This window comes from Streptomyces sp. NPDC002133, assembly GCF_040296405.1.
Classification (GTDB): Bacteria; Actinomycetota; Actinomycetes; order Streptomycetales; family Streptomycetaceae; genus Streptomyces.
In genome coordinates this window covers 56,871-113,930 of record NZ_JBEOXF010000020.1, presented here as the reverse complement: position 1 = coordinate 113,930, position 57,060 = coordinate 56,871, and the positions used below count along the sequence as shown (strand labels likewise).

Here is a 57,060-nt window from a genome sequence, read left to right as displayed (position 1 = left end):
TCGTGTCCGAGCGGCTCAGCCGCAGCCACGCCTCCTGGACGGCGTCGTCGGCCTCGGCGAGCGAGCCGAGCATGCGGTACGCCACCGAGCGCAGATGGGGCCGGTTGGCCTCGAAACGTTCCGCCAGGAACTCGCTGTTGTCCATCCGACCCATTCTCCCGTCGCAGTCCTTCGTTGCCATGACGCATCGAACCGACCGGATGCGACCGTAGCGATCATCACCCCGACGAGTGTTCTGTGTGGGGGGTACCGAGGTGGACGGTGTGCGCTTTCACACCGCTGTTCCGGACAGAACCGCAGGGCGGCGCCGGCCCGGTTTCGGGCTCGGGATCCCCAAGTCCCGCTGTGGTCGGGCCGGTTGGCGTTGACGCCACGGATCTCGGCCTCATGCACCGCATGACGGGCGGCGGCCCCGGCACCGTCGTCACCCAGGCGACCGGTCGGCAGGCGGTCTGCTTCCCGCTTCCGGCCGGCAGTACCACCCACCGCTGCCGACCGCGTGAGGTGTGCCGGGTCAACGCCGCCTCGGGCCGCATCAGTTGTGTGCCCGTTCCCGCTCTCCGCGCCGGACCTGACCGCCGGCCGGCGGTCCTCGCCCGGTGGACGAGCATGTCTCCGGAATCGCCGTGGGTGCAGCGAGAGTTGGCGTCCAGCTCCATGTCCTCGGGGCCGGGCGAGGTCCAGCGGCAACGCCATCGAGATACGGCGTCACCTGCGCGGCGGCGGAGGGCTTCTCCCGGTCCCCCGGCGGCGGAGCTCGGTCCACGGTGTGCGCGTCATCCGTCTGCGCTGGGCCGGATCGGTGGAGACGATGCCGGACGTGCTGGAGAGGCACGCCACCCGCACCGTATTGACGCGGGACGAGTTCGTCTCCTTCCTCGCGGACAAGACGCTGCTGGAACGTCTGCCCCCGCTCGCCGACGTCGCCGGCGTCGCGGCGCTGACGGCGTGGGACCACGCCGGCGCGATCACCGGGGCGGTCCCCGACGTGACCTGCGGCGGGTGGTCGACTGACGGGCGTCGCCGCCGCGCGGGGGCAGGGCCGCGCCCGGACCGCATTGTCAGACCCCCCTCGTAGCGTCGTGGGTGAGGGCCTGGACCGGCCGGGTCCCTTCCGGAACGGGGAGCCGTCGTGGGTGAGATCAGTGTGGGCAGGCAGCACCTGGACCGGCTGCTGGCCGACAGCGCGAGTGCGTCGGGTGCGCCGGCTGCGTCGGGTACGTACGGGGTTCCCTACCAGCAGGCGTTCGCGCGGCTCGCCGCGTCGCACCGTGGCCGGCCGGTGCCCGAGATCCTGCCGCTGCTGCGCCGGGCGGCCGATGAAGCCCTGCTGGGGTTCACGCACGCAGATCTGCGCGAACAGGCGGAAGCGATCAGCACCGACCGGCCCTACGTCCTGCGCGTCACCGTCACCTGACCGAGGACGGGCCCGCGGCCGCGCGTCGGACCCGCAGGACGTTGTCCTGGCGGGTGCCGGGCCGCCCGTCGGGTGCGGTCAGGTCGCGGTTGACGACATCCTCGGCCTCGACGTGCCACTCGCCCGGGGCGAGGCCGAGGGATTCGAGGACCTCGCGGGTGGTGGGGAAGTGGTGGTCGAAGGGCGGGACGTCCTGCCACGACGGCCAGCCTGCGTGGCCGGTGATCAGCAGCACCCCGCCCGGCGCGACCGCGTCGGCCGCGCGGCGCAGGATCTGCTCCCGCTCGCCCGGCGTCGCCACAGGGGAGTGCAGGAACTGGGCCGAGACCAGGTCGAAGACGCCTGCGGGGAACGACTGCGACAAGTCGTGCCGCTGCCAGTCGATCCGCTCGGCGAGCCCGGCCTCGGCCGCGCGGGCGGCGCCGCGGCGCAGCGCGGTCCCGGACACGTCGACGGCGGTGACCTGCCAGCCGCGCTCGGCCAGCCACATGGCATCGGCACCCTCGGCACACCCCAGATCCAGCGCGGTGCCCGCCGTCAGCGCGCCGGCTTCCCGCACCAGCAGCCCGTTGGGCTTCCCGCCCCGGCCCCCGGCGCCGTCCCCGGCCCCGTCCCGCTCCTGGTAGAAGCCCTCCCAGTACTGCTGAGCCGTGCTCTTCGGTGAGGCGTCGGTCATCGCTCGGTCTCCCTCGTCGGCCGGACCTGTTCGTTCACGACCCTGCGCCCGCGCTTCCGGGGTTTCCAAAGACTTTTGCCGAGGTGGCAAATCGGTGGTAGGCCGACCTCGTCAGGGCAAGGGATGCGCTGCGCTGGTGCCCGCTCCGGCCACGGGGACCTCGCGTCGTCGCGCTGCTCATCACGGTCGTGCCTTCGGCGCGACGTGCGACGGGGTTGGCGGATGGCTCCGGGCCCGGTCCCTGGTGGTGGCTTCTGCGATGTGGTGGACCTCCGTCGAGCAGCGGCGGCGGAACGGCGACGGAATTCTGTGTCGAGGCGAGCGCGGCGGAGTGGGAGGCAGCCGCACACGGCTGGTCGTTTTCGGATCCGCCGGGGCCGCACCCGGCCGCGAGGCCCCGCAGGTGGGAAAATGACCGGCATGGGCCAGGCCCTCGTAACGCTGTTCCTCAGCGGTGACGTCATGCCGGGCCGGGGTGTCGACCAGATCCTGCCGCACCCCGGTGACCCGGAGCTGCATGAGGGGTACATCCGCGACGCCCGCGACTACGTGGCCCTCGCGGAGGCCCTCAACGGGAAGATTCCGCAGCCTGTGGATTTCGTCTGGCCCTGGGGCTCGGCCCTGGACGTGCTCGACGAGGTCGCGCCCGACGTACGCGTCATCGACCTGGAGAGCAGCGTCACGACCAGCGACGACTTCGCGCCCGGCAAGGCCGTGACGTACCGGATGCACCCCGCCAATCTGCCCTGTCTGGCCGCGGCCCGGCCCGACGTCTGCGCCCTGGCCAACAACCATGTGCTCGACTTCGGGCGCCAGGGCCTCGAGGAGACCCTGGACGTGCTGCGCGAGGGCGGTCTGGGCCCGGCGGGGGCGGGGCGGAACGTCGAGGAGGCGCGGCGGCCGGTGGCGGTGGCCACGAGAGGCGGGGGTCGCGTACTCGTCCTGTCGTGCGGGATGGCGTCCGCCGGGGTGCCGTCGCGCTGGGCGGCGGGGGAGCGGCGGCCTGGAGTGGACTTCGTGCCCGACCTCTCGGTCCGCAGCGCCGACGCCCTCGTACGGCGGCTGGCGGCGGTGCGGAAGCAGGGTGACCTGGTGGTCGTCTCCATCCACTGGGGGTCGAACTGGGGCTACGACGTCTCGCAGAGCCAGATCACCTTCGCGCGGCGGCTCGTCGACGGCGGCGTGGACATCGTCCACGGGCACTCCTCGCACCACCCGCGGCCCGTCGAGGTGTACCGCGGCAAGCTCATCCTCTATGGCTGCGGCGACCTCATCGACGACTACGAGGGCATCTCGGGCTACGAGCGCTACCGCGACGACCTGCGGCTCATGTACTTCCCGGCGCTGGACGCGGCCACGGGCGAGCTGGCGTGTCTGCGGATCGCGCCGATGCAGGCCCACCAGATGAAGCTGCGGCACGCGTCGACGGCGGACGCGGGGTGGATGTCCGAGGTGCTGAGCAGGGCCGGGCGGGCGTTCGGGACGCATGTGGAGCCGGAGCTGGGCGGGGACGGATTCCTGACGCTGCGCTGGTCCAGGCGGAGTTGAGCGCGGCAGGCCGTGAAGGGGCCTTGTAGGGCCGGGATCGGTCCGAGCGGGTCAGTCCGATCCGGATCGGTCCGACCCCGTCACCGAATCCATCGCCGCGGTGAGCCGCTCCAGCACCCGTACCGTCTCCGCGAAGCCCTCCTCGCCGAGCCGGTCCGCGAGGCGGGCGGCGAGGTCCGCGTGCCCGGGGTCGATCCTGTCGATCGCGGCCCGGCCCTCCGTGGTGGGGCGGAGGAGCTTGGCGCGGCGGTGGGCCGGGTTCGGTACGTACTCGGCGAGCCCCTTGTCGACCAGCAGGTCCGCGATCCGCTGCACGCTCTGTCGGGTGATGCCCATCGCGCGGGCGATCCCGGCGACGGGCAGCGGCCGGCCCAGCACCGCGCCGAGGACCTGCCACCACGCGGCGGTCAGCCCGGCCGGGCGGGCCAGTTCCTCCGCGGCGGAGAGGAACTGGCCGTTCAGCCGGAAGACGCCCAGCGCGGTGGCGCTGAGCAGATCCTGCTGCTCCCGGCTCATGCGTTGAGCTCTTCGAACGCGGCCGGGTCCGAGTCGTGGAACAGCCGGTACCAGGCGTCCAGCTTGCCGCCCTCGAACGCGCCCAGCCTGCCGAGCACCTCGCGCGCGAACGCGACGGGCTCGGTCGGCCCGGCCGTGATCAGGTCCCCGTCGGTGACGGCGTCGGTGTCGACGTAGTGCTCACCGCCCTTGTAGCCGGTGGCCGCGAGGTAGAACGACACCGCGCTGGTGTGCTTCCGCTCGTCGAGCAGGCCCTCCCTCGCCAGCCCGGCCGTCGCGCCGCAGATCGCGGCGACCGGCACACCGGCCTCCAGGAACTGCCGTGCCTTCCGCGCGAACGGGGCGAGGTCGTCCCCGCCGTCCCACAGGTCCGCGCCGGTGAGGATCAGCAGCGCGCTGTCCTGCGGCCTCAGGTCGTCGAGCGCGAGGTCGGGCTGGATGCGCAGCCCGCCCAGGGTGGTGACGGGCTTGTCGGCGGCCGGTCCGACCGTACGGACGGGGTGACCGCTGCGGGCGAGCCAGGCGGTGGCGTGGCCCGTCTCCCAGTCGGCGAAGGTGTCGTAGACGGCGAGATGGACGGTCTTGCGGGGCGTCGTGCGGGTGGGCGTGGCGTTCATGGCGACCTCCTGAGCGCGGTGCGTCCCATTACCAGATGACAGAAGACTGTCATGACGACAGCATGCTGTCAATTGATGCCGCCCATCGCCCCCGTCGTCACCCCGCCGTCGTTCCCATCGGCCCCTCGGGCCCCGCGGGACCTCGTGAGTCACCACGAGCCCCCGGCGAGTCACCACGAGCCCGGCGATCCCCCGACACCTTGCCGACCAAAGTGGCCGAGGCCATACAAGGTGGCCATGTCGGCCCCCACCTGCGCGTCCTTAACCTGTTCGCCATGACCCCTCATGTCGAACCCGATCCGCAGACCGGCGCAGCAGTCAAGGCCGCCGACCGTGCGCACGTCTTCCACTCATGGTCCGCCCAGGGCTTGATCGACCCGCTCGCCGTCGCCGGCGCCGAGGGTTCGTACTTCTGGGACTACGACGGGAACCGCTATCTCGACTTCACCAGCGGCCTCGTCTACACGAACATCGGCTACCAGCACCCGAAGGTCGTCGCCGCGATCCAGGAGCAGGCCGGCCGCCTCGCCACCTTCGCACCCGCGTTCGCCGTCGACGTACGCTCCGAGGCCGCACGCCTCATAGCCGAGCGCACCCCCGGCGACCTCGACAAGATCTTCTTCACCAACGGCGGAGCGGAGGCCGTCGAGAACGCCGTCCGCATGGCCCGGCTGCACACGGGGCGCCCGAAGGTGCTCTCCGCCTACCGCTCGTACCACGGTGCCACCTCCACCGCGATCAACCTGACCGGCGACCCGCGCCGCTGGCCCTCCGACACCGCGTCCGCCGGCGTCGTCCACTTCTGGGCGCCGTTCCTCTACCGCTCGCCCTTCTACGCCACCACCGAGGCGGAGGAGTGCGCGCGTGCCCTCCAGCACCTGGAGGACACGATCGCGTTCGAGGGGCCGCAGACGATCGCCGCGATCGTCCTCGAGACCATCCCCGGCACCGCCGGCATCATGACCCCGCCGCCCGGCTACCTCGCGGGCGTGCGCGAGATCTGCGACCGGTACGGCATCGTCTTCGTCCTCGACGAGGTCATGGCGGGCTTCGGGCGCACCGGCAAGTGGTTCGCCGCCGAACACTTCGACGTCGTACCCGACCTGATGACCTTCGCGAAGGGCGTCAACTCGGGGTACGTGCCGCTCGGCGGCGTCGCCGTCTCCGCCGAGATCGCGGCGACCTTCGACAAGCGGCCGTACCCGGGCGGACTCACCTACTCCGGTCACCCGCTGGCCTGCGCCGCCGCCGTCGCGACCATCCAGGTGATGGAGGACGAGAAGGTCGTCGAGCACGCCGCCCACATCGGCGAGAGCGTCCTCGGCCCCGGCCTGCGCGAACTGGCCGAGCGCCACCCGTCGGTCGGCGAGGTGCGCGGCCTGGGCGCCTTCTGGGCCCTCGACCTCGTACGGAACAAGGAGACGCGCGAGCCGCTCGTCCCGTACAACGCGGCGGGCGAGGCGAACGCCCCGATGGCGGCCTTCGGCGCGGCCTGCAAGAAGAACGGCCTGTGGCCCTTCATCAACATGAACCGCACGCACGCCGTACCCGCCTGCAACATCAGCGAGACCGAGGCGAAGGAGGGCCTGGCGGCTCTTGACGCGGCCTTGGCGGTCGCCGACGAGCACGTGGCGTAAGCCTCATCCACAGGCTGTCAAAAGGCTCCTCCGGCTGGCTTAAGGTGTCCCGAAACCCGGACGGAGGGCCGACGCCATGCCCGCGAGCGCCACTGTGACCCGCAACACCCTGCGGCAGCAGATCGCGGACGCGCTGCGTGACGAGGTGCTCGCCGGGCGTCTCCAGCCGGGCCAGGAATTCACGGTGAAGGAGATCGCCGCCATGTACGGGGTGTCCGCGACCCCCGTCAGGGAGGCGCTCGTCGATCTCACGGCGCAGGGGCTGCTCGACTCCAACCAGCACCGCGGTTTCCAGGTGCACCGGTTCTCGGTGGAGGACTACCGGGGCATGGTCGAGGCCCGCTCGCTGATCGCGGAGGGCATCTTCCGCACCGACGGCGCACCGCGCGCCGACGCGACGCACGGCCCCGCCCTCGTCTCGGTGCGCCGCCGGGCCGAGGAGGCCTCGCGGGCCGCCCGCTGCGGGGAGCTGGACGTCCTGATCGGGTACGACCTGCGGTTCTGGCGGGAGCTCGGCGCCCTCGTCGCCAACCCGTACATCGCGGACTTCCTGCACCGACTGCGCATGCAGGCCTGGGTGTTCGCCGTGCCCCGTCTGCGCACCGAGCCCGACCTCAAGGCCTGGCTCTGGGGCGGCCACGAAGACCTGGTGGACGCGATCACCCTCGGCGATGCCCGGACAGCGCGCGCCGTGGTCGTGGCGCACCACGAGCACGCCCTGCGGTGGGCGGACCGGCTCGAACAGCACACGCTGTGATCGTGCGTCGGGACCGCGGGCGCGATGCGCAGTGACCACGGGCCGCGACGGCGCGGGACCATGGGCCGCGACGGGGCCGGGATGATGCGCTCCGACGGGACTGGGGTCATGGGCCGCTGCCGTGCGCGGTGGTCGTGCGCGGTGGTCGCGCCGGGATCGTACGCCGTGGTCGCGCGCCCGGGACCCGCTCCGGATCCCGCCCCCGACCGCTGACTGTGCGGGTCGGCCTCATGGCACTACGCTGTCCCGACCATCGCCAACCCTGCACGACCCCGATGGAGAGCGAGCCCGTCTTGGCCTGTGACCTGTGGCTGGTCCCCCTCGTCGATGTGCTGTGCCACAGCCCCGACAATCCGTTCGCCGAAGAGATCGCGTCGTACGACAAGGCCCTCACCGAGGCCGGTCTGCCCACCATTCCCGTCTTCGCCTACATGCCGGGCCTGTCCGGCGATGTCGCGCCCGTCGCGGGCTTCGACTACGACGCCCTGCACTTCCTGCGCCGCGCGTACCTGCTCCAGCTGTGCGGCCTGCCGATGACGCCGGTCGACGAACTGGGCGGCGACTACGAGCAGCTCCTGGAGATGTTCGAGTCGACGGCCCAACAGTCCCATCTCGTCTGGCACTACGACCACGCGGGCGCGTACGTGCCCGTCGACTTCCAGGCCCCCCTGACGAACGAGGAACTCCTCGCGGGCGGCGGCCCCCTGGGCTCATCCCAGGGTCTTCTGCGGGAACTCGAGGTCGTGGCCCCCGCGATCGGCATCGACCCCGCCAACCCTCCCTCCGCCCCAGCCCCTCCGGCCCACCCCACCTCCCTGGAGGAACCGGCGGGCCCGATCCCGTACGACGAGAGTCCCTTCGCCCGCGAACGCCATGTCTGGCTTGGCCTGCACGCTGCGGCCACCCGCAGCCTCGGCCAGGGGTCCATGATCATATTCAGCTGACCTGTCGCGATCTCGCCCTCACTTCAGCCCACTTCGCTTGTAGACACTGTCTACCCGTCTGGGTAGACAGTGTCCATGAGCGAACGCGACGTAGGTCTCCGCGACCGCTTGGTGGCGGTCGGCGTCGACCTGGTCGCCGCCGAAGGCGTGCAGGCCCTGTCCCTGCGCGAGATCGCCCGCCGGGCGGGGGTCTCGCACGGCGCGCCGCGCCGCTACTTCCCGACACACCTGGCCCTGCTGTGCGCCATCGCGCGCCAGGGCTTCGCCGACCTGGCCGACAGAGCTGCCGCGACGACCGGCAGCCAGGGGGATCCTCGTGCCCGTCTCACCGCACTGGGACGCGCCTACCTCGACTTCGCGCTGACCAACCGCGGCATGTTCGAGCTCATGTTCCGCCACGACCTGTTGGAGAGCAACGAACTCGGCCTGCGGGACACGAGCCTGCCGCTCTTCGAGGTACTCGTCGGTCTCGTCACCCGCGCACAGCAGCAGCAACAAGAGAAGCCGCAGTCGCCACGGTCCGACGCGGAGCCACGCGTCGTCGCGGGCGCGCTCTGGGCGAACCTGCACGGCATCGCCCAGTTGTGGGGCTGGGGCAGCCTCCGGCTCGCGGCGGGCGCCGACGAGGTCGAACCGCTGCTGCTCGCCGCGCTGGACGCGCACCTCGGACCGGAAGCCCGATGAGCAGGGGTTCCACGAGCCGCACCGCCAACACATCCGGTAGGTCCGGCGAATTCGGTAGGTCCGGTAGTTCCGTCGCGGGTCGCCGTCAGCACCTCACGCTTGCGGGCAGCATCGTCGGGGCGGCGATCGTCGCCCTGGACGGAACCGCGCTGACCATCGTGCAGCCCGCCATGCAGCGGGACCTCGACGCCTCGTTCACCCAGGTGCAATGGACCAGCACCGGCCATCTGATCGCCGTGGCCGGCCTGCTCGTCTTCGCGGGCTGCCTCGGCGACCGGTACGGCCACCAGCGGGTCCTCGCCGTCGGCGTGCTCGGTCTCGCCGTCACATGCGTTGCTCCCGCCCGTGCGACGGCTAGCGCGGCTCCGGCGGGCGCTGGCGGGGCATGTTCGGCCGCGTGGGCGGCGACAAGGGGAAGCGCCCCGCCTGGTGACCCGACTCCGGGCGGGCCGGGGGCGACGCCAGCGACTGCATCACCAGCGGCGCCGGGCCGGACCGGAACTCCACCATCCAGTCCGCCGTCTCCGCCCGTACGAGTTCGGTGATGTCCTCCGAGAAGCGCCGCAGCACCCCGAGACACCGCTCGGCCGCCTCGCTCGCCGTGCCCTCCGTCGGGCCGAGCACCTCGCGGACGCTCTCCGACGCCCAGTCGAACTGGAGGGCCTGAAGGCGGCGCTGCACCGCCTGCGCCGTGGCGACGCCCCTTATCCAGCCGGACGTCAGCCCGAAGTACCGGTCGCAGGCCAGGCAGGCCGCACCCAGCAGCAGCGAGAGGTAGCCCCAGCCCGCGGCGCCCGCCAGTACGTCCGTCAGGTCGAGGAGCGGGAGCGCGGCGCCCGCGATGCCCCCCACCGCCGTACCGACGCGCAGCGCGCGGGCCCAGCGGCGCTTGCGGGCGCGGTCGGAGAGGTACCACTCCGCCGTCCGCAGCGCGTTCGCCTCGACCCAGCGGTACAGCTCGTCGAGGCGTTCCGCCGGCTCGCCCCAGTCCCCGAGGGGGAACGGCCGTCCCGTCAGGTCGCCCTGCAGGTCGCCCTGCGTCGCCTCCCGGTCCGGGGCGCCCCCGTTCCGAGAGACCCCGCTCTCTTCCCGGGCCGACCCCCCAGGCTGCATCTCCGGCTGACTCACCGGGGCACTCCTCTGCGCTCTACGCGACTGCTGTGCGTGACTGCTGTGCGTGACTACGTACGTAACCCTGCTAACCCTGCGTGACGTGCGATGCGCGCGTGGGTTCTGGTGCGCAGGGTCTTCCTACCGCCGAATGGTGGGCCGCGGGGACGAAATCCCGGTATTTCCGCCCGCAAGGGGGTCCCTCTCAGGTAGGGGGAGGACGGTGGCTCTCACTCGAAAGAGTTGGCGTCGACCGGGCGGGGCGAGGCGCCCCGTGACCACGTAGGCTCGGTTTACCGAACTTTCGTCGTCGAATTGCCAGGAGTGACCGTGATTCCCGGTGGTGGTCAGCCCAACATGCAGCAGCTGCTGCAGCAGGCCCAGAAGATGCAGCAGGACCTCGCCCGGGCGCAGGAGGAGCTTGCGGCGACGGAGGTCGACGGCCAGGCGGGCGGCGGTCTCGTCAAGGCGACCGTGACCGGCTCCGGGGAGCTGCGCGCGCTCGTCATCGACCCCAAGGCCGTGGACCCCGAGGACACCGAGACCCTCGCCGATCTCGTCGTCGCCGCCGTCCAGGCCGCGAACGAGAACGCGCAGACGCTGCAGCAGGAGAAGCTCGGCCCGCTCGCCCAGGGCCTCGGCGGTGCCGGCGGCAGCGGGATCCCGGGGCTGCCCTTCTGACCGGCCTGCCGACGGCCTGTCGGCGGACCTTCTGACGGGTCTCCCTATCTAAGGCGCACCGGCAGCTACTACCGTATCGAGCGAAGCACACCGAGAGAGGCGTTCCGTTGTACGAAGGCGTGGTTCAGGACCTCATCGACGAACTGGGCAGGCTGCCCGGCGTCGGTCCCAAGAGCGCGCAGCGGATCGCCTTCCACATCCTCCAGGCCGAACCGACCGACGTCCGCCGCCTCGCCCACGCCCTCCTCGAGGTGAAGGACAAGGTCCGCTTCTGCGCCGTGTGCGGCAACGTCGCGCAGCAGGAGCAGTGCAACATCTGCCGGGACGCGCGCCGCGACCTCGCGGTCATCTGCGTCGTGGAGGAGCCCAAGGACGTCGTGGCGATCGAGCGGACGCGTGAGTTCCGCGGCCGGTACCACGTCCTGGGCGGCGCGATCAGCCCGATCGAGGGTGTCGGCCCGGACGACCTGCGGATCCGTGAACTGCTCGCGCGGCTCGCGGACGGCGCGGTCACCGAGCTGATCCTGGCGACCGACCCCAATCTCGAGGGCGAGGCCACCGCCACGTATCTGGCGCGCATGATCAAGCCCATGGGACTGAAGGTGACGCGCCTCGCCAGCGGGCTTCCCGTTGGCGGCGATCTGGAATACGCCGACGAGGTCACGCTCGGGCGTGCCTTCGAGGGGAGACGACTTCTCGATGTCTGACGCAACGCTCCACTCCGCCACGCAGGACCCGGACGACTTCGCGGTCCAGATCGCCGACTCGATCGAGAGCTTCATCGTGGCCACCACGGAAGTGGCGAGGGGCGACGAGCCCGACAGCGCGGTGCCCTTCCTGCTCCTGGAGGTCTCCCAGCTGCTGCTCGCGGGCGGCCGGCTGGGCGCGCACGAGGACATCCTCCCGGACGAGCGGTACGAGGTGGACACGGGCCCGGACCTGGAGGTCGACGACCTGCGCGAGCGGTTCGCCGAGCTGCTCGACCCGGTCGACGTCTTCTCGGAGGTCTTCGACCCGTACGAGCCCCGCAAGGCCCCGGTTCCGTGCCGGATCTCCGACAACCTCGCGGACATCGTCACCGACCTCGGCCACGGTCTGGCCCACTACCGCGCGGGCCGCACCACCGAGGCGCTGTGGTGGTGGCAGTTCTCGTACTTCTCCAACTGGGGACCGACGGCATCCGCGACCCTGCGTGCCCTCCAGTCCCTCGTCTCCCACGTCCGCCTCGACCAGCCCCTCCAGGAGCTGGACGGCCTGGACACGGACGAGGACCTTCCGGACGACGACCTCGCGGAGGAGGCGGGTCGCGTCATGGCGGAGGAGATCGCGAGACCGCTGGGGCTGCGGAAGGTGCGCACCGCCCAGTGAGGCGGCGGCCCGCTCCGACGCGATGCGCGCTGTAGCAGAAGCGAGACGTTCCGCCTGCTCCCACGGCGGCCGGGCACCGCTACGTTGACGATCCTTCGACATGCGACGTGTCGGTGCTGGGCTCTGGGGAGTGGACCACATGGGACGTACGTACGAGGCAACCGCCGCCGCCGCGATCGTGGCGGCGGCGCTGCTGTCAGGGCTGCTGTCAGGGTGCGGCCCCCAGTCGTCCCCGGCGGGCGCCGCGGCTTCCGCCCCGGCCCGGCCGTCCGATTCCCCGAGCCTGCCGCTGACCCCGGGACCCACGCCCCCGCTCTCGGCGACGCCGCAGGCCGGTCCGTCCGGGTACGAGGGCTCCGCCGCGCCGTCCGCGCCCGCCTCGCCCACGCCGGCCGCGACAACCGTGCGCACGCCCCCTCCCCGGCCGACCGAACTGGCCATGTTCGCCTCCACGCAGGGCGGCAGGATCGACCTGGCGCGGGGCGGCCCCGCCAAGGAGTTCACCGTCTCCGTCCACAACGGCAACACGCGCGCGTACGCCGAGGTCGCCGTGGCCTTCCAGATGGAGATCCTGGAGAGCGGGGCCCCGGGCCCCGCCCCGCGCCAGAACGGCTTCGTCGTCGAACGCCGCAACCCCGCGACCGGCCGCTGGACCGAGGTCGAACTGCGCGTCGCCAACGACGTCCAGCCCCTCTGGCTCACCGCCACCGGCAGCCCCCTCGCGCTCGAAGCCTCCCGTGTCGAACGCTTCCGCATCCGCGCGATCGCGGAAGGGCCCCAGGGCTCCACGCCGCTCATGATCGAGCTGGTGGATGCCACGGCACCCGAGGACGCGTTCGAGACCGCCTTCCTGAGCCGTACGAGGCTGATGGTCGGCGCGGAGAACTAGCGCCGCGTGCCTCCGGGCCTTGCGGGGCATTGCCTGACGTCCCCGGACAGAGCCGGACCGTGGACGTGGGTGCGCGGACGCGGGGTGTGGGTGCGGACGTGGGTGTGCGGGTGCGGACACGCCGTGGATGTGAACCGTCCCACACTCCGCGTACCTTCGTCGGGCGCGGGCAGGTGCGAGCCCGAGCGACCAGGAGCGCCTCGCCCCGCGCGAGCCGCCACCCGACGCGGATGATCACTTGGTGAGCGGGACATCTCACGATGTGACACACGCGGGGTGATCCTGGCTCGCTCGTTAAACTGAGCCGACCGCAGTAACGACTGCGGCACAGACCGAGCGAGGAGCGCACGTGGGCCTTGTCGTGCAGAAGTACGGAGGTTCCTCCGTTGCCGATGCCGAAGGCATCAAGCGCGTCGCCAAGCGAATCGTCGATGCCAAGAAGAACGGCCACCAAGTGGTCGTCGTGGTCTCGGCGATGGGCGACACGACGGACGAGCTGATCGATCTCGCCGAGCAGGTATCCCCGATCCCTGCCGGGCGCGAGTTCGACATGCTGCTGACCGCCGGCGAGCGGATCTCCATGGCCCTGCTGGCGATGGCGATCAAAAACCTGGGTCACGAGGCCCAGTCGTTCACCGGCAGCCAGGCAGGTGTCATCACCGACTCGGTCCACAACAAAGCGCGCATCATCGATGTCACGCCGGGCCGCATCCGGACGGCGCTGGACGAGGGCAACATCGCCATCGTCGCCGGCTTTCAGGGCGTCTCCCAGGACAAGAAGGACATCACCACCCTCGGCCGCGGCGGCTCCGACACGACCGCAGTCGCGCTGGCCGCCGCGCTGGACGCCGAGGTCTGTGAGATCTACACCGATGTGGACGGTGTCTTCACCGCCGACCCCCGGGTCGTGAAGAAGGCCCGCAAGATCGACTGGATCTCCTTCGAGGACATGCTGGAGCTCGCCAGCTCCGGCTCCAAGGTGCTGCTGCACCGCTGCGTCGAGTACGCACGCCGTTACAACATCCCGATCCACGTCCGCTCCTCCTTCTCGGGGCTGCAGGGCACCTGGGTCAGCAACGAACCGCACTCCGAGCAAGGAGCCCGCAAGGTGGAGCAGGCCATCATCTCCGGTGTCGCCCACGACACCTCCGAGGCGAAGATCACCGTCGTCGGCGTGCCGGACAAGCCGGGCGAGGCCGCCGCGATCTTCCGTGCCATCGCGGACAACGAGATCAACATCGACATGGTGGTGCAGAACGTCTCCGCCGCGTCGACGGGTCTCACCGACATCTCCTTCACCCTCCCCAAGACCGAGGGGCGGAAGGCGATCGACGCGCTGGAGAAGACCAAGACCGCCATCGGCTTCGAGTCGCTCCGCTACGACGACCAGATCGCCAAGATCTCGCTGGTCGGCGCGGGCATGAAGACCAACCCGGGCGTGACGGCGTCGTTCTTCGAGGCGCTCTCCGACGCCGGGGTGAACATCGAGCTCATCTCGACCTCCGAGATCCGCATCTCGGTCGTCACGCGCGCGGACGACGTCAAGGAGGCCGTCCAGGCCGTCCACACCGCCTTCGGGCTGGACAGCGACTCCGACGAGGCCGTCGTCTACGGAGGCACCGGACGGTGACCACAGGGCACCGCAGCCCCGCGGTCGCACGACGGGTCGCACGATGAACGGCAAGCCGGCGCTCGCGGTCGTCGGTGCGACCGGGGCCGTCGGCGCGGTGACGCTCCAGATCCTGTCGCAGCACGCCGACGTCTGGGGCGAGATACGGCTCGTCGCCTCGCCGCGCTCGGCCGGCCGCAAGCTGGCCGTGCGCGGTGAGGAGACCGAGGTCGTCGCGCTCTCCGAGGAGGCGCTGACGGGAATCGACGTCGCGCTGTTCCTGGTGCCGGCCGAAGTGGCCGCCGAGTGGGCCCCGATCGCCGCCGCCAAGGGTGCGGTCGTCGTGGACAATTCAGCCGCTTTCCGGCTGGACCCAGATGTTCCGCTCGTTGTGCCCGAGATCAATCCGCATGCCGTACGGGTCCGTCCGCGCGGCATCGTGGCGAGCCCCGGCTGCACCACGCTCGCCATGATCGTCACGGTCGGTGCGCTCCACGCCGCATTCGGCCTGGACGAGCTCGTCGTCTCCGCGTACCAGGCCGTCAGTGGGGCCGGGCGCGGCGGCGTCGAGGCGCTGCGTGCGCAGCTCTCACTGGTCGCGGGTACGGAACTGGGCACGAACCCCGGTGACGTACGCCGTGCCGTCGGCGACAGCACGGGCCCCTTCCCCGCCCCGATGGCCCTCAATGTGGTGCCGTGGGCCGGTGCCCTCGGCGAGGACGGCTGGTCCTCCGAGGAGCTCGCGATCCGTGCAGAGACCCGCAAGGTCCTCGATCTGCCGGCACTCCGGGTCTCCGCGACCTGTGTACGTGTGCCGGTCGTCACCACGCACTCGGTGTCCGTGCATGCCCGCTTCGAGCGGGAGGTGAGCGTCGACCACGCCCACGAGATCCTTGCGACCTCGCCGGGTGTGGTGCTCTTCGACGACCCCGCCGCGGGCGAATTCCCCACGCCCGCCGATGTGGTGGGTACCGACCCGACATGGGTGGGGCGGGTCCGGCGGTCCATGGACGACCCCCGGTCGCTCGAGCTCTTCGTGTGCGGCGACAATCTGCGGAAGGGTGCCGCGCTGAACACGGCTCAGATCGCCGAGTCCATCGCCGGTGCCCTCGCCCGCGTCAACGCAGGAGAATTCTGAGCGCCGGACTTCGTAGATCTTTGTAGGATCTGTGAACACCCTGTGGGCAAGTCGCTTGCATGTGCCACTTGAACTGGGGTGATGGCATGTTCGACGATGCTTTCCCGCCACTCTGCAACCAGCGGACGGGTGGGAGGCGTCTTTGCGGTTGCCCCTTCACGGTGCCGCGATAAATGGGGCATTGGGGAAGAGCGGGTACGCATGAGGGCATACGGTGCGCGGTCAAAAGCTGTTGTGCGCGCGTACAACCCTGACGGGGGGAAGCGTGTCCAACAGACGTGGCAGAGGTACTCGACATCACAGCGGTGGTCCCGGCCCGCTTCGGCGTGGGCGGACTTCCGGCACACGCCGTCGGCGTGGCACCGGTGCGTGGCGCTGCGGTGCGACCGCTCCGGCGGCCCCGCACGCCCGGCGGCATGCCGGTGATCGCCCCCATGCCCGCCGCGCGTAACACCCGCATACCGTCCCAGCGCGAGAGCGTTGACGACACGACGGTCGCGGGCACCACCGTCGACCACCTCACCGAGACCTACCGCGCCCACTACCGGTCGCTGCTCGGTCTTGCGGCACTGCTGCTCGACGACACCGCGTCCTGCGAGGACGTCGTCCAGGAGGCCTTTATCCGCGTCCACTCGGCACGCAACCGCGTCCGGGACCCGGAGAAGACCCTGGCGTACCTCCGCCAGACCGTCGTCAATCTGTCGCGCTCCGCGCTGCGCCGCCGCATCCTCGGGCTGAAGCTGCTCTCCAAGCCGATGCCGGACATGGCGAGCGCCGAGGAGGGCGCGTACGACCAGCTGGAGCGCGACGCACTGATCAAGGCGATGCGCGGGCTCCAGCGGCGCCAGCGAGAGGTTCTCGTCCTGCGGTACTTCGCGGACATGACCGAGTCTCAGGTCGCCGAGACGCTGGGCATATCGCTGGGCTCGGTGAAGGCGTACGGCTCGCGCGGCATCGCAGCGCTGCGCGTCGCCATGGGGGCCTCGGCATGAACAGGCATGAGCATGAGCACGAACTTGGGCCGGATCGCGAACCCAGGCATGATCGTGAGCAGGAAACTGAGCTGTACGGGCCGGACGGGCCGTTGAACGACCGGACTGGGAACGGAATTGTGAGCAACGGGCCGCTGGGCGGTTTTGAGGAAAAGCGCGCCAAGGGCGACGTGCCCGACGGGCGCGGCACGCACGACGGGCGCCATGGGGACGACGTGCGGGACGCGCGTGCCGGGCACGATGTGCGTGGTGGTCACGACGAGGAGCCGGGCGGCGACGTGCTCGCTGATGCGCTCGGCGGCGACGAGCTGGCCCTTCGGCGACTGCTCCAGGGCGCCGTCGAGGACCTCGCCCCGTCCGAAGGGGCACTGGCCCACCTGCGCAGGGCGGTGCCCGCGCGGCGCGCCCGTAAGCGGCAGGCCATCGTCGGCTTGGCCGCGTCGGTGATCCTGCTCGGTACCGCCATCCCCGCCTTCGTCCATGTCGCTGGCTCCGGAGGCGTCTTCGAGGACCGCCCCGTCAATGCGGGACACGGCGAGCATGCCCAGGGCGGCACGGGCACCGAGACCGGGGAGGACGCGGGCGAGAAGGGCGGCGACAGCCCCACCGGGCAGCAGCCCGGAACTCCGGGCCGCCTCGAGGAATCGAAGAAGTCCGAGGAACCGGGCAGCGAGGCGTCGGACGAGACACCCGGCGCCCCGGTCGACCCCGCCGAGAGCATCCCCGCCACGACGCCCACGTGCGAGGGCACTCAGCTCGGCGTGGACGCGACGGAGATAGGCGCACCGGACGCCGAGGGCAAGGTGTACGGCACGTTCCGCATCGCCAACGTCTCAGGCACCGCCTGTGCGGTCACCGGTCCCGGTTCGGTCGGTTTCCATGCGCAGGGCGCCGCCGATCCCGCGAAGATCAACGTGGTCGAGCACACGACGGGCGACGCCGCGACCGGACTGCCCGACCCGAGCGCCCAGGCCGGCGCGGTGCTCCTGGAGCCGTCGACGTCGTACGAGGTGAAGTTCGCCTTCGTCCCGTCGGAGACCTGTCCCACGACCGGTCCTTCGCCCGACCCGTCGCCCACGGACGGCGGTTCGTCGGGCACGACCGACGGCACGGGCACGACCACCACCGAGACCCAGTTCGTCGCGGAGGACGGTGGCACGGCGGACGGCAGCATCGCGGTCTCGCACACCCCGGAGGCCGGCGCTCCGAACGTCTCGGCGACCGTCCCGAACGCGTGCGCAGGCACGATCTACCGCACGAGCGTCCTGAATCCGTCGTCGTAGGCGTCGCGTAGTACGTCGTCGGTGGGACTGGGGCGTGGCCCGGTAGCACTCCTGGCTGAGGAAGCGGCGCACGGCGGGCCGCAGTTCGACGCCGCCTGCCCCCGCTTTCTGTACCTGCGCGCCCCGGATACTGGTGCGCGCCCTCCGCCCCACGTGTTGCGCCGGGTCGAGTTCGAGGCGCGTCATGCCGGGTCGAGGCCGAGCGCCTGGTCCTTCGCCGCCTCCGCCTCGCGGCGTGCGAAGCGGAACCACATGAACAGCACGAAGCCCGCGAAGGCGAACCACTCCAGCGTGTAGCCGAGGTTCTGGAACGCCTTCAGATCCAGCGCGCTGCCCTGCGGCGCGGCGGCCGGCACCGCCTTCATCCCGTCCGACGCGGTGGTGAGCGTGATCCACGCGTCGTACACGTCGTCGGGCACCAGATTGACCAGCGACGCCGCGCTGATCATGCCCACCTGGCCGCGCGGCAGCCCGCCCGAGGTGTTCACCCCGTCGGTGCTCGACGTCTCCGACGCCTGCAGGGCGCCGGTCACCGTCACCGCACCTGCGGGTGGGGCGGGCGGCGTCACTCCGGCGGGCAGCCAGCCCCGGACGACGGGCAGTGCCCTGCCGCTGTCGGTGCGCAGCAGCGTCAGCACGTACGAGCCGGGCTTCCCGTTCAGCTGCCGGTCCGGCACGAGGAACTGCTCCCCGTACCGCCCGGTCGCCGAGGCCTGCCGGCCCGAGGTCTCCTTGTCGACGGGCAGCAGCTCGTCGAGCGGGGCGACGGCCCGCTTGCCCGCCTCCGGCCGTTCGTCGGCGGCCTGGTGCGTGTCGACGCGGTCCTCGAACCGGCCGAGCTGCCAGGTGCCCATGAAGAGGCAAAAGGGGATGCTCAGCATGACGAAGACGTTGATCCCCCACCAGCGGGGAGTCAGCAGGAACCGGTACACCCCTCCACGGTACGGAACGCCCCTGTTTACTCCTCTCCCGGGTCTCCCTCTCCCGTCAGGCGCCTCTCGTCGGGGCCTCACCGTCGGGCGTCTCCCGTCGGACAGCCCCCGTCAGACGCCTCCCTTCAGATGCTTCTCGGCGAAGGCCAGCTCCAGCCGCACCTGCTTGATCCTCTCCTCGACCACGAGCGACCCGTGCCCCGCGTCGTACCGGTACACCTCGTGGACCGCGCCACGGGCCGCGAGCCGGTCCACATAGTTCTCGACCTGTCGGATCGGGCAGCGCGGGTCGTTGACCCCGGCCGAGATGTAGACCGGCGCCTTCACCGCGTCCACGTACGTCAGCGGCGACGACGCCTCGTACCGCTCGGGGACCTCCTCCGGCGTGCCGCCCAGCAGGGTGCGGTCCATCGCCTTCAGGGCCTCCATCTCGTCGTGGTACGCCGTGACGTAGTCCGCGACCGGCACCGCTGCCAGGCCCAGCGCCCAGGCATCCGGCTGGGTGCCGAGCCCCAGGAGGGTCAGATAGCCGCCCCAGGAGCCGCCCGCAAGGATCAGCTTCGACGGGTCGGCGAGCCCGGTGGCCACGGCCCACTCGCGGACCGCCGCGATGTCCTCCAGTTCGATCAGCCCGACACGGTGCTTGAGCGCGTCCGTCCACTCCCGCCCGTAACCCGTCGAGCCGCGGTAGTTGACCCGGACCACCGCAAAGCCGTGGTCGACCCAGGCCGCGGGACCGGCCGCGAACGCGTCGCTGTCGTGCCACGTCGGGCCCCCGTGGATCTCGAAGACCGTCGGGAACGGGCCCTCGCCCTCCGGGCGCTGCACCAGTGCGTGGACCCGGCCCCCGGGCCCCTCCACCCATGCGTCCTCCACGGCCACCGATGTGGGTGCCGCCATCCCCGGAGGGTCCAGCACCTCCCGGCCGGCCGTGGATCGGACCTTCGGCGGTTGCGCGGCGGACGACCACAGATACTCCACGGTCCCGTCCGGCCGGGCCGAGGCCCCCGAGACCGTCCCGGCCGGGGTCTCCACACGGGTCACCTCGCGCGTCGCCGCGTCGAAGCGCCACAGCTCGCTCCGCGCCTCGAAGCTGTGCGCGATCAGCAGGGCCGAGCCGTCCGGATACCACTCGGCGGCCACATCGCCGGGCAGCTCGATCGCCAGGTCGGTCTCCTCGCCCGACGCCACGTCCCACAGCATCGGCTCCCAGCGCCCGCGCCGCTGGTGGCCCACCAGCAGCCGGGTGTCCCCGTCCACCGGCGCGAAACCGAGGACCTCCAGGCCCAGCTCGACCGAGCCGCCCTTGGTGTCGTCCAGCTCCGAGACCGTCGTCCCGTCGAGCCGGACGACGCGGAGCGCCGGGTGCATGGCATCGCCGTGCTCCGTGTGCTCGATCGCGATCAGCGTCCCGTCGCGCGAGAGGTCACCGACGCCGGCCGACTCCCGGTGCCGGTAGATCTCGACCGGCTCCGCCCCCGGCCGTGCGACATGGATCGTCGTCCCGTCCTCGTCGGTCGAGCGGCCGACCACCGCCGTGCCGTCCCGCCCGAGCGCCAGCCCCGCCCCGTACGAGGCCTCCAGCCCGGGCGCCGCGGGCTCGTCGGCGCCGCCGCCGAAGGGCTGGCGCATCCAGATCCCGAACTCGTCCCCGTCCCGGTCCGAGAACCACCAGATCCACTCGCCGTCGGGGGTGAGCACGCCGTCCGTCGTCCCGTTCGGCCGGTCGGTCACCTGGCGCCGCTCGCCGGTCGCGCGGTCCCATGCGTACAGCTCGTACGTCCCCGTCGCGTTCGACACGAAGAGCGAACGGTCCGGGGCGTCCTCCGCCCAGTCGGGCAGCGAGACGCGGGGAGCCCGGAAGCGCTGCTCCCAGGCGGGCATGCCCGCGGCGTCAGCCGAGGAGCCCGAGGTGGAGTCCGGCGTGGACTCGGTGATCTCAGTCATGCCCCCCATTCTGCGCTGCCCCGCCCACAATCCGTTCGCGTCGTCCGCAGCCTGTGGATAACCTCCGCGACATGTACTCTCCGCCCCCGGCCGACCGGCGCGAGGCAAATCGTTCCCGCTGGGACGAGCGCCTGGAGACATGGGGCTGCTGAGGAGCGGAAGACGGCTCTGACGCGAGGCGCCTTTCAGCCGGTCGTGAGCCGACGACTGCCCCAACCGCCGCCGGACGTGGCCCCGCGCAGTTCCCGCGGTTTGCAGCATCGGCTGCGCGCCGTGCCCCGGAGGTGGCTGGTGCTTCCGGCTCATCTCGACCCGGGAGACCTCCGCGCGCCGCCGGCCCTCCTCGGTCTCCCGCTCGAGCCGCAGGATGGGGCTCTCGGTCTCCTGCCGCTGAAGACGGAGCCAGTCGCGCATGGCCTTCCGCTCCTCCAGCCGTTCCCCGCGCGCGACAGGTCGGTCATCGTGGGCCGGCTTCGCTACGCCGCCGCGTCGGCGTCCGTGTCGATGTCGGCCGACGCGGCGTCCGGATGGCGCTTCAGCGCCATCCGCGCATCCACCACCGCCGACCTGTCGAGGGTGGCCCAGTACGGATGAGCCGACACTTCGATCGACAGCTGCCGGACCAGGGCCCAGAGGCTCGCCTCCTCCGCCTTCCGTTCCTCGGTGTACCCCGCGGTGGCCGGGAAGTCATGGTGGTAGCCGGGGTACTGCCTCTCCACGGCGGTCCAGCCGTCGGAGGGCACGACCGACCACGGCAGGGCCTGGCAGAGGCGCCGGTACTGGGCTCGGGCCTGGTGGAGGCGCAGTTGGGCGTTGCGCAGATCGTCGGGGAAGTCGTATGCGGCCACGACTCGAATGGTACGCCTGTTCGAATAGGCGCAGGGTGCTGTTTGAACGGCCGCCCGCGCTGCGTTGCAGCCGGGCGCTTTCCACCACCTGTCGGATCCTGAACGTCCGACCGAGCGTCGGAACCCTGACCTGACCTGACCTGACCTGACCTGACCTGACCTGACCTGACCTGACCTGACCGCACGCGCACCGGTTCGGTGTGCCGAACGCTCTGGCCCGAGCGCGCCGGCCGTGAGCCGGACCCGATGGCGGCGGCCCGGAGCGCCGCTGCGGCGGCCGGTCGGGTCCTCAATCCTGATGCCGCTCGGTCGGCGCTTTCAGCAGTCGTTCCAGCTCCTTCCCGGCCTCCTCGTACCCGGCGTCGGAGATCCGCTGCAGCTCGCGCAGGTCGCCGGTCGCGGCCGCGCGCCGAGTGAGCAGGAGCCCTGCGTGCAGGGATCCCTCGTCCAACAGCTCGCTCAGCTCGCCGAGGTCGCCGGCTTCGTCCGCGAGGTCGGCCAACCGGTCCAAAGCGGTCTCGTTGCCCTCATCGGCCAGCTCGCGCAGGGTCTCCCGATCGACATTCATGTTCGCCATGCCGCCATGCTGCAACCCTGCCCCGGGGGCAGGGTCAAGTGGGACGATGACCGAGTGATCACCATCGGGCAGCTGGCCAGGTATGTCGGAGTGTCGATCAAGACCATCCGCGTCTATCACGACAAGGGGCTGTTCCCCGAGCCCGACCGCGATGCCTCCGGCTACCGTCGGTACGGCGCGAACGACGCCATCGACCTGATCAAGATCCGGACGCTCGCCGAGGCCGGCGTCCCTCTGGCCCGTATCCGGGACCTGAGATCAGCGACCGACGAGGAGTTCCAGCAGGCGCTGCGCGAGATCGACGACGGGCTCGCCACCCGCATCCGTGGCCTGCAGGCAACGCGAGGGCGTCTGCGCCGGCTCGCCGCCGGGCACCTGGCGCCGCTGCCCACCGAGGTCGTTGCCCACCTGGAGGACCTGGCCCGCTGGGGATTCACGCCTCGATGGGTGGACCTGCAACGCGACCTGTGGATCCTCGTGTTCGCCACTCACCCGGACCGTGCGACCACCCTGTTTCACGACCAGGCCGAGATCCTGACCGACCCGACGCTACGGCAGCTCTTCCTCGACTACGACCACGCGCACGACCTCGACGCCGACGATCCCCGCATCGACGACCTCGCCGGCCGGATCGCCGAGGCGAATCGGGAACGCTACGGACCCGACGAGCTGCCCGGGCTGGATGCAGACTCCGAGATCCCCGCCCTCATCCAGGGCACGGTCAACGCCTCGTCCCCGGCATGGCAGCGACTCGACACGCTCATTCGCGCACAACTGGACGCGTGACTCGACGAGTCTGGACGCGCGGTCCCGGCTGCGTGCGGAAATCAGTCAGCGCGCCACGAACGACAGGGCAAACACGGCATTCGCGGCGCCGGAGGGCGCGAGGCGGGCCGCGGCACCGTGCGCTGGTGCTGGATCGTCTTCGGGGCGGTGCTCCGCGCGGGCGGGAGGGTGGTCACAGGCCGAGGGAGATGGCCAGGCGTGTGAGTTCCGCCGTGGTGTTGATGTCGAGCTTGGCCCGGATGCGGCGGAGGTAGGCGTCGACGGTGTGCTTGGAAAGTCCCATGTGGCGGGCCGTCTGCACGTAGGTCCGTCCGGCGGCGATATGCCGCAGCGTCTCCTGCTCGCGCGGAGCCAGGGCAGGTGCGGGGGCTTCGGTGTGCGGCGTGGCGAGTGCGAGGCTCATGGGATTTCCTTCGACGGATCGGCCCGGTCATCGCTGCTCACGTCCTCGGAAGCAGGGAGTAAATGTCCGAATAATGCGTTTTGCCCTCTTTCGAAAAGGCTGCCTCCGTGACTTCATGACGGTGTCCGCCGACTGTCACAGGCGTGTCACGAGGCGCGTCCGCAGACCCTCGGGGCCGCACAGCCAGCGGTGCCTCCCCGTGGCTGCCGTCACGACTTCAACGGCCGTGGTCAAGGGCTGACAGCGGTCGGGCCGGCGTGCGATCATCGCGGCTGCCGGCGCTCCTCCCACGTCCCCGGGTGCCGCCCCCCACGCTCCCCACGACCGAGAGCGACCCACCGATACCCATGCACCAGCGTTTCCGCGCTGCCTGCGCCATGGCCGCCGCCACCGCCGCGGCCACCGCGGGACTCGCCCTGCCGGCCACCGCCCACGCAGCCACGATCGTCTGTGCGGACGGGGTGTGGAAGGCGACGTACCACCCGAACACCTCCTTCAGCGGCACTCCCAGGCTGACCACCTGCGACTCATCGATCAGCGAGGACTACGGCACCGGCGACCCGGCCGGGGTCACCCTGCCCAGCGACAACTTCACCGTCCGCTGGCAGACCAGCCGCAACTTCGGCTCCGGCGGGCCCTTCAGCTTCACCACCGCCGTCCGCGACGGCATCCGCGTCTACGTGGACGGTGTCCGCAAGGTCGACATCTGGAAGAACGTCTCCACGACACAGTCCAGGACCGTCAACCTCACCATCCCCAGCGGCCGCCACACCATCCGCGTCGACTTCGTCGCCTGGACCGGCTCCGCGAACGTCAAGTTCGCCTACACACCCCGCACCTCGGCCACCGTCGACGCCGTCAAGCCCCTCGCCCCCACCGGCGTCACCACCGCCTACGACCCCACCACCCTCAAGGCCACGCTCCGCTGGACGAAGAGCCCCGAGATGGACCTCGCCGGCTACCACCTCTACCGCCGCCCCGCCGGCACCACCACCTGGACCAGACAGACCAACACCCCCCTGACCACCACCACCTCCACCAACACCCCACCCGCCACCGGCGCCGCATACCAGTACGTCGTACGCACCGTCGACAAAGCCGGCAACGAGTCGGGCGGCTCGGCCCTACAGTCCGTCACCACCACCGACAAGACCCCGACGACCGCACCCACCGCGCTCACCGCCATCGTCGCGACCGGCAGTGTCGAGCTCGCCTGGAAGCCGACCAGCGGAGCCGCCACCTACCGCGTCCACCGGGCGGCTGCTGCCGAAGGCCCCTTCACAGCCGTCGCCCAGCCCATGACCGGCACCACGCACCGGGACACGACCGCCGACATCAAACAGCGCTGGTACTACCGCGTCACCGCGCTTGATACCGCGGGCAACGAGTCGGTCCCCTCCGTGACGACGGACACCGGCGAGCCCGACACCACCCCGCCCGCGCAGGTCATGGGCCTGACTGCACAGGGCACCACCGCGGGCAATGTTCTGAACTGGGCCGCCGACACGGACGACACCGTCCACTACGAGGTATGGGCGTCGCCCCTGGGCCAGAGCGACCCCGACGGACCGGACATCGTGACCGGTAACTCCTTCACCGATGTCCGCGCCTCGGTGGACACCGCCTTCATCTACCGGGTCCACGCCGTCGACGCGTACGGGAATGTGTCGCAGCCGGCCGCGACCGCCTCAGCCACCCGCCCCGTCCCCGCACCGATCACGGTGCCGAGTGGGGTCACGGCCGAGCCACGCGACGGCCAGACCACCGTCTCCTGGGCATACCCAGGCGACCCCAAGGCCGATGGCTACCACGTCTACCGCCGGCATGGCACCAACGAGGCATGGACCCGGCTCACCACGATCGTCACCACCGCAACCCAGTTCGCCGACACGGAGGCGCCTGCAGGATTCTCGTACTACTACGTCACGTCGGTCACCCGGGAGGGTGCGGACTCGGCCCCCTCGACCGTGGTGAGCGTCGACCGCATCACCCCGACCACTCCCACCCCGCCGCTCGCCCCGCACATCACGATCGCGGCTCCGTACACGCTGTGCACGGCGAACGACTGTACGCCGCACGGAGGGAGCGGGATCCCGGTGACGCTGGCCATGCTGCCGAACGCGGCCGAACCGGACCGCAAGCCGGCAGGCTATCTGTGGCGAATCTTCGGTGGTGGCCAGGACAGTGGCTACCAGAAGGTCATGGGAGACACCATCAACTGGACACCCTCCCTAAGTGGCTACTACACGGTCGACATGTTCCCGCTCGACGTCTACGGCCGCCACGGAACGCCCGCCACGATCAGCTTCAAGGTCGCCTGACGGCCCGTCCTGCAGCCGGGGGTCGCCGCCCGAAGGGAGGCGACCCCCACCGCATCGAAGACCGCAGCTCGCGGGGGGGTACAGGGCTGAAAGCGGTCGCGCAGACGTGCGATCGTCACGGCTGCTGGTGCTCCCCCCGATCACGTCTCTGTCGTGCGCGAGGTCGGCGCCCGATCGGTGTGACCACCGCCTTTCAGGTTCGACCCGAGCGCAGCCCGGCGAAGTCACGGCGTGGTCGGGTTGAACGTGCCGAGCCGAGCATGAGCGCCCTTGTCCGGTGCTCTTGATGTCACCTGTGGATGTCGGCCGGGAACGAATCTGCTCTGCCGTGATCTCGGCCGCGTTCGACGAGCCGAACCTGATCGCGGACGCTGGCCTGATGCCCCTGGTCCGGTTGGCCGAGCGGTGCGGTGTGCCCGAGCTGGGCGTCGCCGCGGGCGTCGGCGGCCTTGCCCCGCCGCAGCCGCACCGCCGCCAGCGCCGTCCGGGCCGCGTCCTACCTGTCGTCTTCGTCCCGGCCATCCTCGAAGACGAAGAGCGGTTTTGCGCCATGTGCGGGTGCTTCGGCGAACGAGATGGCTTCAGTGAAGCGTTCGAGCGGGAACGGCTCGCCTTGGGGGATGCTCAGCACTTCATCGGCAACGAGACTGCGAACCTCGGACAGCGCGCGCAGCGCATCCGCAGGTGAGGCAGTGCCGAACCAGCGGTTCAGCCAGAAGCCACGGACTGTTTTGGTCTCGTAGATGACCGAGCGTGCCGACAGCGGGATCGTCAGCGCTGCCGGGTCAGTCTGCCGATGGGTGGAGAGCGCGCCGTAGACCACGACCTCTCCTCCCGGAGCCAATGCCTGGGAGACCTGGGCACCCACGTGGCCCGCGACACAGTCGATGGCTTTGCGCACGCCTGCCGGTCCTGCAATCTCGGCCACACGCTGCAACAGGTCCTCGTCCTCAGTGCAAATGACCTCGTCGCCACCAAGCGCCTTGATCTCCTCGACGGCATCGCGCCGTCGCACGACATTGATCGTGTGAATACCCAGATGCCTGGCAAGCTGAATGGCGAGCCGGCCGACGGTGGAGCCCGCGGCCGTCTGCAACAACCATTCACCCGGCTGTACGTCGAGTTCATGGGTCACCAGTAGCAGCGCGGTCAGCGGGTTGACGGCGAGTTGACAAGCGCTGGAGTCGCTCAGATGATCGGGGACCGGCAGGAGCCTTCGTGTATCGGCAACAAGGTATTCCTGCCAAGTGCCGGCCACCTGCGGCCCGGGTATCGCCGGGACGGCAACGGCCACCACGCGCTCGCCGATCTTCATTCCCTCGGTATCCGGGCCCAGGGCCTCAATACGGCCCACGCATTCCATGTGACCCCCGACAGTGGGGAATTCGGGGGAGAAACCGTAGCGGCCACGCAGCACGTGCAGATCACTGGCGTGAATCGGAGTCGCCTTCACGCGGATCAACGCCTGACCGGCTTCTGGCGTGGGAACAGGCCGGGATTCCAGCCGCAGGACATCGGCCGGCTCGCCAACCTTTCCGGCTACGAGCGCGCGCATGGATGGCATGAGTGACCTTTCGTCTCTCAGCGCCCGACGAACTCGGCGGGCGTTCTGGACAGGAACAATGCCGCTGGCGGCATCCTCGTCGGCGACCAGGCTCCGGACCTTTCCTTCTCGATGGAGCAGACCCGTGCGCAGAGTGTCATCGACGTCGGGTCCCCTCTAGGCCCTTACCGACTCGCTCAGCATGATCATGTGCGCGAGCCGGGGTCGTGCGGCCCACTGAGGTCCGTGATCAGGACCGCTCGCCGCAGCGCACTGATCTGAGGTCAGAGTGGAGGATCGGCGAACGGATCGGATGCCTGATGGTGTCGGCGAGATCTTGACGAGCGTCTGTGTGCGTCAGTAGTTGATCACCTCGATGGACTGGACCCCGGGCGCATGCCCTGCTGAGTCCGCCGCACGCACCGCACCCGAGAGCCCCTGGAGTCCCCGACATCACGCTAGGCGCCACTGACAGGCCCTGCAATCCAGCCGCCGACGGCTCCACCTGGTCGCCAGTCCGTATCGCCGCAGCCGAAGGAGCGAGGTCGGCGTAGCGTCTTTGGACGGGAGCTGCCTTGGCGCGAGTGATCATGGCCCCGTAAGCTCCCGGCGCGTCGGGCAGTCTCCTGAGCTGCCCGGCAAAGCACGACGTTGGGCCCATGATCTTCGAGGCTCGCGCCAAAGTGGCCGGCTGAAGTCGTGGAGCCGACCGCCCCAGCCACAGAGGGTGTCCCCCACTTCATGCCCGCAGTTCGCCAGCGCGCCGCAGAGGCGGCGCGCGCCCGCGCCGTGCGCGGGCCTTGAAACCCGTGGAGAAGATTTCCACTCACCCAGGCTCGGTACCTGTCGGCGTACCCGTCGAAGTGCTGAGCCAAGTACGGACGCACGAGCTCTGTCGCAGATCTCGGGATGCGGGGCAGATAGAGTCGCCCGCCAGAGTGAGAGGTGCGTGACGATGGGCTCCACGGGGTTGTGGGTGGTCGGTGTCATCCCTGATGAGGAGGCCCGGGCACTGCCGGATCGATACATCCACCTCATGCAGCCGGGCGACTGGGCCCGACCGCCGGGTTACGGCGAGACGCTCGCCTGGTGGTCGGACGGCGGTGACCGGGAGCCCTTCTTCGAGCACACCGTGGATCCTTCCCGGCCCCTGACGCCGACGCCCGCCGCCCGGCGCTTCGCGGATTTCATCCACGACGCAAACGCGGCCACCGACGCTGCGGAAGCAATGCGTGACGCGAGCATGAGCCTCATGCCCGTGACAGAAGGCGCCGGCCTTTTCGTCGCGGCCGCCCGCAAGGCGAGCCCGGCCGCGGCTCTGTGCTACGGCCTCGGTGCGGAAGGCTCCGCGATGCTCCCAGGTTGGTTCGGCGACTTTCTGCTCTCTGCCGATGAGGTGATGACCGCCCTCGCCCAGGCCGAGGAAGCCCTCTGCCTCTCCAGCACGCGGCGAAGCGAGGCCCTCTCCCGTATCGCCGCCTGGATGACCGCGATGGGCGACGCCTCCGGCTTCGATGCTGCGGAACTCATCGACGGGCCACTGCGGGTTCTTCGGTTCGCCGCAGAGACCGGATCTGGCGCCGCCGCATTCAGCCGCTGGTACTGACCGCGATCCAGATGGGCTCGGGAGCGTACGAGGCGTGCTGTCACCTGGGCGTCGTTATGTGACTGCACACGTTCCTGTGTACGCCGACAGGTGCACGAGGCACCTCGTGAACGTCCCTGCCGAGGGTCAGTAGCGGCGGCTACCCTGGTTCCGGCCAGTCGATGAGTCGGGGAGTGTCTTCTCCTCGGCTGTCGGCAAGCCTCTCGACGCGACCAACGTCCGCCGCGCCTTCCGCCAGGCCCTCGAGGATGCCGAGGGGATCGATGCTGACGACTGGACGCCCCGGGAACTCCGGCACAGCTTCGTGTCCCTGCTCTCCGACCGCGGCGTCCCTCTGGAGGAGATCTCCCGGTTGGTCGGCCATTCCGGCACGGCCGTGACCGAGGAGGTCTACCGAAAGCACACCCGGCCTGTGATCCAGACCGGCCCGAAGCCGGCTGCTCAGAGATCGCGCCGCCTCGTCGACACGGCTGACAGCCCTGCTGGTCGATCGCAGGGCACCAGGAGACGTGTGCCGGCCGCAGCGACGGCCCCGCCACCAGTTCTGATGGCGGGCGGCACGGCCGTCAGCGGTTTCGTGTGCGGTCCACAGGGAGGTCGGCCTCATGCGGTGGGTGCGAGTTGCTGTTCGGACCAGATGAGTTTGCCGTCCTGTGTGCAGCGGGTTCCCCATCGGCGGGACAGCTTCGACACGAGGTGGAGGCCGCGGCCGTTCTCGTCGGTGGTGCGGGGGTGGCGCAGGCGCGGGTGGCTGTCACTGGTGTCGGAGACCTCGCAGGTCAGCATCTCGTGCCGGATGAGGCGCAGGCCGACCATGCCCTGGCCGTCGCGCACCCCGTTGCCGTGGCGGATGGCGTTGGTGACCAGCTCGCTGACGATCAGTTCGGTGGAGTCGCCCAGGTGCTCCAGTCCCCACTGGTCCAGTTGGCGGGTGGCCAGGGCGCGGGCGCGGCTTACGACGGCCGGGTCGGCCGGCAGGTGCCAGGAGGCGGCCTGCCTCGGGCCGAGCGAGCGGGTCCGTGCGAGGAGGAGGGTGACATCGTCGCTCGGTGCCCGGGTGGGGAGTGTGTCGATCGCGGAGGAGCAGAGGGCTTCCAGCGGGAGACCAGGACGTGCCAGGGCGGTGGCCAGGCGGTCCATGCCGACGTCGATGTCGTGGTCGCGGTCCTCGATCAGGCCGTCGGTGTAGAGGGCGATCACACTGTCCTCGGGCAGTTCCAGGGTGACGGACTCGAACGGGACCATGCCGACACCGAGCGGGGCTCCGGTGGGCAGCTCGGGAAAGGTCACGCCGCCGTGCGGGTCGACGATCGCAGGCGGCGGGTGGCCTGCCCGAGCGATGGTGCACTCCCGGGTGACCGGGTCGTAGACGGCGTACAGGCACGTGGCTCCCGTGGTGGCCTGGCCATGAGGGTCGGCCTCTTCGTCGAGAAGGCGCAGGACCAGCTCGTCGAGCTGGGTCAGCAGTTGGTCGGGAGGTACATCCATGTCGGTCAGCGTGCGCACGGCGGTGCGGAGTCTGCCCATGGTCGCCGCCGCATTGATGCCGTGCCCGACCACGTCGCCGACGACCAGGGCGATCCGGGCACCGGGCAACGGGATGACATCGAACCAGTCGCCCCCGACGCCATGGTGGTCGTCTGCCGGCAGGTAGCGCCAGGCCACGTCGGCGGCTGACCCGCCCGTGGCACGGTGAGGCAGCAGGTGACGCTGCAGAGCGAGGGCCGCGGTGCGTTCGCGCGCGTACCGGCGGGCGTTGTCCAGGGACAGCGCCGCCCAGCTGACGAGTTCCTCGGCCAGGAGCAGGTCGTCCTCCTCGAACGGCAGGTCGTTCTGCGTGCGTCCGAACGCCGCCACGCCCAGCAGGGCGCCCCGCGCATGGATGGGCACGACCATGAAGGAGTGCATCCCGTGCTCGTGGATCTTCCGTACGCTTGCCAGTGGTTGCCGGTCCACCCAAGTGCCCGGAGAGGTGTCCAGCATCGGCTCGAAGTGCGGCCTTCCGGAGCGCAGGACGCCGTTGAAGGGCGAGGCCGGCGAGACGAGGACCGGCTCTCCCCGTACGAACAGGGACTCCGGGACCTCCTGATGGATCGAGGCCACGCCCGCGCGGCGGAAGGCGGGGATGTCTCCATCCTTCGGTCCGATATGGGCCAGGGGCTCCTCGCCGAGCGGGACCGACTCCGCCAGGTCGACGGTGACGAAGTCCGCGAGCAGCGGCACCGCGAGGTCGGCGAGTTCCTGCCCGGTGCGCATGACGTCCAGGGTGGTTCCGATGTTCTTGCTGGCCTCGCCCAGGATCGCCAGGCGCTCGCGAGCCCGCTCACTGTCGGTGACATCCATGCTCACGGCGCACAGCCCCAGCGCACGGCCATGCGCGTCGTCGAGGCGGAAGAGGGAGGCGGCCAACGTACGTTTCCCGCGTCCGCGGATCGGCTGGAAGGCCCGGTATTCCGTGTGGATCGCCGGGACGCCGCTCTCCAGCACCTGCTGCATCAGCGCCTCGAGCGTCTTCGCCTCCGGGCCGGGCGCCGCCTCCGCCAGCGTGCGCCCGAACCGTTCTTGGCGAGGAATGCCGTCCTTGAGGCCCTGTGTGTCGTTGACCCAGGTGCAGCGCAGCTGCGTGTCGCGTATCACGACGCCGATCGGCACGTGGCTCTGGAGGTTCAGCGCAGCCCGGAGCGACTGCACCGCCGATCCGTCCGCACCCCGGGAGGCATACGTGACGTTGTCGATCGCCGATACGACCCACCGGGCCCGGCCGTCCTGCCCGGACAGCGACGACACGCTCAGGCGTACGTCGACCTTGCGACCGTCGCGGTGGCGGACGCCGCCGAAGCCGGACCATCGGCCCCGGGCGCTGCTCTGCTCCACAACTGCCGGTATTTTCGCCCGGTCTTCGGCAGCCGCCAACAGGGCGGCACCGGACCGGCCCACCACTTCCGCAGCCGAGTAGCCGACCAGCTGTCGGGCGGCCTCCGTCCACCCGACCACCGTCCCCTCCGCATCGAGCAGGGCTATCGCCGCGCCTGCCATGTGGAAGGCCGTTTGAGCCGCGGCCAATGCCGTTCCCGTTGAACTGTCCATTGATCGTCCTTTCCGTCTCCCCCTGTGATGTGGTTCGCCGGGTGCTCGGCCGTTGCGTGTGCGCCGCTCATCGGAGCATGGGGGTGTCGCAGTCCTCGAGGGCTGCGCCCGGCTGTTGTCGAGCGCCGGCGCCCCGGCGGCAGCGGATCGAGCAGGGATCGGCGAGAGCCGCGCGCCCAGTCCGCGCTCGGCTCGGCGACTCGGCGATGTCCAACTGCGCGTTCTTGCGGCCCTCTTGCTTCCGGCGTGTGTCGCACTCCAGGCAGAGCGCCGCTCGGGCCGGCCGAGGAGACTGCTGCTGCGCAGCGGGTCCGGGTGCCGCCGGGGTCAACGGGACGGGGCGACGTCCTCGGCGTCGGCGAGCGAGTGCGCCGCGGTCCGCAGCAGCTCGGTATGCGCCCGGACGAAATGCCGGTGGTCGCCGTCACCGAGGGTGTGGTGAAGGAGGGCTCCGGCCTTCTGCGCCGCCGTGGACGGTGCGCCGACGATGTGGATCACCGGCACGTATTCGGCGTAGGCGCCGGCGATCCCGTTGATCGCGCTGAGCTCGCCCACCCCGTAGGTGGTCACCAGGGCGCCGGCCCCGTTGACGCGGGCGTAGCCGTCGGCCGCGTAGGCCGCGTCGAGCTCGTTGGCGTTGCCGACCCAGCTGATCCGGTCGTGGTCGACGACGTGATCGAGGAACTCCATGTTGTAGTCGCCCGGCACCGTTGTAGTCGCCCGGCACCCCGAACAGGTGCCGAACACCGATCTCGGCGAGCCTGGCAAGAAGGTGGTCGCCAACGGTGTAGTCGCCCGACATGTCTGACCTCGATTTCCGGTAGGTGCGGCTGTCTCGCACTGTTCGTCCGACACTTCGAGCTTTTCACCACGAAATCGACGAAGCTACGACAAAAGTCCGGAATTGCTAGGCTCGAATTTGTGGCATCGACGAACCCTCATCCATCGACGCCGCTCTCGGATGCGGCCCGGCAGGCCGTCGCCCGGATCTGCGCACAGATCGCCGAGGACCTGCCGGTGACCAGTCACGACATCGTCCGGCGGATCCGGACCGAGATCCCCGACTACGCCGTCGTGCCCGCGGAGGAACACCGCCAGTTCGTGCTGTACCAGGGCCGCATGCTGCTGGCCGGCATCGCCGAGCAGAGCCCGCCGCAGGACGAGCACATCGCACACGCCCGGGAACTCGGCCGGCGACGCGCCCAGCAGGGCCTGCCCATCGAACTGCTGCTCGAGGCCTACCACGCCACCTGCCGCGAGGCCTGGAACATGATCCTGCGGCAGGCCACGGCCGACGAACCCGAGCACGTCGGCGAGCTGGCGTACCTGGTCGCCCACATGTGGACCTGGTTCCGGATCCTCATGGGCAACGCGTCCGACGCCTACAACGAGGAACTGCGGCGCACCGAGGTGACCCGGGCCACGCTCGCCCACCGGCTGTTCGCCGAGCTCACCGCGGATCCTGTCCAGTTGGAGCCGGCGGCCACCCTGGCCCGGACGCTCGGCTATGAACCGGACGGCGAGTTCCAGGCGCTGTGCCTGCCGGCCGAGGACTGGTCGGACGACCGCACCGAACAACTGCGGCATCGGCTGACCGCCCTGCCCGGCGTACTCCACTGCGCCACCGACGGCACCCGGCTCCTCGTCCTGGGCCAGCGGCACGACCCGGACAGGGTCGTCGCGGCCGCCGAGGCGATCTCGCCGTCGGCGCCCGGCACGGCGGTCGGCATCGGACTGTCGCGGCCCGGCCTGGCCGGGGCGGTGGACAGCATCACCGACGCGACCCAGGTGCTGTCCCAGACGGGCGGGCAGCACGGCGTCGTACGCTTCGCCGACGCCTGGCTCGCCGCCGGCCTCGGCGAGCAGGCGGCCCGCCTCGCCCCGCTGTTCACCAGGGCCGTGGCCACCGCGCGCACGGACTCCCACCTGGCCGAGGCCGTCGTCGCATTCGCCGACCACGGCCTGTCGGTGGCCGCGGCGGCCCGCGCGCTGCACCTGCACCCGAACTCCCTGTCCTACCGGCTCAGTCGGTGGAACGAACTCACCGGATTGGATCCGCGCAGCGGCGACGGACTCGTCGCGTCCCTGGTCGCCCTCCGCCTCTATCGGACGGACTGACGTCATGTGCCCGGTCCGCCTCAGCCTTCGACGGGATGGGGCGTTGAGGCGCGGCGCCGTACGGGCGAACCCCAGGACGAGCCCCTTGGCGGCCAACGCCGGCCACCGGGGGAGCTCTCAGCCGACACGGACGCGACGATCAGCCGACTTGGCCCCATCGACCAGCTGATGAATGAGTGAAACGGGCTCCGGCAGCGACTTTCGTCCCTGCCGGAGCCCGTTTCGCCGGTACTTCTGTGAGCGCTGGCGGTTCCGCGGCGGGTCCCGGTCCGATCAGCGGCCTGCTCGCAGACCCATCCGCCCGACGGCGCGACATCGTGGACCGTGTCGCCGGTTCACCGGACGGCGCCATCCGTCGGCGGTGGTGCCGGCGGGGGAGGTGCGGACGGAAGGTGAGCGCCCGCGGAGTCGGTGGGACCGAGTGGGTCGGGGTCGCGCTCAAGCCGGCGACACAGGGCCGGGGCTCACGGCGTCGAGCCGGCGCGCCAGACGGAGCGGGACAGGAATATCAGCGCGACGCAGGCGGCTACGTGGTTGGCGCTGCTGAGCAAGGAGTCGGGCAGGTTACCGAGCAGGGCGAGCAGGACCAGCGTGATGGTGTAACCCACAGCGGCAAGCCGCGGGAGGACGCCCGTGCGTGCCATGGAGATTCCGAACAGCAGGGTTCCCATGATGAAGATCGCCCCTCCGCCGGCGATCGCCCACATCGACGGCCCGTCGAGCACGGTTTCGAAGACGGCTGGTTCGACGAAGAACAGAACCACGTTGTAGGCGAACGAGGCCCCCGCGAACAGCCCGAGGCCGATGATGTTGGCAGCGGCGGCGACCGCTCCGAAGCGGCCGGAGGCGTCCGCCTGGCGGAGATGGAACGCGAAGAGCGCCGGTACGCCGAAGCCCGCGACCCCGAGGCCGACGATGAAACTGGTCGCGGCCGTCTCCCCGGTGAACGCCTCAATCGTGCCGGCCACGCCCAGCGACAAGCCGAACAGGACGCCGCAGACCGCGCCGAAGCGCGTCAGCCTTTCGAGTTTCCGATCCATTGGAATGTCTTTCCTTCTCTTGTGACGTCGGCGATTCCCGCGACCACGGGACACCGGTTCGACAGGTATCCCGGGCCGTGATGCGGCACGTGTCTCGCGCAGGCTGCGGCGATCACGTTGATCGCGCTGAGCTCGGCCCGCGTGGTCACCAGGGCAGTGGAGTCGCCGACGTGTCTGACGTCGATCTCCGGCGGGTACGCTTTCGCACCTTTCGACCGGCACTTCGAGTTTTTCCCTACGGCATCACGCGAAGCTACGGCGAAAAGCCGGAAACACCGGGCTCTGATTTGTGGAATCGACGAACCTTGGTCTCTCGGCGCAGCTCTCGGCCGTCGCCGGGGGCCGTTGCCCGGTTCTGCGCACAGATCGCCGAGGAGCTGTCGGCAACCAGTTACGAGGTTGTCCGGCGGATCCGCCGCCGGTATCGCCTTTGCTCCGCTGTTCACCGAGCACCACACCGGACGGGTCCTACACCGTGCTCGACGACCGCGAGCCCGCTCCACTGCCCGAATGACTCAACCACGCGCTCAACGACCGACCCAGGAGGGCGCCCCGCGTCCGTGAAGCCATCGACGCTCTCGGCTTCACACGCGGCGGGGCGCCGTCGACCAGGCGGCGCACTGGCGAAGGAACGGGTTCGCCACATGGTTGTTCACGCCGGCCGCCTCGGGCCGGTATCCGTCTGTCGGGGTGGCGGGATTTGAACCCACGACCTCTTCGTCCCGAACGCGATCGGGCGTTCCCTGACCGTGGTTGGGGACCGCTGACATGGCCGTTTGACTCCAGCCGTGTCCGTTACTGTCCGGGACGGTCTTGGTGCGGCTGCCTTGTTTGGCCCCCTGTTTGGCCCCCGCGTTGGCGCCCCACCATGGCTGTATCCGCTCTGGTCGGCACCCATGCCTTGCGCGGCTTGCCGGGTACAGCACAGTGTCCAACCCGGTAGAGAAGCTTGTGACTCAGCCGTGGTCGGGGAACGGAAACCAGGCTGAGTCACGGGTGCTTGGATACGACCCGGCGCGGGCCCCACCGCAACCGGGAGCCGCAGCGCGAGCGGCGACCCGGCGCGCGGCGGCGCCGGGCGGTGTCGTACGCGTGGGTGGGCGAACCCGGGGGCTCAGGGTGCTCAGAGGTGTGGCCCCTGGGCGGCGAGGTCGCTGGCGCGGAGGCGGAAAACCTGGAGCCGCATGTTGTAGTACTTGTCGGTCTCGCCGACCCACTCCATGCCGATGCGTCGGATGGTGGCTTCGCCCCGGTTGTTGGTGGGCCGGACCACGGCGAAGATCTCGTCGAGTCCTTCGTCAAGGGCCCACTTGGCGATGGCAAGGCCGGCCTCGGTGGCGTACCCGTGCCCCCAGGCGCTGGGCAGCAGCTGCCACCCCATCTCCATGTCCTCGCCACGAGGCGGCAACGGCAGGAGCACGGCGCCCCCGATGAGGCGCTGATCGTCACGCCGTTCGATGGCCCACCGCCCGGCGGGCCACATGAGCCGGTTGTCCTCCCCCATCCACTGCTGGAGCACCAGCCGCATGGCGCTGACATCCGCAACGGGATCCATGGCCGGACTCAGCCAGCGTGAGACCCCTGAGTCCCCATAGATGGCAAGCGCCGCTTCGGCGTCCTCGATCCGCCACGGGCGAAGGGTCAATCGTTCAGTTACAAGCTCAGCCGACATGCATCCATTCTAAGAAGCGCCCGCCCCGTACGACCACGCGCCCCTCCTGCGCCGGGCGACCGGGGATGCACATGACGCGCACGCCCTGACCCGCATGGAGCAAGATCGCTGCTTCAGTGACGGTGAGCCGTCACAGACACACCCCTACTAGGCCCTGTCGTCAAAGTGTCAGGTCCGCACCAGGAGATATGTGGGAGCGTGGGCTGCCTGATCGAGAACCTGGTCCTGGGCCTGTGACGTAGGCCAGGCGGTGCGGGGGGATCTGCACGATCAGGTGAAGGTGTCCACGACGGGCTGGTACCCGAAGACCCCCCCCCGCAGGAGCCGCGCCCTGTGCCGGTGATGGCGGACCTCTGACCGGGAGTGCCGGCGCGGGGCCGGGACGCCTCTGGCAGGGCGGACGCGTGCTGGCTTCCGATCGCGCGAGGCCTCACTCCGCATGGGCTCAGGCTCTCCCATAAGACGGTCATGGAGGAGCTCGGAATCGCGCCCAAGCTCATGGACGAAGGCATGGGACACAAGGACGGTTCGGTGCAGGCGCGCTACTCGCACATCACCGCGCGGATGAGGAGTCGGCTCATGGATGAACTGACCGAGCAGTGGGAGGAGTCGTTGGAGGCGCGGTTGGCATGCATCCTCGGTCCCCGTGCGAGCGCTCGATGCCTTGCTGAGAGCGCGCCAGGGGTGACGCTCGGGGAGTGGATTTCCTTGATCCACTCCCCGTTCACTCCCCAGAGGCCCCGAGGAACGAGTCAGGGCCGGTTTCCCGTGAAGGAAAACCGGCCCTGACCTGGTGTTTCAGCTGTCGGGGTGGCGGGATTTGAACCCACGACCTCTTCGTCCCGAACGAAGCGCGCTGCCAAGCTGCGCTACACCCCGATGTCATCCGCTCTCGCGGCGACGTCGTTTACTTTAGCCCACCGGCGCCCGGAGACGAAATCCGGTTTTTGCGGGCCCGGAGGCCCTCGACGTCGCAGGTCTCGCCGCTGCTCGGCCGAGCGCCGCCACGGCGGGCAGCCGGGCAGAGGGCCCCGGCAACCGGAGCCGGTCCCCGTCCTCGGAGCCGTTCCCCGTTCCCCGGTCCCCGTCTCAGTCCCGCGTCGTCAGCGTGAGCAGCGTCGCCTCCGGGGGACAGGCGAAGCGGACCGGGGTGTAGCGGTTGGTGCCGCAGCCTGCCGAGACGTGGAGGTGGGAGGTGAGGCCCGCGGCCGCGTGCGTCGAGAGGCCCCTGGCGCGGTCCGTGTCGAGGTCGCAGTTGGTGACCAGGGCGCCGTAGAAGGGGATGCGGAGCTGGCCGCCGTGGGTGTGGCCGGCCAGGATGAGGGGGTAGCCCTCGGCCGTGAAGGCGTCCAGTGAGCGCAGGTAAGGGGCGTGGACGAGGGCCACGGAGAAGTCGGCGTCGCGGTCCGGGCCGCCGGCGACCGAGTCGTAGCGGTCGCGCTTGATGTGGGGGTCGTCCAGGCCGGTGAAGGCCAGGTCCAGGCCGTCGAGCTTGAGTCGGCCGCGGGCGTTGTTGAGGCCCACCCAGCCCGCCGCGTCGAAGGCGTCGCGGAGCTCCTCCCACGGGTTGTGGACGACGCCGACCGCCGGGGTGTTGCCGTTGAGACCGTGGCGGCCCTGGGCCTTTTCGAGGAGGTAGCGGGCGGGGTTGCGCAGCTTCGGGCCGTAGTAGTCGTTGGAGCCGAATACGTAGACGCCGGGGAAGTCGAAGAGGGGGCCGAGCGAGTCGAGGACCTCGGGCACGCCCTCCGGGTCGGAGAGGTTGTCGCCGGTGTTGACGACGAAGTCGGGGCGCAGGCCCGCCAGCGACTGCAGCCAGGCGCGCTTCTTGCGCTGGCCGCGGACCATGTGGATGTCGGAGACCTGGAGGACGCGCAGCGGGCGCATCCCGCGCGGCAGGACGGGGACCGTCACCCGCCGGAGCCGGAACGAACGGGCTTCGAATCCGGCGGCGTAGGCGATGCCGACGGCGCCTACGGCTGCGATGCCGGCACCGATTTTGAGAGGGGCTCCGTAGCGTGCGCGCATGCGCCCATCGTTGCAGACGGGCCCGCAAGGTCGTACGGCCCGTCCCCGTCCGGTACCTCCCGCACCCCGCGGAAGGGCAGCAGCAGAAGCAGCCCCAGCGAGATCCATACGTAGGCGTTGCTACCGAGGAAACCTGGCGCGCCCCCGTCGTTCCACCGCCACAACCAGACGATGCTGCTGCACAGCAGGGCGTAGCTCGCCCCGGCCCAGAACAGCAGCCGTCTGCGGCGATGTCCGCCCGCCGCCGAGCGCAGTCCCGCGTCGGCGAGCACCGCGAGGGCGGGGATGAGCCAGACCAGGTGGTGCACCCAGGTGACGGGGCTCACCAGGCATGCGGCGATGCCGGTCAGGGCGAAGCCGGCCAGCTCGTCACCGGCGGCGACGGCACGCCGCGCCCGCCAGACCCAGACGCAGAGCAGCAGCAGGACGCCGATGGCCCACACCGCGCGGCTGGGTTCGGCGACCGGCTCGGTGAGCCGGGCCAGCATGCCCTGCCAGGACTGGTTGGAGACGTACGCGAGCGAGCCGACGCGGTCCGTGTTCCACATCGCCTCGGTCCAGTACGTACGCGACGCCTCCCGGTCCGCCCAGGCGGCGATCACGGTCGCGCCGCCCGCGACCGCCGTGGCGAACCCGGCCGCCCGCAGCCGCCGGGTCACCAGCAGATAGACGATGAAGATCGCCGGGGTGAGCTTGATCGCGGCGGCGAGTCCGATGCCGAGGCCGGCGATCCGGTCCAGCCGCCGGGCGCGGGCGGTGTCCGACGTCAGCAGCCAGGCGTCGGCGAGGACCAGCGCCAGCAGGAGCAGATTGACCTGGCCGAAGCTCGCCGTGTCCCGTACCGGCTCCAGCCAGGCGAAGAGGCAGCCCAGCACGGCGTAGGCGAACCAGCGGGTCCAGCGCTCCCGGCGGATCGTCGCATCGGTGCAGATATAGAGGATGGCCGCCGCGGCAGCGAGGTTCAGCAACTGGCTGATCGCTATGGCGCTGTACCAGCCGACCACCGACATCGGCAGCATGACGAGCGCGGCGAAGGGCGGATACGTGAAGCCGTAGTGGGTGCCCGGCTTGAGGTAGTCGTAGATCCGGCCGCCGTCCATCCAGTAGCCGACGGTGCCGTAGTAGACGTGCAGATCGAACCAGTTGCGGTGAAGGGGCACGAAGATCAGGAAGGCCGTGACGGCGATCGCCAGGCCCGTGGTCACGGCGACCCTGCCCAGGGTCGTGGTCGGGGGTCTCAAGCAGGGCTCCCGAGGGGTTCCGTACGACGGTGGGCCGAGGAGCTGCGGGCGTTCAGCCGGTACACGCACCACAGCACGAGCACCGCGGCCGCACCTCCGCCCACAGCGAGTAGCAACTGTGCCCCGTCCGGGGCGAATCCGCTGGGCAGTACGGCCAGCGCGAGTACACCGCTGGCCACGGCCGCGGCCCGGCGCAGCCGTACCGACCCGTTCGGCGCTGCGGCGGCGATCAGGAACAGGCCCCACAGGACGTACCAGGGACGTATCGCCGGTCCGAGGAGGGCGACTGCGGTCAGGCTCAGACCGAGCGCATAGACCGGGCGGCGTAGGTGGTGCCGCCGCCAAAAGGCGATCATGGCCAGCACCGTAGCCGCGATACCGGCCATGTGCCAGGCCGGAATCGCGAATTCTGCGAGGCTGCTGTCCACGGCCGTCAGCGCGGCGCCCGTCATCCGGCCGAGTGACGAGGTCAGCGACCAGTTGTGCGGCGACACGGGCGTGTCGAGCGCGGCCATCCATCCGTAACCCGTGCCGGTGAGCGCGGTTGTCACGGCCGTGGTGGCCGCCGAGATCCAGGCCACGGCGAGGGCGGCCCGCAGCCGCGGCAGGCGGCCGTCCAGCCGTCGGCACCAGAGCAGGGCGACCGCGAGCAGACCCAGCGCGGCTGGAGCCTTCACCAGCGCGGCGAGGGTGACGAGTACGACGCCGATGACCGGCCAGCGTCCCAGCGCCGCGACCAGCCCCGCACCCAGCAGACCCAGCATCACCGCGTCGTTGTGGGCGCCCGCGACGAGGTGCAGCAGCACCAGCGGGTTCAGCGCACCGAGCCAGAGCGCGGTGCGCGGGTCCGCGCCGCAGCGCCGCGCCAGCCTCGGCAGGCAGAAGACCATCAGCGCGACCCCGAGCAGCGCCACCAGCCGCATCCCGAGGACGCCGGTGGACACCTCCGCACGCGCGAGCCCGGCTATCGCGGCCGCGCAGGCCAGGAAGACCGGTCCGTACGGAGTGGGGGTGTGCTGCCAGACCGGTGCGACTTCCAGGTTCAGCGGGCCGCCGAGGTGAGCCGGGCCCTGCGCGTACACGTCCATCTGCGCCTCGACCATCGCACCCTGCGCGAGATAGCTGTACACGTCCCGGCTGAACAGTGGCGGCGCCGCCAGCAGCGGCGCCGCCCAGAGCGCGAGCGTGCGGAACAGCGTGCGGGGTCCTGGCGGTTCGGGCCCGCGTATCGCCCGCCCGAGCAGCGCCCACGCGGCGATCAGCAGGACCAGCCCGAAGTACGCCCCGGCCAGTCCGAGCGCGGCCGCCCCCGAGCGTGGGGCGAGCACCTCCCGTACGGGTACGGCCCCGACGGCCACCCCGCAGGCGGCGAGCACCGCCGAACCGGTCAGCCCCAGAAACTGGATGTGGCGGGTGTCGACGGGAACGCGGATGGCCGGCATGCGGGCAGGCTGTCAACGGACGATGGCCGGAAGCCGACGTAAGCCCCACCCGGGAACGGCCACGATGTGTCCGGAGCGTGACGAGCGGAGGGGCCCTCGGGACGGCAGGGCCCGGTCGAGGCCGGGTCGGGGCCGTGTCCGGGGCGCGCCCCGGACGAAATGCGCGGGCGGCGCGCGCAGCGCACCTGCCACAATCGGGGCATGACCACGCTCAAGTCCAAGCTGCAGGAAGACCTCACCGAGGCGATCAGGGCGCGCGACGAACTGCGCTCCTCCACGCTCCGGTTGACCCTCGCCGCGATCACCAAGGAGGAGGTCGCGGGCAAGCAGGCGCGCGAGCTCTCCGACGACGAGGTGCAGAAGGTGATCGCCAAGGAGGCGAAGAAGCGCCGCGAGGCGGCCGAGGCCTTCGCACAGGGCGGTCGCGCCGAGCAGGCCGACCGCGAGAAGGCGGAGGGCGAGATCCTCGACGCATACCTGCCGCAGCAGTTGTCGGACGACGAGCTGCACGACGTCGTCGCGCAGGCCGTCGAGGAGGCCAGGGCGGCCGGCGCCGAGGGCCCGCGCGCGATGGGCGCGGTCATGAAGATCGTGAACCCGAAGGTGGCAGGGCGCGCCGAGGGCGGCCGCGTCGCTGCGACGGTCAAGAAGCTGCTCGCGAGCTGACGCCGGGCCGAGAAACCGGGCAGCCCAGACGTCGGGCAGCCGACCATCCGGCAGCCGAGCCGAGCCGAGCCGAGCCGAGCCGAGCCGAGCCGAGCCGAGCCGAGAACCGGCGAGTGCCGGCCACCCGCGGATCGATCCACGATCGATCCCGGTGGCCGGCACTCTTCATTGCACAGACGAGGTCAGCCCCGCCCGCCGCCGTTCGCGCGCCCGCCGTCCGCTCCGCCGACGAAGCCCGGCGGGATGGAGATCCCGGGGAACGGCTGACCGCCGTCCCCCTCGGTGTCGTTCCCGCCGTTGTCGTTGCCGCGGTGGTTACCGGGCTTGTCCCGGTCCTCGTCGTCCTTGTCCTCGTCCGGCTTCTCGCCGCGAGGCACGTCGATGGGGTTGAACGAGTCGGTCTCGGAGGCGTCGAGCGCCCCCGTCATCGCGATCTTCCAGATGGGGCCCGGGAGGCAGCCGCCGCAGACCTTGTCGTAGTACTGGCCGCCGATGGTGATGTTGTACATCGACGTCTTCTCACCGATGTCGTCGCCGACCCACACCGCCGTGGAGAGGTTCGGCGTGTAGCCGACGAACCAGGCGTCCTTGCGGTCGTTCGTCGTACCCGTCTTGCCCGCGTTGTCCCGGTCGCTCAGGCCGGCCCTGGTGCCGGTGCCGTCCTCGACCACGCCCTTGAGCATCTGGTTGATCATGTCCGCCGTCTGCTCGCTCATCGCCTGCGAGCATTCGGACTCGGGCACCTTGACGGTCGCGCCGTCGGCGGTGGTGATGGACGAGATCGCGATCGGCGTGCAGTACGTGCCGCGGTTGGCGAACGTGGCGTAGCTGGCGGCCATGGAGAGCGGAGTGCTCTCCTCACCGCCGAGCGTGATCGACGGGTTCTCGCCGAGCTTCTTGCCGTCGCCGCGCTCGTAACCCATCTCCTTCGCCATCTCGACCGTCTCGCACAGCCCGGTCATCTGCTCGAGCTTGGCGAAGTAGGTGTTGATGGACTTGCCGAGCGCGCTGGTCATGTCCCAGCTGCCGGTCTCCTCCTCCACCTCGTTCTGCAGGTCCCAGATGCCGGAGCCGGCGGGGGAGCCGGAGCACGTCGTGAAGGAGCTCATCGGGAGCTGGAGCTTCCACCCGCTGGAGAAGGACTGCGACGGGCTGATGCCCTTCTCCAGCGCCGCCGCGGCCGTGATCGGCTTGAAGGTCGAGCCGACCTGGAAGCCGTACGTCGTGCCACCCATCCTGTTGTCGACGGAGAGGTTGAGCACCGTCTCGTGCTGCTTCTGGTCCAGGCCGTACGGGCGCGACTGGCCCATCGACAGGATCTTGCCGGTGCCGGGCTCGACCTGCACCACCGCCGCGGCGACCTTGTCCTTCTTGTTGACCTTCGAGGTGGCGGCCTCGTTGGCGGCCTCCTGGGCGCGCGGGTCGAGCGTGGTCCTTATCGTCAGACCGCCCAGGTTCCACAGCTTCTGCCGCTCCTCCGCCGTTTTCCCGAAGGCCGGGTCGGAGAGGACGGTCTTGCGCACGTAGTCGCAGAAGAAGCCGGCGCCGTCGACCGCCGTGATGCAGCCGTTCTTCGGCCGGCTGACGTTCAGCTTGATCGGCTTCGCCTTGGCCTCGTCGGCGGCCGCCTGCGAGATGTCACCGATGTCGGCCATCCGCTGCAGCACGGTGTTGCGCCGCTTGGTGGCCTCTTCCTTGTCGTTGACCGGGTCGTAGCGGCTGGGCGACTGGACGATGCCGGCCAGCAGCGCCGCCTCCTCCAGCTTCAGGTCCTTGGCGGACTTGGTGAAGTAGCGCTTGGACGCCGCCTCGATGCCGTACGCCTGCTGACCGAAGAAGGTGATGTTGAGGTAGTTCTCGAGGATCTTCTTCTTCCCGAGCTCCTCCTCGACCTGGATCGCGTACTTGAGCTCACGGACCTTGCGGCCGAGCGTCTGCTGCGTGGCCTGGGCGACCTTGTCGGGGTCGTCGCCGGCCTCCTCCACGAAGACGTTCTTGACGTACTGCTGGGTGAGGGTCGACGCGCCCTGGGCGACACCGCCCTCCTGCGCGTTCCGGTTCAGCGCACGCAGCACGCCCTTGAGGTCGACCGCGCCGTGCTCGTAGAAGCGCGCGTCCTCGATGGCGACGATCGCCTTCTGCATGTACGGCGAGATGTCCTTGAGCGGGACGACCGTACGGTCACGGGAGTAGACGGTCGCGATCTGACCGCCCTCGGAGTCCAGGATGGTCGTGCGCTGACTGAGCGGGGGTGTCTTGAGGTTGGCCGGGATCTCGTCGAACCCCTCGACCGTCCCCTTGGCCGCGAGCCCCAGTGCACCGGCGGCGGGCAGGGCAATGCCTGCCAGCACCGCTCCTGCGAGCACACTGACACCGAGGAACTTGGCGGCCTGCTGGGTCCCGGTCAGACCCCCACCCGAGCGCTTGTTTGCCATGAGGGCAGCCTACGTTCTCATTCGCCGGACACGCGTATATGCCTTGGCCTAAGCTGTTCCCAACTGTCACAGCAGTGCAGTTGCGTATCAATACCCCGCCGTATCCCCGGGCACCCTGGGACAGTCCTGAGACAAAACGAGGCGACGATCTCTCCCGTCGCCCGGATTCAACTGCCCCCATTTGTCGGATTCGTCACGTATGCCCTCACCTCACTCCCCTGGGTGATCTGCCGCGTACGCATAGTCCGTTCGGGCCATTCAAGATTGGGCCCGAAGGGGGTGTTGCGCTGTGCCCACCTTCCGTAACGTCCTCAACTGGCAGCGGTGAATATGCCGCTGCCGCCGTGGGGGAGCCTCGATTCGGGAGAGGACGGCGCCGGCATGGGCTGGGTAACCGACTGGAGTGCGCAGGCAGCCTGCCGCACTACCGATCCGGATGAACTGTTCGTACAAGGAGCGGCGCAGAACAGGGCCAAGGCGGTGTGCACCGGATGTCCGGTGCGGACCGAGTGCCTGGCCGACGCGCTCGACAATCGCGTCGAGTTCGGCGTTTGGGGTGGCATGACCGAGCGGGAGCGGCGCGCATTGCTGCGCAGGCGGCCCACTGTCACCTCCTGGCGCCGGCTGCTCGAGACCGCACGTACCGAGTACGAGCGGAGCGCGGGCATCCTGCCCGTGGGCCTGGAGGACGACGAGACGTACGAGACGTACGCGGCAGCGGGCTAGCGGTCGCCGGCGGTACGCGGAAGGCACCACCCGCCCGTGCGCCTCGCACGGCCCGTACGTCCCGCGTCTGCCGTACGTCCCGCGTGCGCCGTCACGCAGCTCCGACCGGGGATCCGCCGGTCGCGAGCCGATCACCGATGGCCCGGAGTCCTGCGAGGTCGTGCACATCGCCCGGCAGGGCGGCCACTTCGGCCACCGCCACCTCAGGGTGGAGAGCGGTGAAGCGGTCGCGTGTGCGCTGCTCGCGCGCAAGCACCTGCATCCGTTCGGCATGCAGGCGGAGCAGGCCCGCGGTCAACTGTGATGTGGGGTGCGCCATCGAGGCGTCGGTGGTGTCGAGGGCGTCGGGGACGTCGGTGGCGTCGGGCGCAGGCTCCACGGCGGGAGAGCCGGGAGAGGCGCCCGTGGAGTCACGAAGACCAGCCTTCCCGGTCGCCTGATCCACAATGCGGCCCTCATCAAGATTTTCTGCGGCGGCGAGCGCCCGCTCGGCCGACAGCCGGGCGGCGCCGCTGCCATGGACCCGGTTGAGCACCAGCCCGGCCAGCGGCATCTCCTCCGCCGCCAGCCGCTCCACGAAGTACGCCGCCTCGCGCAGCGCGTCCCGCTCGGGTGCGGCGACCACGAGGAACGCTGTGCCGGGCGCCTGCAGCAGCCGGTACGTGGCGTCGGCGCGGGTGCGGAACCCGCCGAACATCGTGTCCATCGCGGCCACAAAGGTCTGTACGTCACGCAGCAGCTGACCGCCCAGCAGCTTCCCGAGCGTTCCCGTCATCATCGACATACCGACGTTCAGGAACTTCATCCCGGCCCGTCCGCCCATCTTCGCCGGGGTCATCAGCAGCCTGATGAACTTGCCGTCCAGGAAGGACCCGAGCCGCTTCGGTGCGTCCAGGAAGTCCAGGGCCGACCGTGACGGCGGAGTGTCCACCACGATCAGGTCCCACTCGTCGCGGGCCCTCAGCTGCCCCAGCTTCTCCATCGCCATGTACTCCTGCGTGCCGGCGAAGCCGGCCGACAGGGACTGGTAGAAGGGGTTCTCCAGAATCGCGCGGGCCCGCGCCGGATCCGCATGCGTCTCGACGATCTCGTCGAACGTGCGCTTCATGTCGAGCATCATGGCGTGCAACTCGCCCTCGCCCTTGATGCCGTCCACCCGGCGCGGGGTGTTGTCGAGCAGATCGATGCCCATGGACTGGGCCAGTCTGCGCGCCGGGTCGATGGTCAGGACGACCGCCTTGCGGCCGCGCTCCGCCGCGCGTACGCCGAGGGCCGCCGCCGTCGTCGTCTTGCCGACGCCGCCCGCGCCGCAGCACACGATGATGCGGGTGCCCGGGTCGTCGAGGAGCGGATCGATGTCCAGCAGTGGTGTGTCCTGCAGTGCGATGCCCGCGATGCCATGCGTCATGGACGGCGTCATGCGTTATCCGTTCTCCCCGTTCACACCGAGCTTCCGCAGTTCGGTCGCCAGCTGGTACAGGCCGGCCAGATCGACCCCCTCGTTCAGCAGGGGGAGTTCGTACGTCGGCAGCCCCAGGCCTGCGAGCACAGCGCGCTGCTCGCGCTCAAGCTCCACCCGCTGCGCGTGCTCGGCGGCCTGCGCCAGCAGCGGGCCGACCAGCCGGGCCGCGCCGCTCACGCCCGCCGCCGTCAGCGACTTGGCGATGTCCTTGCGGCGGGCGGCCGTCGCCGCGGTCCGTACCGCCTCCTCGTCGAGGAGGTGGGGACGCACCATGTTCACGATCACCTTCCCGGTGGGGAGGTCCGCCCCGCGCAGCTCGGCGACGCCGTCCGCGGTCTCCTGGACCGGCATCTCCTCCAGCAGCGTCACCAGGTGGACGGCGGTCTCCGGAGACTTGAGGACCCGCATCACGGCCTGGGCCTGATTGTGTATCGGGCCGATCTTCGCCAGGCCCGCCACCTCGTCGTTGACGTTCAGGAAGCGGGTGATCCGGCCGGTGGGCGGGGCGTCCATGACGACGTGGTCGTAGGCGTACTGCCCTTTCTTGTCCCGGCGGCGCACGGCCTCGCAGGCCTTGCCGGTCAGCAGCACGTCCCGTACGCCGGGGGCGATGGTCGTCGCGAAGTCGATCGCGCCGAGCTTCTTGAGCGCCCGGCCCGCCGAGCCCAGCTTGTAGAACATCTGGAGGTAGTCGAGAAGGGCCCGCTCCGCATCGATGGCCAGCGCGAAGACCTCGCCGCCGCCCGGGGCGACGGCGATCTTGCGTTCCTCGTACGGCAGCGCCTCCGTCTCGAAGAGCTGTGCGATTCCCTGCCTGCCCTCGACCTCGACGAGGAGAGTGCGCTTCCCCTCGGTCGCGAGGGCGAGCGCGAGGGCCGCGGCGACCGTCGTCTTACCGGTACCGCCCTTGCCGCTGACGACCTGAAGCCTGCTCACGTCTTCGAGCCTAACCAGTCGTCCTGCGGACTACGCAGGAGGCTGCCCGCGGGCTACGCGTGAGGCGGCCGGTCCGTGCGGCTACAGTCGCCTCCATGACCAAGTGGGAATACGCGACCGTGCCCCTTCTCGTGCACGCGACCAAGCAGATTCTGGACACCTGGGGCGAGGACGGCTGGGAGCTCGTCCAGGTCGTCCCCGGGCCGAACAACCCCGAGCAGCTCGTGGCGTATCTGAAGCGGGAGAAGTCGTGAGTGGCGCCGTCGAGGCGAAGCTCGCCGAACTCGGCCTGACGCTGCCGGAGGTCGTGCCGCCGCTGGCGGCCTACCAGCCGGCCGTGCAGTCCGGCCCGTACGTCTACACCGCGGGACAGCTCCCGATGGTGGAGGGCAAGCTTCCGGTCACCGGCAAGGTGGGCGGCGAGGTGACCGCGGAGGAGGCCAAGGAGCTGGCCGCCACCTGTGCGCTGAACGCGCTGGCCGCAGTGAAGTCGGTCACCGGCGATCTGGACCGTATCGCGCGTGTGGTGAAGGTCGTCGGATTCGTCGCGTCGGCGTCCGACTTCACCGGCCAGCCGGGCGTCATCAACGGTGCGAGCGAGCTGCTCGGTGCCGTGCTCGGCGACAAGGGTGTGCACGCGCGCAGCGCGGTGGGCGTCGCGGTGCTGCCGCTGGACGCGCCGGTCGAGATCGAGATCCAGGTGGAGCTCGTTCAGGACTGAGGCCTCGTTCAGGACCGAGGGCTCGTTCAGAACCGGGGCCTCGTTCCGGAACTGGCTCTGCCCGGGACCGTTCTTCGCCCAGGGCCGAGCCTCGCCCGGGGCCGAGCTGCCTTCGTCGGCTGAATCGCCGGTCAGTACGTGTACGGCCCTGAGCCCGCCCTCTTGCGGTGGGCTCAGGGCCGTACACGCGTTTTCGGCACCCCCTCGGCCGCCCTCGCCGATCTCTTGACGTGATCATGTCTACGGGTGTGCCCTGGTTCATGGTTAGGAATGTTTCCTATCCTTCTGAATCGGGAGGGATCTCCGTGGCACCAACCCCCCACAGGCCGCGCCGAGCGGTCGGTGCCGTTGTGGCCGTCGCCACCGCGACGTTGACCATGGCGCTGCCGGCGTCGGTAGTCAGCGCCACAGCCACAGCCACAGCCGCCGCCACCGACCACGAGGCCGAATCCGCGACGGTCTCGCAGGGCGCTGTCGAGTCGAACCACGCAGGCCACTCCGGCACCGGCTTCGTCAACTTCGCGGCCGTCAGTGGCGCGTACGTCGAGTTCACCGTCGACTCGGCGCAGGCCGCCGACGCGAAGCTCGAATTCCGCTACGCGAGCTCCACCGCCGACCGCCCCCTGGACATCGCCGTCAACGGCGCCACGGTCGCGGACGACCGGTCCTTCCCGGCCACCGGCGCATGGACGACCTGGCAGACCGTCTCCGTCGACGCCGTGCTGAAGGCGGGCAGCAACAAGATCCGCGCGACCACCTCGGGCATCGACGGACCGAACCTCGACAAGCTGTCCGTCACGGCCACCGGGCCCGCCGACACCGAACGCCCCACCGCCCCGCCGAATCTGCGCAAGGACAAGGAGCCGACGGCCACCACCGTCTCGCTCGCCTGGGACGCTGCCACCGACAACGTCGGCGTCACCGGCTACGACATCTACCAGCACGGCCAGTTGATGAAGAAGGTCGGCGGCACGACGTCGGCGGCGACCGTAGAGAACCTCGACCCCGGGACGTCGTACGACTGGACCGTCTTCGCCCGTGACGCGGCCGGCAACGCCTCGGTCGCGAGCAACGCCATCACCGTCGCCACCCTGCCCGCCCCGCCGGACGACCAAGCGCCGACCGTTCCCGCGAACCTGCACTCCCCGGCGAGGACCGCGACCACCATCGACCTCGGATGGGACGCGTCGAGCGACAACGTGAAGGTCACCGGCTACGAGATCCACCGCGACGGTGTCCTGTCCGGCACCTCGGACACGACCACGACCAGCGTCGCGGGGCTGAGCCCCAGCACGGCCTACCGGTTCAAGGTGAGGGCGTACGACGCCAAGGGCAACAAGTCCGCCTTCAGCCCCGAAACCACGGTGACGACGTCCGGCAGCCTGCCGGGCGGCACCCCCGACCCGGGCGCGGTCTCCACGCTCGCGAGCGGCGTGGACGTGGCCTGGGGCCTCGGCTTCCTCCCCGACGGCACCGGCATCTACACCGAGCGAAACACCTTCAACGTCCACAAGCTGACCGAGTCCGGCACGAAGACGCTGGTCGGCAAGGTGCCCAACTCCCAGACCACGGGCGGCGAGGGCGGCCTGATGGGCATCGAGATCAGCCCGACCTTCGCCACCGACCACTACTTGTACTTCCTCCACACGTCGAGCGAGGGCAATCGCATCGCCCGGATGACCCTCGACGGCAACACCCTGAGCGGCTACAAGGTGCTGCTCCAGGGCATGGAGAAGAGCAGGTTCCACAACGGCGGCCGGCTGCGCTTCGGCCCCGACGGCAAGCTGTACGCCTCCATGGGGGACGCCCAGACCGAGTCCCGCGCGCAGGACAGGAACTCGCTCAACGGCAAGATCCTGCGCATCAACCCCGATGGCTCGATCCCGGCCGACAACCCCTTCGGCAACGCCGTCTGGTCGCTCGGCCACCGCAACCCGCAGGGCCTCGACTTCGACTCCGAGGGCCGCCTGTGGCAGGCGGAATTCGGCAACAGCGTCATGGACGAGGTCAATCTCATCCAGAAGGGCGGCAACTACGGCTGGCCCCACTGCGAGGGCACGAGCGGCAACTGCTCCGGCTACCTCGCCCCCAGGAAGACCTGGCCGACCTCCTCGGCATCGCCCAGCGGCCTGACGATCATCAACGACCATGTCTTCGTGGCCACGACGCGCGGCGAGCGGGTCTACCGGATGCGGATCGACCCGTCCTCGAACCTGGTCGAGGAGAAGACGTACTTCCAGGGGACGTACGACCGGCTGCGCACGGTCGAGGTCGACCACGACGGCGACATCTGGCTGACCACGTCGACCGACAAGGACGGCACCGCCGGCAACGACCGGATCCTGCGCATCGACATCGTCCACTCGGGCGGTACGACCGGTACGCCCCCGGACGGGACCGAGACTGCCGTCAAGAACGCGAGCACGGCGGAGGCGAAGCCGCGCGGCAACTGCGACGCGGCCATGTGACCGGCCGAGGGGTGGCCGGTGCCCTGAGGGGGAGCGGCCACCCCTCGAACATCCAGGCGGGAACGCATAGCATCCGCCCATGTCCAATGGTCAGTGGTACCCACCGGAATGGCCCGACCGCATCCGGGCGCTCGCCGCCGGCGAGCTCACCGCCGTCACCCCCAGGCGGGCGGCGACCGTGATGCTGCTCAAGGACACCCCCGAAGGGCCCTCGGTGCACATGCTGCGCCGCCGCGCCTCCATGGCCTTCGCCGGAGGCGCGTACGTCTATCCCGGCGGTGGCGTCGACGAGCGGGACTCCCGGCCGGTCCGGTGGTCGGGCCCGCCGCTGGCCGAGTGGACCGAACGGCTCGGGATCGAGGACGAGGCATCCGCGCAGGCCATCGTGTGTGCGGCGGTGCGGGAGACGTACGAGGAGGCGGGTGTCCTGCTCGCCGGCGAGACCGCGGACTCGGTGGTCGGGGACACGACTGGCGACGACTGGGAGGCGGACCGCGCGGCCCTGGTCGACCGGGACCTCTCCTTCGCCGAGTTCCTGGACCGCCGAGGTCTGGTGCTGCGCTCGGACCTGCTGGGCGCGTGGGCCCGCTGGATCACCCCGGAGTTCGAGCCGCGCCGCTTCGACACCTGGTTCTTCGTTGCCGCGCTCCCCAAGGGACAGCGGACGAGGAACGCGTCGACGGAGGCCGACCGCACGGTGTGGATCAGGCCTGCGGACGCGGCCGCCGGGTACGACAAGGGAGAGCTGCTGATGATGCCGCCGACGATCGCCACCCTGCGGGCGCTCGGACGGTACGAGGCTGCCGCGGACGCCCTCGCCGCGGCACAGGAGCGGGATCTCACCCCGATCCTCGCCCAGGCACGCTTGGAGGAGGGCGAGCTGGTGCTCAGCTGGCCCGGCCACGACGAGTTCACCAAGCACATCCCGACGGGACCGGAGGGAGGCCCTCGATGAGCTACGCCTCAGCCCTCCCGGGGCAGCCGCGCGGGGCCGTCGTGTCCGGGCCCGTGACGGCGCGGGCGGTCAACGTACTGGCACCCAACCCGTCCGCGATGACCCTGGACGGCACCAACACCTGGATCGTCTCCGAGCCGGACTCCGAGCTCGCCGTCGTCATCGACCCGGGCCCCCTCGACGACCTACACCTCCGCAATGTCGTCGCGACCGCCGAGAAGGCGGGAAAGCGGATCGCCCTGACCCTGCTCACGCACGGGCACCCGGACCACGCGGAGGGCGCGGGCCGCTTCGCGGAGCTGACCGGCACCAAGGTCCGTGCCCTCGACCCCGCACTGCGCCTCGGCGACGAGGGCCTCGCGGCGGGCGACGCGATCCGGGTGGGCGGTCTGGAGCTGAGGGTCGTCCCCACCCCTGGTCACACCGCCGACTCGCTCTCCTTCCATCTGCCGGCCGACCGCGCCGTCCTGACCGGTGACACCGTCCTCGGCCGCGGCACGACGGTCGTCGCCCATCCCGACGGCCGCCTCGGCGACTACCTCGACTCGCTGCGCCGGCTGCGTTCGCTCACCGTCGACGACGGCGTCCACACGGTGCTCCCGGGCCACGGCCCGGTCCTGGAGGACGCCCAGGGCGTCGTCGAGTACTACCTCGCCCACCGCGCCACCCGCCTCGCCCAGGTCGAGACCGCCGTCGAGAACGGCCACGGCACGCCGGCCGAGGTAGTGGCGCATGTGTACGCGGACGTGGACAGGTCGCTGTGGCCCGCCGCGGAGCTTTCCGTGCGCGCGCAGATGGAGTATCTGCGCGAGCACGGCCTGATCTAGAACCACCGCCCGCTCGGGGTGTCACGGGCGTCGGCCGAGGCTGTGCCGGATGCCGGGCGCGCCGCATGGCCTTCGCGTACTCCGCGCGTGCCCCGCGCGCGCTCCACCCCGCCCTGTGGGGGCTCGCCGTGCGTGCTTTACGCTCCGCTTACTTTCAGCGTTTCGCATGTGGGGGAAACCGTGTTCGTCGTGTCCATTCTGCTCGTCATCGCCGCCGTGGTGATGTTCCTCGTCGCCCGGGGCGGCGAGAGGCGAGGCCTCAAGATCGGCGCCGTCGCGGCGCTGATCGCCGGCCTGTTCGCGGGCATCAGCAGCACCGTCTACGTCGTCAGCGCCTACGAGGTCGGCGTGCCGGTCGCCTTCGGCAAGGTCGGCTCGCCGATGACCTCCGGCATGCACGTCAAGTCGCCCTTCACGAACGTCACGACGTTCTCGACCCGGCCGGTCGACCTCAACCTCTCCGACAAGGACGTGGTCGAGGTGCGGTCCAGCCAGGGTGGCGTCATGTACACGGAGGTCACGGTCAAATGGGCGGTGACCCCGTCGAAGGCGGTGGAGCTCTACAGGCTCGCCGGCAGTGAGGACGCCATCCAGCAGCGGCTGGTCTACCCGGACAGCCGCGAGATCATCCGCAATGTCTTCGCCCGCTACACGAGCGAGCAGGGCTACGCCTCGGCCCGCGAGAAGATCAACACCGAGATCGGCGGGCTCATCAAAGAGCGGCTGGCCCCGCGCGGCATCGACGTGACCACCGTCAACCTGCGCAATGTGAAGCCGTCCGACCGGTTGCAGGACCAGATCGACCGCAAGATCCAGCAGCAGCAGGCGACGGAGCGGGCCACGGAGGCGGCGCGCACGGCGAAGGCCGAGGCCGAGCGGCGCCGTATCGAGGCGGAGGGCATCGCGAGGGCGAACAAGATCCTCAATGACTCGCTGACGGACAAGGTGCTCATGAACCAGTGCATCGACGCCTACAAGGAGGCGTCGGCGAAGAACCCGGTGTACGCCGTGCCGTGCGGTGGCGGAAACGGGAACCCGCTGATCGTGGACGGCAGCAAGCGCTGATCGTACGGGTGCGAAAGAGCTGCCCGTAGGACGCGAGGCCGCCGCCCGTACGGACACGAAGGGGCCGCCCGGCGGATTCGCCGGGCGGCCCCTTCCTTGCTCGTCTAGCGGGAACGCTTCGCGAGGCGCTCCACGTCCAGCAGGATCACGGCCCGCGCCTCCAGGCGCAGCCAGCCGCGCTGGGCGAAGTCGGCCAGAGCCTTGTTGACGGTCTCACGGGAGGCGCCGACGAGCTGGGCCAGCTCCTCCTGGGTGAGGTCGTGCACGACGTGGATGCCCTCCTCCGACTGCACGCCGAAGCGGCGCGACAGGTCGAGGAGCGCGCGGGCGACACGGCCCGGTACGTCGGAAAAGACCAGGTCGGACATCTGGTCGTTGGTCTTGCGGAGCCGGCGGGCGACGGCGCGCAGCAGGGCCGTTGCCACCTCGGGGCGCGCGTTGAGCCAGGGCTGGAGGTCGCCGTGGCCGAGGCCGAGGAGCTTGACCTCGGTGAGCGCGGTCGCGGTGGCCGTGCGCGGGCCCGGGTCGAACAGTGACAGCTCGCCGATCAGCTCACCGGGGCCGAGCACCGCCAGCATGTTCTCGCGGCCGTCGGGGGAGGTGCGGTGGAGCTTGACCTTGCCTTCGGTGACCACGTAAAGGCGGTCGCCGGGGTCGCCCTCGTGGAAGAGCGCGTCGCCGCGGGCGAGCGTCACTTCACTCATCGAGGCGCGGAGCTCCGCGGCCTGCTCGTCATCGAGCGCCGCGAAGAGCGGGGCGCGCCGCAGAACGTCGTCCACGAGTTCTCTCCTTGTCGACCTGCTCAGGGGACGGTGGTCCCCATGATGCCGCACAGGAATACAGTGCGATCGATCACAAGGGTCCAACACAAGTTTGACGCACCGGCGTGTCCGATTGTGAGGCAGGGGTCGAATCGGGTGGCGATCGGCCGGGCCCGGGGCGGATGTCAGTGGTGGCCCTTAGGCTGGCCGGGTGTCCAATTCGCCGGTGAGCGCGCAGGCCAAGGGGGCCGGAAGAGTGTCAGGGGAGCAGAATTCCGCTGTGGGCGAACAAGTTTCCTCCACACCGACAAAGGTAGCAAAAAGGTCAAAAGGTGCACGGTTGAAGTCTTCGGCGCCTTCCAAGACCTCCAGGTCTTCCAAGACTTCCCAGGCATCACCGAAGACTCCAGCGAAGACTTCGGTGAAGTCCGTGGCGAAGCCGGAATCGCGTCTGGCGATGGTGCGCCGCGCCCGCCGGATCAATCGCGAGCTGGCCGAGGTCTTTCCGTATGCCCACCCCGAGCTGGACTTCCGGAACCCCTTCCAACTGCTCGTGGCCACGGTTCTCTCCGCCCAGACGACCGATCTGCGGGTCAACCAGACGACGCCCGCGCTCTTCGCGAAGTATCCGACCCCCGAGGACATGGCGGCGGCCGTGCCCGAGCAGCTGGAGGAGGCCATCCGGCCCACCGGCTTCTTCCGTGCCAAGGCGAAGTCCCTGATCGGTCTCTCCACGGCCCTCCGCGACAACTTCGGCGGCGAGGTCCCGGGCCGCCTGGAGGACCTCGTCACGCTCCCGGGCGTGGGCCGCAAGACGGCGTTCGTGGTGTTGGGGAACGCGTTCGGAGTTCCCGGGATCACCGTGGACACCCACTTCATGCGGCTCGCCCGCCGCTGGAAATGGACCGAGCAGGACGACCCGGTCAAGATCGAGGCGGAGGTCGCCGCGATCTTCCCCAAGAGCGAGTGGACGATGCTCTCCCACCGGGTGATCTTCCACGGCCGCCGCATCTGCCACGCCCGCAAACCCGCCTGTGGAGCGTGCCCGATCACCCATTTGTGTCCGTCCTACGGCGAGGGCGAGACCGACCCGGAGAAGGCGAAGAAACTTCTCAAGTACGAGATGGGCGGCTATCCCGGCCAGCGTCTGAACCCGCCGCCGGACTACCCGGGCAAGCCGGCGCCGCCTCTGGGCACCTCATGACGGCGTGTCCCGGGGGCTTCGGCCCCGCGTGTGACCCGATGGGATGGAACGATCCCGGTCACCGAACGCGTTGCACACGACGGGGGTGCCCATGACACGCACGGATGAGATGTACGACGGCGAGCTGGCCGTGACGAGCGACGGTCTGCCCGACTGGCTCGGGCCGGTCGAGCACGCCGCAAGGACCGTTGCGCCGGAGCAGCTCAGCCGGTTCCTCCCGCCCGAGAACGGCTACGGTCGGCAGTCGGCCGTGCTCATCCTCTTCGGGGACGGCCCCCACGGCCCGGACCTGCTGCTCATGGAGCGTGCGAGCAGCCTCCGCTCGCACGCCGGCCAGCCGGCCTTCCCGGGCGGCGCCCTCGACCCCGAGGACGGCGATCCGGCCACCACCGGTCCGCTCCGCGCCGCCCTCCGCGAGGCCCAGGAGGAGACCGGCCTGGACCCGTCCGGCGTTCAGATCTTCGGCGTGCTGCCCCGCCTCTACATCCCGGTGAGCGGCTTCGTCGTGACCCCCGTCCTCGGCTGGTGGCGTGACCGCACCCCGGTCGCCGCCGTCGACCCGGCCGAGACCGCCCGGGTCTTCAGCGTGCCCGTGGCAGATCTCACGGACCCGGCCAACCGTGTGATGACCATCCACCCGAGCGGTCACTGCGGCCCCGCCTTCTTGGTCGCATCTGCCCTGGTCTGGGGTTTTACTGCCGGTGTGATCGACCGCATCCTCCACTTCGCCGGCTGGGAGCGGCCGTGGGACCGCGCGAAGCAGGTCCCGCTCGACTGGCGGTCATGAGACGGTTGACCGCGTGTCACTCCGGGGACTGCGACACTCGCGGCTCCGCCGCGTAGCCCCCGGGAGCACCGCCCCCCACCCCCACCCCCGGGGACACGACCCCCGCCGGACGGAGTGCCGGACGACGAAACTGCGAGGCTGCTGACGGTGAACGTGCTGGACATCCTGTTGCTGGTCGCGGCCGTATGGTTCGCGATCATCGGATACCGCCAGGGCTTCGTCGTCGGCATCCTGTCGGTGATCGGCTTCCTCGGCGGCGGACTCGTCGCCGTCTATCTGCTCCCGCTCCTGTGGGACCAGCTGACCGACGAGCCAGAGGTCTCCACGACCGCCGCGATCGTGGCCGTTGTGATCGTGATCGTCTTCGCCTCCGTCGGCCAGGCCTTCACCACGCACCTGGGGAACAAACTCCGCCGTCACATCACGTGGTCACCCGCCCGTGCCCTCGACGCCACGGGCGGCGCGCTCGTGAACGTCGTCGCGATGCTGCTCGTCGCCTGGCTGATCGGCTCCGCCCTCGCGGGCACCTCCCTGCCGACGCTCGGTAAGGAGGTCCGTAACTCCAAGGTTCTCCTCGGCGTCTCCCGGGT

The 57,060-nt window shown here is 70.3% G+C and carries 52 protein-coding genes, 1 tRNA gene and 3 pseudogenes (2 of these 56 running past the window's edge); 33 read left to right on the top strand and 23 right to left on the bottom strand.

The features are described from left to right. A protein-coding gene (gene sigJ, locus ABT078_RS20780; RefSeq protein WP_351229733.1) for an RNA polymerase sigma factor SigJ crosses the window boundary here: on the bottom strand, positions 1–145 show its start. It extends 749 nt beyond the left edge of the window; only the first 145 of its 894 coding nucleotides appear in the window; its start codon is at positions 143–145; its stop codon lies off the left edge, out of view. 624 nt (positions 146–769) lie between these two features. Between sigJ and ABT078_RS20775 the strand changes: the two genes are divergently transcribed. Continuing rightward, complete coding sequence (locus ABT078_RS20775) at positions 770–1,078, top strand: hypothetical protein (protein WP_351229731.1); 309 nt, start codon at positions 770–772, stop codon at positions 1,076–1,078. A gap of 54 nt (positions 1,079–1,132) precedes the next feature. Continuing rightward, complete coding sequence (locus ABT078_RS20770) at positions 1,133–1,417, top strand: hypothetical protein (RefSeq protein ID WP_351229729.1); 285 nt, start codon at positions 1,133–1,135, stop codon at positions 1,415–1,417. Here the strand turns inward: ABT078_RS20770 and ABT078_RS20765 are convergent. Next, complete coding sequence (locus ABT078_RS20765) at positions 1,410–2,093, bottom strand: class I SAM-dependent methyltransferase (protein ID WP_351229727.1); 684 nt, start codon at positions 2,091–2,093, stop codon at positions 1,410–1,412. The two genes, ABT078_RS20770 and ABT078_RS20765, sit on opposite strands and share 8 nt — an antisense overlap. A 420-nt stretch (positions 2,094–2,513) precedes the next feature. Here ABT078_RS20765 and ABT078_RS20760 point away from each other — a divergent pair, with 420 nt between their 5' ends. After that, complete coding sequence (locus tag ABT078_RS20760) at positions 2,514–3,641, top strand: CapA family protein (protein ID WP_351229762.1); 1,128 nt, start codon at positions 2,514–2,516, stop codon at positions 3,639–3,641. A 51-nt stretch (positions 3,642–3,692) separates the two neighbouring features. Here ABT078_RS20760 and ABT078_RS20755 read toward each other — a convergent pair whose 3' ends face one another. Then, positions 3,693–4,157: a MarR family winged helix-turn-helix transcriptional regulator gene (locus ABT078_RS20755; protein ID WP_351229725.1), complete on the bottom strand. Its 465-nt coding sequence runs from the start codon at positions 4,155–4,157 to the stop codon at positions 3,693–3,695. After that, positions 4,154–4,774 (bottom strand): DJ-1/PfpI family protein, encoded by a 621-nt coding sequence (locus tag ABT078_RS20750; RefSeq protein ID WP_351229724.1) that lies wholly within the window; start codon positions 4,772–4,774, stop codon positions 4,154–4,156. The genes ABT078_RS20755 and ABT078_RS20750 overlap by 4 nt, the downstream gene beginning before the upstream one ends. 275 nt (positions 4,775–5,049) lie before the next feature. Between ABT078_RS20750 and ABT078_RS20745 the strand changes: the two genes are divergently transcribed. The 5 genes and pseudogenes from ABT078_RS20745 to ABT078_RS20725 all read left to right on the top strand — a co-directional run. Continuing rightward, positions 5,050–6,411 (top strand): aspartate aminotransferase family protein, encoded by a 1,362-nt coding sequence (locus ABT078_RS20745; RefSeq protein ID WP_351229722.1) that lies wholly within the window; start codon positions 5,050–5,052, stop codon positions 6,409–6,411. A gap of 76 nt (positions 6,412–6,487) precedes the next feature. Then, positions 6,488–7,168, top strand: coding sequence for a GntR family transcriptional regulator (locus tag ABT078_RS20740; protein ID WP_351229720.1), 681 nt, complete (start codon positions 6,488–6,490; stop codon positions 7,166–7,168). 293 nt (positions 7,169–7,461) lie between these two features. After that, entirely contained in the window at positions 7,462–8,112 is a 651-nt protein-coding gene (locus ABT078_RS20735) for a putative DNA-mimic protein (protein ID WP_351229718.1), read from the top strand. Between the two features lie 75 nt (positions 8,113–8,187). Continuing rightward, positions 8,188–8,796, top strand: a complete 609-nt coding sequence (locus ABT078_RS20730; RefSeq protein WP_351229716.1) for a TetR/AcrR family transcriptional regulator — start codon at positions 8,188–8,190, stop codon at positions 8,794–8,796. Further along, a pseudogene (locus ABT078_RS20725) lies at positions 8,793–9,197 on the top strand (MFS transporter); the annotation flags it as partial. The gene ABT078_RS20730 and the pseudogene ABT078_RS20725, both read left to right, overlap by 4 nt. Here ABT078_RS20725 and ABT078_RS20720 read toward each other — a convergent pair. Then, on the bottom strand, positions 9,151–9,924 hold the full coding sequence (locus ABT078_RS20720; RefSeq protein ID WP_351229714.1) for an SLATT domain-containing protein: 774 nt from the start codon (positions 9,922–9,924) through the stop codon (positions 9,151–9,153). The pseudogene ABT078_RS20725 and the gene ABT078_RS20720 overlap by 47 nt on opposite strands. Before the next feature lie 312 nt (positions 9,925–10,236). Between ABT078_RS20720 and ABT078_RS20715 the strand changes: the two genes are divergently transcribed. The 8 genes from ABT078_RS20715 to ABT078_RS20680 all read left to right on the top strand — a co-directional run bounded on the left by ABT078_RS20715 (position 10,237) and on the right by ABT078_RS20680 (position 17,866). Next, positions 10,237–10,587, top strand: a complete 351-nt coding sequence (locus ABT078_RS20715) for a YbaB/EbfC family nucleoid-associated protein (protein WP_351229760.1) — start codon at positions 10,237–10,239, stop codon at positions 10,585–10,587. A 107-nt stretch (positions 10,588–10,694) separates the two neighbouring features. Further along, positions 10,695–11,294, top strand: a complete 600-nt coding sequence (recR, locus tag ABT078_RS20710; RefSeq protein WP_242328889.1) for a recombination mediator RecR — start codon at positions 10,695–10,697, stop codon at positions 11,292–11,294. Beyond that, on the top strand, positions 11,287–11,955 hold the full coding sequence (locus tag ABT078_RS20705; RefSeq protein WP_351229712.1) for a DUF5063 domain-containing protein: 669 nt from the start codon (positions 11,287–11,289) through the stop codon (positions 11,953–11,955). The genes recR and ABT078_RS20705 overlap by 8 nt, the downstream gene beginning before the upstream one ends. A 139-nt stretch (positions 11,956–12,094) precedes the next feature. Next, positions 12,095–12,844 carry a hypothetical protein gene (locus ABT078_RS20700; RefSeq protein ID WP_351229710.1) on the top strand — a complete coding sequence of 250 codons (750 nt, stop codon included), beginning with the start codon at positions 12,095–12,097 and terminating at the stop codon, positions 12,842–12,844. 349 nt (positions 12,845–13,193) lie between these two features. Then, positions 13,194–14,474 carry an aspartate kinase gene (locus ABT078_RS20695; protein ID WP_351229708.1) on the top strand — a complete coding sequence of 427 codons (1,281 nt, stop codon included), beginning with the start codon at positions 13,194–13,196 and terminating at the stop codon, positions 14,472–14,474. A 43-nt stretch (positions 14,475–14,517) separates the two neighbouring features. After that, on the top strand, positions 14,518–15,591 hold the full coding sequence (locus ABT078_RS20690) for an aspartate-semialdehyde dehydrogenase (RefSeq protein ID WP_351229706.1): 1,074 nt from the start codon (positions 14,518–14,520) through the stop codon (positions 15,589–15,591). A gap of 278 nt (positions 15,592–15,869) precedes the next feature. Beyond that, complete coding sequence (locus ABT078_RS20685) at positions 15,870–16,583, top strand: SigE family RNA polymerase sigma factor (RefSeq protein ID WP_351229704.1); 714 nt, start codon at positions 15,870–15,872, stop codon at positions 16,581–16,583. A 119-nt stretch (positions 16,584–16,702) separates the two neighbouring features. Beyond that, positions 16,703–17,866, top strand: coding sequence for a hypothetical protein (locus ABT078_RS20680; protein WP_351229702.1), 1,164 nt, complete (start codon positions 16,703–16,705; stop codon positions 17,864–17,866). 182 nt (positions 17,867–18,048) lie between these two features. On the opposite strand, the gene ABT078_RS20675 is transcribed toward ABT078_RS20680, so the two are convergent. From ABT078_RS20675 to ABT078_RS20660, 4 genes are all read right to left on the bottom strand, one after another. Then, positions 18,049–18,798 carry an SURF1 family protein gene (locus tag ABT078_RS20675; RefSeq protein ID WP_351229700.1) on the bottom strand — a complete coding sequence of 250 codons (750 nt, stop codon included), beginning with the start codon at positions 18,796–18,798 and terminating at the stop codon, positions 18,049–18,051. 111 nt (positions 18,799–18,909) lie between these two features. After that, a complete protein-coding gene (locus ABT078_RS20670; RefSeq protein ID WP_502981265.1) occupies positions 18,910–20,745 on the bottom strand; it encodes a S9 family peptidase in 1,836 nt (611 codons plus the stop codon). Positions 20,746–21,221: 476 nt separating this feature from the next. After that, positions 21,222–21,593 (bottom strand): DUF8825 domain-containing protein, encoded by a 372-nt coding sequence (locus ABT078_RS20665; protein ID WP_351229696.1) that lies wholly within the window; start codon positions 21,591–21,593, stop codon positions 21,222–21,224. 289 nt (positions 21,594–21,882) lie between these two features. Beyond that, the gene (locus tag ABT078_RS20660; protein WP_351229694.1) at positions 21,883–22,170 is read right to left on the bottom strand and encodes a hypothetical protein; all 288 of its coding nucleotides are present in this window, start codon (positions 22,168–22,170) and stop codon (positions 21,883–21,885) included. 54 nt (positions 22,171–22,224) lie between these two features. Between ABT078_RS20660 and ABT078_RS20655 the strand changes: the two genes are divergently transcribed. Further along, the gene (locus tag ABT078_RS20655) at positions 22,225–22,956 is read left to right on the top strand and encodes a MerR family transcriptional regulator (protein ID WP_351229692.1); all 732 of its coding nucleotides are present in this window, start codon (positions 22,225–22,227) and stop codon (positions 22,954–22,956) included. A gap of 172 nt (positions 22,957–23,128) precedes the next feature. On the opposite strand, the gene ABT078_RS20650 is transcribed toward ABT078_RS20655, so the two are convergent. After that, entirely contained in the window at positions 23,129–23,359 is a 231-nt protein-coding gene (locus tag ABT078_RS20650; protein ID WP_351229690.1) for a response regulator transcription factor, read from the bottom strand. Between the two features lie 347 nt (positions 23,360–23,706). On the opposite strand from ABT078_RS20650, the gene ABT078_RS20645 reads away from it, so the two are divergent. Beyond that, the gene (locus ABT078_RS20645; protein ID WP_351229688.1) at positions 23,707–25,680 is read left to right on the top strand and encodes a fibronectin type III domain-containing protein; all 1,974 of its coding nucleotides are present in this window, start codon (positions 23,707–23,709) and stop codon (positions 25,678–25,680) included. Between the two features lie 496 nt (positions 25,681–26,176). On the opposite strand, the gene ABT078_RS20640 is transcribed toward ABT078_RS20645, so the two are convergent. After that, positions 26,177–27,235, bottom strand: coding sequence for a zinc-dependent alcohol dehydrogenase family protein (locus ABT078_RS20640; protein WP_351229686.1), 1,059 nt, complete (start codon positions 27,233–27,235; stop codon positions 26,177–26,179). Between the two features lie 943 nt (positions 27,236–28,178). On the opposite strand from ABT078_RS20640, the gene ABT078_RS20635 reads away from it, so the two are divergent. After that, entirely contained in the window at positions 28,179–28,829 is a 651-nt protein-coding gene (locus tag ABT078_RS20635) for a hypothetical protein (protein ID WP_351229684.1), read from the top strand. Between the two features lie 160 nt (positions 28,830–28,989). After that, positions 28,990–29,256 (top strand): annotated as a pseudogene (locus tag ABT078_RS20630) (tyrosine-type recombinase/integrase); the annotation flags it as partial. Between the two features lie 176 nt (positions 29,257–29,432). Here ABT078_RS20630 and ABT078_RS20625 read toward each other — a convergent pair. Both ABT078_RS20625 and ABT078_RS20620 read right to left on the bottom strand, forming a co-directional pair. Continuing rightward, a complete protein-coding gene (locus tag ABT078_RS20625; RefSeq protein ID WP_351229682.1) occupies positions 29,433–31,916 on the bottom strand; it encodes a SpoIIE family protein phosphatase in 2,484 nt (827 codons plus the stop codon). A gap of 327 nt (positions 31,917–32,243) precedes the next feature. Continuing rightward, positions 32,244–32,663 carry a thiamine pyrophosphate-binding protein gene (locus ABT078_RS20620; RefSeq protein ID WP_502981267.1) on the bottom strand — a complete coding sequence of 140 codons (420 nt, stop codon included), beginning with the start codon at positions 32,661–32,663 and terminating at the stop codon, positions 32,244–32,246. A gap of 174 nt (positions 32,664–32,837) precedes the next feature. Here ABT078_RS20620 and ABT078_RS20615 point away from each other — a divergent pair, with 174 nt between their 5' ends. Then, a complete protein-coding gene (locus ABT078_RS20615) occupies positions 32,838–34,034 on the top strand; it encodes a PucR family transcriptional regulator (RefSeq protein ID WP_351229678.1) in 1,197 nt (398 codons plus the stop codon). 464 nt (positions 34,035–34,498) lie between these two features. Here ABT078_RS20615 and ABT078_RS20610 read toward each other — a convergent pair whose 3' ends face one another. Next, positions 34,499–35,074 (bottom strand): hypothetical protein, encoded by a 576-nt coding sequence (locus ABT078_RS20610; protein ID WP_351229676.1) that lies wholly within the window; start codon positions 35,072–35,074, stop codon positions 34,499–34,501. Between the two features lie 1,123 nt (positions 35,075–36,197). After that, positions 36,198–36,746, bottom strand: a complete 549-nt coding sequence (locus ABT078_RS20605) for a GNAT family N-acetyltransferase (protein WP_351229674.1) — start codon at positions 36,744–36,746, stop codon at positions 36,198–36,200. A gap of 283 nt (positions 36,747–37,029) precedes the next feature. On the opposite strand from ABT078_RS20605, the pseudogene ABT078_RS20600 reads away from it, so the two are divergent. Then, positions 37,030–37,434 (top strand): annotated as a pseudogene (locus ABT078_RS20600) (LacI family transcriptional regulator); the annotation flags it as partial. A 117-nt stretch (positions 37,435–37,551) separates the two neighbouring features. Here ABT078_RS20600 and ABT078_RS20595 read toward each other — a convergent pair. The 4 genes from ABT078_RS20595 to mptB form a co-directional block, all read right to left on the bottom strand. Next, positions 37,552–37,625, bottom strand: a tRNA-Pro gene (locus ABT078_RS20595). Positions 37,626–37,835: 210 nt separating this feature from the next. After that, positions 37,836–38,774, bottom strand: a complete 939-nt coding sequence (locus tag ABT078_RS20590; protein WP_351229672.1) for a metallophosphoesterase — start codon at positions 38,772–38,774, stop codon at positions 37,836–37,838. Further along, positions 38,720–40,015, bottom strand: coding sequence for a glycosyltransferase 87 family protein (locus tag ABT078_RS20585; RefSeq protein ID WP_351229670.1), 1,296 nt, complete (start codon positions 40,013–40,015; stop codon positions 38,720–38,722). The genes ABT078_RS20590 and ABT078_RS20585 overlap by 55 nt, the downstream gene beginning before the upstream one ends. Then, positions 40,012–41,457: a polyprenol phosphomannose-dependent alpha 1,6 mannosyltransferase MptB gene (mptB, locus tag ABT078_RS20580; protein WP_502981264.1), complete on the bottom strand. Its 1,446-nt coding sequence runs from the start codon at positions 41,455–41,457 to the stop codon at positions 40,012–40,014. Before mptB ends, ABT078_RS20585 begins: the two co-directional genes overlap by 4 nt. Before the next feature lie 201 nt (positions 41,458–41,658). On the opposite strand from mptB, the gene ABT078_RS20575 reads away from it, so the two are divergent. Then, positions 41,659–42,123: a GatB/YqeY domain-containing protein gene (locus ABT078_RS20575; RefSeq protein ID WP_351229668.1), complete on the top strand. Its 465-nt coding sequence runs from the start codon at positions 41,659–41,661 to the stop codon at positions 42,121–42,123. A 182-nt stretch (positions 42,124–42,305) separates the two neighbouring features. Here the strand turns inward: ABT078_RS20575 and ABT078_RS20570 are convergent, their stop codons facing one another. Beyond that, complete coding sequence (locus tag ABT078_RS20570; protein ID WP_351229666.1) at positions 42,306–44,558, bottom strand: transglycosylase domain-containing protein; 2,253 nt, start codon at positions 44,556–44,558, stop codon at positions 42,306–42,308. Positions 44,559–44,939: 381 nt separating this feature from the next. Between ABT078_RS20570 and ABT078_RS20565 the strand changes: the two genes are divergently transcribed. Continuing rightward, the gene (locus tag ABT078_RS20565; protein WP_351229664.1) at positions 44,940–45,284 is read left to right on the top strand and encodes a WhiB family transcriptional regulator; all 345 of its coding nucleotides are present in this window, start codon (positions 44,940–44,942) and stop codon (positions 45,282–45,284) included. Between the two features lie 91 nt (positions 45,285–45,375). On the opposite strand, the gene bagB is transcribed toward ABT078_RS20565, so the two are convergent. Further along, positions 45,376–46,692: an ATPase BagB gene (gene bagB, locus ABT078_RS20560; protein ID WP_351229662.1), complete on the bottom strand. Its 1,317-nt coding sequence runs from the start codon at positions 46,690–46,692 to the stop codon at positions 45,376–45,378. Positions 46,693–46,707: 15 nt separating this feature from the next. Further along, positions 46,708–47,682, bottom strand: coding sequence for an ATPase BagA (gene bagA, locus ABT078_RS20555; RefSeq protein WP_351229660.1), 975 nt, complete (start codon positions 47,680–47,682; stop codon positions 46,708–46,710). A gap of 95 nt (positions 47,683–47,777) precedes the next feature. Between bagA and sp36 the strand changes: the two genes are divergently transcribed. From sp36 to ABT078_RS20525, 6 genes are all read left to right on the top strand, one after another. Further along, positions 47,778–47,936 (top strand): Sp36 family protein, encoded by a 159-nt coding sequence (gene sp36 / locus ABT078_RS20550; RefSeq protein WP_017947820.1) that lies wholly within the window; start codon positions 47,778–47,780, stop codon positions 47,934–47,936. Beyond that, on the top strand, positions 47,933–48,403 hold the full coding sequence (locus ABT078_RS20545; RefSeq protein ID WP_351229657.1) for a RidA family protein: 471 nt from the start codon (positions 47,933–47,935) through the stop codon (positions 48,401–48,403). The genes sp36 and ABT078_RS20545 overlap by 4 nt, the downstream gene beginning before the upstream one ends. A 377-nt stretch (positions 48,404–48,780) precedes the next feature. After that, positions 48,781–50,871, top strand: coding sequence for a PQQ-dependent sugar dehydrogenase (locus ABT078_RS20540; RefSeq protein WP_351229756.1), 2,091 nt, complete (start codon positions 48,781–48,783; stop codon positions 50,869–50,871). A gap of 79 nt (positions 50,872–50,950) precedes the next feature. Continuing rightward, a complete protein-coding gene (locus tag ABT078_RS20535; RefSeq protein ID WP_351229655.1) occupies positions 50,951–51,826 on the top strand; it encodes an NUDIX hydrolase in 876 nt (291 codons plus the stop codon). After that, positions 51,823–52,653 carry an MBL fold metallo-hydrolase gene (locus tag ABT078_RS20530; protein ID WP_351229653.1) on the top strand — a complete coding sequence of 277 codons (831 nt, stop codon included), beginning with the start codon at positions 51,823–51,825 and terminating at the stop codon, positions 52,651–52,653. Before ABT078_RS20535 ends, ABT078_RS20530 begins: the two co-directional genes overlap by 4 nt. A gap of 180 nt (positions 52,654–52,833) precedes the next feature. Continuing rightward, positions 52,834–53,718: a prohibitin family protein gene (locus tag ABT078_RS20525; RefSeq protein ID WP_351229754.1), complete on the top strand. Its 885-nt coding sequence runs from the start codon at positions 52,834–52,836 to the stop codon at positions 53,716–53,718. A 104-nt stretch (positions 53,719–53,822) separates the two neighbouring features. Here the strand turns inward: ABT078_RS20525 and ABT078_RS20520 are convergent, their stop codons facing one another. Next, complete coding sequence (locus ABT078_RS20520; RefSeq protein ID WP_017947815.1) at positions 53,823–54,497, bottom strand: Crp/Fnr family transcriptional regulator; 675 nt, start codon at positions 54,495–54,497, stop codon at positions 53,823–53,825. 238 nt (positions 54,498–54,735) lie between these two features. Between ABT078_RS20520 and nth the strand changes: the two genes are divergently transcribed. From nth to ABT078_RS20505, 3 genes are all read left to right on the top strand, one after another. Beyond that, complete coding sequence (gene nth / locus ABT078_RS20515) at positions 54,736–55,683, top strand: endonuclease III (protein ID WP_502981266.1); 948 nt, start codon at positions 54,736–54,738, stop codon at positions 55,681–55,683. Positions 55,684–55,774: 91 nt separating this feature from the next. Beyond that, positions 55,775–56,470: an NUDIX hydrolase gene (locus ABT078_RS20510; protein WP_351229648.1), complete on the top strand. Its 696-nt coding sequence runs from the start codon at positions 55,775–55,777 to the stop codon at positions 56,468–56,470. A gap of 147 nt (positions 56,471–56,617) precedes the next feature. Beyond that, a protein-coding gene (locus tag ABT078_RS20505; RefSeq protein ID WP_351229646.1) for a MarP family serine protease crosses the window boundary here: on the top strand, positions 56,618–57,060 show its beginning. The gene runs 757 nt beyond the window's last position; only the first 443 of its 1,200 coding nucleotides appear in the window; the start codon lies at positions 56,618–56,620; the stop codon falls past the right edge of the window.

What these genes read in the sequence shown, in the direction of transcription:
- ABT078_RS20590 (WP_351229672.1), bottom strand. Translation starts at nt 38,774, where the DNA reads ATGCGCGCACGCTACGGAGCCCCTCTCAAAATCGGTGCCGGCATCGCA.
- ABT078_RS20705 (WP_351229712.1), top strand. Translation starts at nt 11,287, where the DNA reads ATGTCTGACGCAACGCTCCACTCCGCCACGCAGGACCCGGACGACTTC.
- ABT078_RS20670 (WP_502981265.1), bottom strand. Translation starts at nt 20,745, where the DNA reads ATGACTGAGATCACCGAGTCCACGCCGGACTCCACCTCGGGCTCCTCG.
- ABT078_RS20535 (WP_351229655.1), top strand. Translation starts at nt 50,951, where the DNA reads ATGTCCAATGGTCAGTGGTACCCACCGGAATGGCCCGACCGCATCCGG.
- ABT078_RS20635 (WP_351229684.1), top strand. Translation starts at nt 28,179, where the DNA reads ATGGGCTCCACGGGGTTGTGGGTGGTCGGTGTCATCCCTGATGAGGAG.
- mptB (WP_502981264.1), bottom strand. Translation starts at nt 41,457, where the DNA reads ATGCCGGCCATCCGCGTTCCCGTCGACACCCGCCACATCCAGTTTCTG.
- ABT078_RS20605 (WP_351229674.1), bottom strand. Translation starts at nt 36,746, where the DNA reads ATGTCGGCTGAGCTTGTAACTGAACGATTGACCCTTCGCCCGTGGCGG.
- ABT078_RS20645 (WP_351229688.1), top strand. Translation starts at nt 23,707, where the DNA reads ATGCACCAGCGTTTCCGCGCTGCCTGCGCCATGGCCGCCGCCACCGCC.
- ABT078_RS20750 (WP_351229724.1), bottom strand. Translation starts at nt 4,774, where the DNA reads ATGAACGCCACGCCCACCCGCACGACGCCCCGCAAGACCGTCCATCTC.
- ABT078_RS20565 (WP_351229664.1), top strand. Translation starts at nt 44,940, where the DNA reads ATGGGCTGGGTAACCGACTGGAGTGCGCAGGCAGCCTGCCGCACTACC.
- ABT078_RS20610 (WP_351229676.1), bottom strand. Translation starts at nt 35,074, where the DNA reads ATGGATCGGAAACTCGAAAGGCTGACGCGCTTCGGCGCGGTCTGCGGC.
- ABT078_RS20765 (WP_351229727.1), bottom strand. Translation starts at nt 2,093, where the DNA reads ATGACCGACGCCTCACCGAAGAGCACGGCTCAGCAGTACTGGGAGGGC.
- ABT078_RS20625 (WP_351229682.1), bottom strand. Translation starts at nt 31,916, where the DNA reads ATGGACAGTTCAACGGGAACGGCATTGGCCGCGGCTCAAACGGCCTTC.
- ABT078_RS20690 (WP_351229706.1), top strand. Translation starts at nt 14,518, where the DNA reads ATGAACGGCAAGCCGGCGCTCGCGGTCGTCGGTGCGACCGGGGCCGTC.
- ABT078_RS20755 (WP_351229725.1), bottom strand. Translation starts at nt 4,157, where the DNA reads ATGAGCCGGGAGCAGCAGGATCTGCTCAGCGCCACCGCGCTGGGCGTC.
- ABT078_RS20730 (WP_351229716.1), top strand. Translation starts at nt 8,188, where the DNA reads ATGAGCGAACGCGACGTAGGTCTCCGCGACCGCTTGGTGGCGGTCGGC.
- ABT078_RS20650 (WP_351229690.1), bottom strand. Translation starts at nt 23,359, where the DNA reads ATGAGCCTCGCACTCGCCACGCCGCACACCGAAGCCCCCGCACCTGCC.
- ABT078_RS20745 (WP_351229722.1), top strand. Translation starts at nt 5,050, where the DNA reads ATGACCCCTCATGTCGAACCCGATCCGCAGACCGGCGCAGCAGTCAAG.
- sp36 (WP_017947820.1), top strand. Translation starts at nt 47,778, where the DNA reads ATGACCAAGTGGGAATACGCGACCGTGCCCCTTCTCGTGCACGCGACC.
- ABT078_RS20530 (WP_351229653.1), top strand. Translation starts at nt 51,823, where the DNA reads ATGAGCTACGCCTCAGCCCTCCCGGGGCAGCCGCGCGGGGCCGTCGTG.
- ABT078_RS20640 (WP_351229686.1), bottom strand. Translation starts at nt 27,235, where the DNA reads ATGCGCGCGCTCGTAGCCGGAAAGGTTGGCGAGCCGGCCGATGTCCTG.
- ABT078_RS20540 (WP_351229756.1), top strand. Translation starts at nt 48,781, where the DNA reads ATGGCGCTGCCGGCGTCGGTAGTCAGCGCCACAGCCACAGCCACAGCC.
- ABT078_RS20575 (WP_351229668.1), top strand. Translation starts at nt 41,659, where the DNA reads ATGACCACGCTCAAGTCCAAGCTGCAGGAAGACCTCACCGAGGCGATC.
- ABT078_RS20740 (WP_351229720.1), top strand. Translation starts at nt 6,488, where the DNA reads ATGCCCGCGAGCGCCACTGTGACCCGCAACACCCTGCGGCAGCAGATC.
- ABT078_RS20660 (WP_351229694.1), bottom strand. Translation starts at nt 22,170, where the DNA reads ATGGCGAACATGAATGTCGATCGGGAGACCCTGCGCGAGCTGGCCGAT.
- ABT078_RS20510 (WP_351229648.1), top strand. Translation starts at nt 55,775, where the DNA reads ATGACACGCACGGATGAGATGTACGACGGCGAGCTGGCCGTGACGAGC.
- ABT078_RS20760 (WP_351229762.1), top strand. Translation starts at nt 2,514, where the DNA reads ATGGGCCAGGCCCTCGTAACGCTGTTCCTCAGCGGTGACGTCATGCCG.
- ABT078_RS20700 (WP_351229710.1), top strand. Translation starts at nt 12,095, where the DNA reads ATGGGACGTACGTACGAGGCAACCGCCGCCGCCGCGATCGTGGCGGCG.
- bagB (WP_351229662.1), bottom strand. Translation starts at nt 46,692, where the DNA reads ATGACGCATGGCATCGCGGGCATCGCACTGCAGGACACACCACTGCTG.
- ABT078_RS20570 (WP_351229666.1), bottom strand. Translation starts at nt 44,558, where the DNA reads ATGGCAAACAAGCGCTCGGGTGGGGGTCTGACCGGGACCCAGCAGGCC.